The following is a 57671-nucleotide window of genomic DNA, read 5'->3' on the forward strand; positions in this document are numbered from 1 at the left end:
TTACTTAACCAGTTGAAAGCCAAGCGCAAAAAGTCCAAGTGCGACCTAGCGGACGTACAAGCAATCTTGGATATGCTAAGTAGTTTGTCGCCTTGACTTACCGTGTCACTCACGTTGTGTGCATAGTGTGATTGTAGGTTTTTGGGTTCTGACCGGGAGAGTGAACAGTCTAAATGAGAAATCATTTGACACGACAGAGGACGGGATAGCATTCTAAGGCGTAGCCGCCTACAGTAGGCGGCTAGATGTAAAAATGCAAGGTAGTACCAGTAGAAGATTGATAGAAGAGTTCGCTTGTAAGCGAGTGTCAGGTAAGGGACACCTATATACCGTTGCGGTATACATACCATTTTATATACCGCAACGGTATATACCATTAACGAACTTGAGCTTGTTAATGGCTTAAACTCTTGTTGGTCAAAGGATACGGAGAGGACAGGATTTGAACCTGCGGGAACGTTTGAGCGTCCCTCCTGATTTCAAGTCAGGCGCATTCGACCACTCTGCCACCTCTCCCGGCGCATAAATTTTATCATACCAGCAAATGTCTCTAACTACAAATAGCCGCAGATTCAGCGCGCCGATAAAGAATTTTTTCTAAGGCCACCGCGAAATCTTCGCCTACCCATACCAGAGACACTTCCGACACTGCTCCATTTTCCAGCAGGACGATCGAGAAATTCCGCAATTTCGAGCACTCTCTCTCCACAATTCGCGGTACGCTGGCCGCATTCAAATAAACTGTACCCTCCGCACTCACCTCCAGCGACTTCCGCAACTCGTGCTTCGTGTGCCGCAGTTTGTGGTGCATATGACCAAAAGTTACCAGAGGTATGTGCTTCCCAGAACTCCGAGTTCGATCGATCGCCTCCGCAAAATCCGGGTCGCCCCAATCCCCTCCCAGCGGCTTCCAATCTCGCCCGCAGGGGTCTTCAGGAGCCTCTCCTAACCCCGTCGGGCCCGTGTGACCCAAAAAAATCACATTTTCGCAATCGGCATCCGCTGCCGCCCCTGCTATGCGCCGCGCCGACTCCTCAAAACTTTCTACCCCAAACCACTCCGAGTAAAAATCCCCGTACTTCCACTCCGATCCCCCCCAAGTAAACGGGCGGCTTCCCACCACAGTTACGCCCAATTCGGGAAAATCACGCTTCCCGTAACCGACGTGAGCTTCTCCCATTAAATCTAACTGCTGTTTCACCCAATTTTCTTGAGTGCGATCGTAAGGGCACTGACTGCGGCCCCACTCTGTCGCCGTGTACCAAGCGTCGTGGTTCCCAAACACCGCTGCTTTCGGAATGTCCAATTGGGCGATCGCCCGCACCACCTCCACCGACTCATTGCCAAAATCCCCCACAAACAGCACCAAATCAACGCCCAGATGCTTCAATGCCTCGCCGTCTTCAGGTTCCCAGCGATCGTGAACGTCGCCCACCACCGCAATTTTGATAGATTTAGCTTTATTCATGTGATTTGTCATGTGCGATCGATCCCTAGCCCCTTCTTACTCAGCATAAGAAACAGCGACCAATTTTTGCACTCTCCCGCAGCATATTTTGGATTTGAGATTTGAGATTTTAGATGGGAGCCACGGAACAGCCAGCAGTTTTTGGTGAATTCAACTATAATTCAAAATACACTTTAGCTGTCTTCGCCACCTTCCCCGGAATATTCTAACTGTGTTTACCACCGCACCTGCTCCGAACTTTACTCAAACCCGACTGCCCGACGACTTGTTTGCTGCAATTAACGCCCTCAAACAAGAGTTAAACGCCGTCATTCTCGCCCACTATTACCAAGACTCCGAGATTCAAGACATCGCAGACTTCATTGGCGACTCCCTAGAACTTGCCCGCAAAGCCGCCAACACCAGCGCCGATGTCATAGTTTTTGCCGGAGTTCATTTCATGGCCGAAACCGCAAAAATTCTCAATCCCGACAAATTAGTATTGTTGCCAGACTTAAATGCTGGGTGTTCCCTCGCCGACAGTTGCCCTCCCGAAGCCTTTGCAGCTTTCAAAGCCGATCGACCAGGACATTTAGTAATTTCCTACATTAATTGTACCGCCGCCATTAAGGCAATGAGCGATATAATTTGCACCAGTTCTAACGCGGTTAAAATTGTCAACCAAATTCCCGATAATCAGCCGATAATTTTTGGCCCCGATCGCAATCTCGGCCGCTACGTCATGGAACAAACCGGTAGAAACATGGAGATTTGGCAGGGAGCCTGCATCGTCCACGAAAACTTCTCCGAAAAAAAGATAGTTCAACTCAAAATCGAAAATCCCGAAGCCGAAATAATTGCCCACCCAGAATGCGAACCTCCCGTGCTGCGCCACGCCAATTACATCGGCTCCACCACCGCTTTGCTCAAATATTCTCAAACCTCTTCCAGCCAAGCTTTTATTGTCGCGACTGAACCGGGAATCATTCACCAAATGCAAAAGCAAGCTCCGCACAAACGCTTCATCCCCGCTCCTCCCAACAATAATAGTTGTGCTTGCAACGAATGCCCGCACATGAGATTAAATACCTTGGAAAAATTGTATCTAGCTATGAAAAATCAAACCCCTGAAATTACCATGCCCCTAAATATTCAACTAGCAGCTTTGCAGCCCATCCAACGAATGCTAGAAATGAGCTAACCGCTGGCTATTTTTCAGTAAATACATTGTATGCGGGGTTGGGCGCGGCGATTCAATTAAGTCATTGCCTAACCCACCAACATCGATCGACAATTCGTGAAGCAGTGGTTAACTCTTTCTCTTCCTCTGCGGTTCATTCCTTTAAAACTCATCAACAATAAATGATGCCAGAAAAACTGATTGTTTTCACCCGCTATCCTGAACCGGGAACAACCAAAACTCGACTTATTCCGGTGCTGGGAAAAACAGGCGCTGCCAACCTTCACCGCTTGATGGCCCAACGGACGATCGCCTGCGCTCTCTCTCTCGAAAAATCCCGCCGATTATCCGTAGAAATTCACCGAGTCGGCGGCAGCCAACAACTGATGCAAGAGTGGTTGGGAAGTGATATTATTTGTCAAAATCAAATAGACGGCGATTTGGGCGCAAGAATGACAGCCGCGTTTGAAAAATCTTTTAATTCCGGGGTTGAAAAAACTGCAATAATCGGTACAGATTGTCCTGATTTGAAAGCAGAAATCATGGCACAAGCTTTTGAGGAACTGAGCCAGCACGATTTAGTTTTGGGCCCGGCAAAAGACGGAGGTTATTATCTGATAGGGTTGCGGCGATCGATACCGGAATTGTTCGGTGGTATTCACTGGGGAACAAGTGAAGTATTTGCTTGTACGCGGGCGATCGCGCAAAAGCTAGACCTCAAGATTGCTTATCTTCCCACTCTTGCAGATATTGATACACCAGAAGACCTGCTCGGTTTAGATATTAATATGTTTAAATAACTAAAGTCTATTTAAGCTTTTTAAATTATTAGAAATTGTCATATATTTTTTGATAAAAATGCTTGATTGTAAAACCGGAACGTCATAATATAGTAATTGTATTTGTCTAACCAAATGCTGAATTTCAGCAGCAGTTAGACAGCGCTTGGGACAATAGTCCCAGGCGCGAGAAAAGGCAAAAAATTACCAACTAAATTAGCAACTAACAGATCAGCTTTGTACAAAACCCGCCCTGCCACATGAAAGCCCAATGTAGGTGCGCGCCCGCTGTAAAAAATGATCAACTAATAGCTTTGCTTTTTACAAAACTCCCCCTACCACGTTAAGGCAAAATGTAGGGGCGAGTCCGGGTCAGAAATGGGCAAAATCAGCTTTGTACAAAACCCGCCCTCTCTTTCACGGGCTGCTTTATTCTGTATGTCGCCAAAAAATCCCAATCTCACAATTTCCATTATCATTCCAGTCTTAAACGAAGCACCTACAATTGCCTCAGTCATCTCCACCGCCCTTGAGGCCAAAAATGTGGAAATCATTGTCGCCGACGGCGGCAGCAGTGACGGTACTACAGATATAGCAAAATCTTTGGGCGTCCGAGTTATCTCCACCGCCCCAGGCCGCGCCACCCAAATGAATGCAGGTGCCGCCGCAGCTACAGGAGAGATATTGCTGTTTCTCCACGCAGACACTCTTTTGCCTCGCGGGTACGACGATAGCGCGCGTCGGGTACTAGCTAACCCGTCGGCAGTAGCGGGGGCCTTTGAACTCAAGATTGACGCCCGCAGGCTCAGCCTCCGGCTGGTAGAAACAGGGGTAAACTGGCGATCGAACTTTTTGCAAATGCCCTACGGCGATCAAGCTATTTTCCTCAACGCAGTTACCTTTGACAAAATCGGCGGTTTTCCCGACTTGCCCCTCATGGAAGACTTTGAATTCGTGCGCCGATTGAAAAAACAAGGCCGCATTGAAATAGTACCCCAGCCAGTGCTGACATCCGCCCGTCGCTGGCAGCAGCTTGGGGTGATCAAAACCACCGCCATTAATCAAATAGTAATCATCGCTTATTTCCTGGGAGTGTCGCCCGATCGACTCGCTTTCTGGTATAAGAGGCAAAAGAAAAATTCTTCCAAAAACTAAAGAATAGTGAACTTTTCTAAAGCTCGCTGCCAATTATGCAAATAGGAAACACGTCCCTGCGTAAAATATGACTTGAACGCCTCAACTTTTACGCACAGCGAGGAAAAAGAGAATATGGCCGATCCCAGAGATGCAGAGCTGATTAAACCCTTTAACGGCGACCCCTTCACGGGTCATCTCGCAACTCCCATCAGTGCTTCTGATTTCACAAAAGCATTCATTGGGAACTTGCCCGTCTACCGCAAAGGACTCTCGCCCCTAATTCGAGGCCTAGAAATTGGTTTGGCACACGGTTATTTCCTCGTCGGCCCCGAAATCGTCTTCGGACCCCTGCGGGATTATCCAGAAGCAGCTAATCTCGGAGGATTATATACAGCCCTCGTCTTAGTTCTGCTTGGCACACTAGGTATGTCTGCTTACGGTTTAGTCTCTTTCAAACAAGACAACACCAGCTACCCTAGCGCTAATCCCATGACCCCTGATGCCCTCAGAAATGCTGAAGGGTGGAGCCAGTTTACCGGTGGTTTCTTCATTGGTGGAATGGGTGGTGTCTTTGTTGCCTACTTCTTACTCGAAAACTTTAACGGCGTTGATGCCATTTTCCGGGGTTTAGTCAACAATTAGACTCGACTCCCACATATCCCTGTTGGAACACACTAACTTTAGTTTGGAGAATTTGATATGACAGGTTCCTACGCTGCCTCTTTCTTGCCTTGGATTTTGATTCCCCTAATTACCTGGGTGATGCCGGTGGTGGTAATGGGTTTGTTGTTTATCTACATTGAAAGCGACGCCTGATCCTTACCCCTCAAGTAAGACCTAAGTTGGAAAGCCGAAGTAAGATGATTGAGGAACAATCGCTCTGAAATTTCTAGATAAATCTAGGGAAAATCAGCAAAAATTGTTTTGAGATTGCTGGCTATCAGAAAACTTAGTTTCTTTACCCCCATCCCCAGAATTTATCTGTGGAGCAATCTTTCAGTTTTCTTCCTTCAAAACTCGTAATTGCAAAAAAATCCTCTGCCTGTAGGTAGAGGATTTTTTTGCCAAGAAGACAAATCATCCGATCGGGGAACACAAATTGCCAAATTCTGAGCCACAATTGTTATGGAAACCTACTAATGAGGAGACAGCGATGCAATTTTCCCCCGCACGCAGAATTTTAGCTCCATTCCTGATCTCGGTACTGCTGTTAGTGACCGCCTGCGGTCAAACCCAAACCCCATCACGCTGGGACAAAGCTCAGCAGGAAAGCACCCAAAAACCTGGTAAAGCACAGCAGACAACTGCTGATAAATCAAGTGCTAGTAATCAAAACCTGCCCAAGAAGGCAGTGGCAGGTGGTAAGTTAAATAAATACTTCCCGGCTTCTGGCGGTGGATTCGATCGCATTTTTGCTCAAGAAAAATCCGGTTTTGCTGAAGCTAAGTTGAACAAAGACGGTAAAAATGTCGCTGTACTCTCGATTAACGACATCGCCGGCAATCCCAACGCAGGTGCAAAATTTAAGCAAAGTACCAAGCAAATTGCCGGCTATCCCGCCATTAATCAGGGTGCTAATGGTACCGCTGTTTTAGTGGCAAATCGCTATCAGGTGAAAGTTCAATCGCGCAGTCCCTCTTTTACCGCTAGCGATCGCGAAGCTTGGCTCTCAAAATTTAACCTCGGCGGCCTCGCCCGCGTCAAATAGCAATGTCTCTTGTCACACTCCGCGCCCGATTCCAGTCTGGCGCTATCAGAACTAAGTCTGCCACAATGAGACAGTGAAGTTTTGCAATCTGCCAAAAGTAATACCTTTGATTTTCGTTCCAGCATAAGGAGTTTTTTGTGAGCAAAACAGTCTTTGAATTAGTCGATACACTGCCTCAAGACAACATGACTGTCAAAGCCCTGCGAGCGCTTGACTTTGTGGTTCCCGGCGAGTGGAACAATTTAGTGGGCTTTGAAAATACCATTCGCACCGTTACTGGCGAAACAGACGAAGATTTGATCCAGCAAATTGGCGAGCGGGCCATCTACCTCTACAACGATAAATCTGAGGGCTACCAGCGCGCTCTCTGGCTCTACCAAACTATTGACAGTGCCGACAAGGCTTTGGGCACTGCTGCCCTCGCTAACAAAGTCTCCCAAAATGTGCCGTTTTTGTCCATGCTCGGCAATCTCACTCCCAAGCCGGAAAAAGCTCAAACGATCGACCTTTCTCTGAAGTTAGTCACTGAGTTGCTGGCTTTTTGCCAAATCAACGGCCTTCCCGGCGACAGCATCGGCGATTTTGCCGCTTCCTTGGGCGACTACGGCGGCGAATCCCTGATGCGGATGGCTGCTTTGGTTTGCTTTGATGGTTTGATTCCCCTGGGCCCGGACTTTATCATGGCAACTCAGTCTTGGATTCAGAGGCTCTCCCCGAACGATTTGCAAGATAATTCGGTGTTTAAGTCGATCGGCGGCATGATTCCAGGGGGCTCTCCCGCAGGCCAGTTGGGCTTTATCGGCGAAAGCTTTAACTCGGTTTCCGGCTGGATGAGCTCTTTTGTGAGCGATCGAGGTTTGACTCCCCAAAACGTACTCGGCCACTTGCAGAATTTTGTAGATATTTCAGCAGACAAGGTGGACTACGTGGGCGCATTCCTCGACATGACTACCAACTACTACGAACACACCGGTGTTCAAACTCTCGCCCGCCGTTTGATTGAACGAGCTGTCGCTGAGATTTAGAATAACCAAAGGAGTTGTGATATTGGCGGGCGATCGCCCTGTGAGAGTGTTTTCAGTTCAAATTTTTTTGACTAGCCATTCTCTCAGGTTGGTTTTGGATAAAATGTGTGCCATCAAGAAAGTCGATCGCCCGCTTGCTCAACTCCCAACTCCTTACCCAATCACTTTTACCAGGAAGCGTTAATGTCAGAAGAACCGAAAAATCCTACCGCTGGCGAATCGGAAACTCCCAGTGCTTCGATCGAGAACGCCCCGAGTTCCGACACAGCCGAGACAAGCGACTTTCCCAGCACTGACAAGCCTCAGCCGGCTGCTAAAAAGCCCGCAGCCAAGGCCGAAGGCGACAAGCCCCCAGCTAAAGCTAAAAAGGAAAAAGCACCTGCTGTTGAAGACAAGCCCTTTGCGGAATTTATTCAACAAGATTATTTGCCCGCTTTGCAAACTGCTTTGACTAAGCAGGGCGTTAAGGATTTAGAGGTGAGTTTGGCAAAGCAAAAACTCCCGGTTGCGGGCATGAGTTCCGCCGGGGATTGCTGGCAGGTAATTGGGAAATTCCAAGAAGGTCAGCGCCAATTTAACCTGTATTTTCCTCAAGAAAATATTCAAAGTCAAAGAGCATTTTCCTGCGCTGAAAACAATACCAAAACAAGCACTTTAGAGCCTTTTTTGATAGATGAGCGCAAGGTAACACTAGACCTCATGGTGTTTGGCGTCGTCCAGCGGCTTAACGCTCAAAAATGGCTAAATCTTAATTAGTCAGTAGTCAGTAGTCAGTAGTCAGTAGTCAGTAGTCAGTAGTCAGTAGTCAGTAGTCAGTAGTCAGTAGTCATTAGTTATTAGTGGCTTGTCTTCCGGCACTTACTAATGAGTGTCAGGGCGGGTTAATTGTAATATAAACTTTACCCCTCGCCCAATCTCTAATTTTGCCCCCACTGCCTCAGAAGCGAGAAGTCATAGCTAATGACTACTGACTACTGACTACTGACTAATGACTATTGACTAATGACAGATTTTCTTCGGATTTTGTCAAAAAATTGCGAGCTTGCATAATCGCAAAAAGGTTAACATCTGTTTCTAACAAACAAGCATGACCGCTGTTAGCCAGCAGCACCATTTGAGCCTTGGGAATTACTTTGACTAAAAGCTTCGCTTCTGCTAAAGAAGGCAGCAGCCGATCGGCACCGCTAGCAATTACTAGCGTCGGCTGTTTGATGCCGCGCAACTGATTTTCGTCAACATTAAACGATCGCACTAACGCCAATCTCCACACAGACGTGTTTTGCGGTACTGCTTGCATCGCTTCTAGCAAAGCGCGGCGATCGTCGCGCCCAATCTTTCCTAATGATGCTAATATCGGCAATAAACCGATTACCGACAGCGGATAAAGGTTGGCCGGCAGCCACTGAGTCAGGTACGATCCCCACTGCACCCAAGGCTGCTGTCGAAACGAAGAAGCTGGATTGACTAAGATTAATCGATCGCACAATTGGGGAGCTTCTAACATCACTTTCATCGCTAAACACCCCCCAAATGATTCGCCGCACAGATAAACCGGCCGCTTCGGCTTTCCGGCTTGCTTTTCGGCTTCAATTAAGGCAATTGTTTCCCCAACCAGTACATCCCAACTAGGCGTATCGTCCGCAGGTAAAGTTAAGCAACGAATGTCGAAATGATTGGCTAATTTAGGAATTTGGGAGCGCAGCAGCAAACCGCCCCCGTCCATACCGGGCAAAAATACAAATAAAGGGCGATCGGGTTTCGGCGGTTTGGGGGTTAGGAAACGAATCTTGTTGTTAGCATTTGCCATGATTCAAGTCAATCGATTTTAGATTTTAGATTTTAGATTTTAGATTGGAAATCTGACACCAGCCCACAGTCAACAGTCAACAGTCAACAGTCAACAGTCAACAGTCAACAGCCAACAGCCAACAGTCAACAGCCAACAGTCAACAGTCAACAGTCAACAGCCAACAGTCAACAGTCAACAAACTTACAAACAACCTCGTTGGAGTAATTCTGCAATTTCTCCCTGACAGTGGTTTGTGAGTTCAGCAACAACTGCTTTGGCTTTTTTGCCTCGATATTGCTGCTGTCTCTCGACAGTAATCCAGTAAGGCTGGCCGATTAAAACATTAACTCGCTGATAAATTATCACAGGATGCCACCCAGATCGATCGAACAGCGGTTCCGAAGGATCGAACAAACTCAACAACTTCAGCGGTACACCCGATCGTACTGAGTGTTCCTCAAAAGAACTAATCGCCACCGGCAAAACTGCCAAATCCCGCACCGGTGCTCGCAAAGCCAAATGAGCAAATCCCCGCTGAAACTTCCCCACAGTATTCGGCCCAGTCAGCTTGACCATCGGTTCTGCACCCTCTGGAAACACCCCCACCATCTCCCCGCCTTGCAGCAGCGCTGTCGCTTGAGAGAAAAAATGATGCTGTCGGTGTTCCGGTGCTTCCAAGGGGAAAGCGCCGAAAGTCGTGACCACTTCCCTCATCACCGGAACTTGACCCATGTAATGATGACAAGCAAAGCGGATTGATCGACCCAAAGCCGCCGTCAGCAGCACAGGATCTAAGAAACTGCGGTGATTGCTCACCACCAGCACCGGACTCTCTTGGGGAATCCGGTCTTCGCGGTACATAAACATCTGCGTTCCTAAACCAGCCAGGAAACAGCGCGAAATCAGCAATTTGCTCTCTGAAGACATGGGCGAAAGACAGGTGCGACGCTATAAAGGTTGATTCCATTCCCACGCAGCTTAACATTTCTTTACCAAGTCAGGGTTCAGCCAAAAAGTAGACTTTCCCCTTATGCCTTGGTTTCCTAATCCTGGACGCACGGGCGGCCATCACCTTGGTTTTTTCGCACGTTTACTTCCAGTCAGCCTGCCAAAAACAGTAAAAAACCCGGTTTCTAGGCGTTGGAGGGCGTCAGCCAACTGTTTGGGCAGAATTTCCCAGTCTGAAGCAAAAATATACCAAGTGTTGTGGCAAGTTATTAAAGAATGTTTACAACAACCCCAAAAGCAAGTTGCGGCAGCTAAACTTAGAAATTTACAGTGGGCATTGACGCACTGTCAAAGTATTTTTGGACAAGTCGTAATAGCAATCTCGCGAGGCATCAAATGAATAACATCCAAAACTATCGCCTTAGATGTACGCTCACCTTTGGCGACATTTACGGTCAAATCATTGTTTGGCTGATAGTCATCTTCCTAAGTCTAGCGTCGGCACTCGCCTTGTGGAGTAGCGCCCGCCAAATCTTCGCCTTGGCTACTGTCGGCTTGATTTTAGTGCTGTCTCTGCCCTTCTTGCTGTTTGCTTTCGTTACAACTCTGCTAAATAACATTGAAGTGCTTGCTGTAGAACCCGGTACGGAAACTCAACCTTCTGCAACGGGAAATCAGTCCAATCAGCAGCCTGTCGAAAGCGCCGGCTAGTCCAATGTGAAATTTTAACTTTTGATTTCCCATTCAAATCAAAAGTTAAAAAACTTCCTGCTCTTTTGGTGGGAAGTTTTTTTTTGCGTCACGATAAGTTGAGCAGAACACTCAAAATAATTCAAAAAGATGCTAGAACACGACGTAATCATTGTAGGCGGCGGTTTAGCAGGTTGCCGCGCCGCAGTAGAAATTGCTCGGACTGACCCCAGTTTAAAGGTAGCTGTCGTCGCCAAAACTCACCCGATTCGATCGCACTCCGTCGCAGCCCAAGGTGGCATGGCCTCCAGCCTCCAAAATGTCGATCCCGAAGACAGTTGGAAAGCCCACGCCTTCGACACAGTAAAAGGTTCAGACTATTTAGCCGACCAAGACGCGGTAGAAATCCTCACCCGCGAAGCACCCGGTGTAGTCATAGATTTAGAACACATGGGAGTCCTCTTCTCCCGCCTCCCAGACGGCCGAATTGCCCAGCGCGCTTTTGGCGGACATTCCCACCGCCGCACCTGTTACGCCGCCGACAAAACCGGTCACGCCATCCTCCACGAATTAGTCAACAATCTGCGCCGCTGCGGAGTTCACATCTATCAGGAGTGGTATGTCACGCGCCTGATTTTGGAAGAAGGCCAAGCCAAGGGGGTAGTTATGTACCGCCTTCTAGACGGTCAAATTGAGGTTGTCCGTGCTAAGGCGGTGATGTTTGCTACGGGGGGTTACGGTCGAGTTTACAATACCACGTCGAACGATTACGCCTCGACGGGAGACGGTTTGGCGATGACGGCTTTAGCTGGATTGCCGCTGGAAGATATGGAATTCGTGCAGTTTCACCCGACGGGTTTGTATCCCGTGGGAGTGTTGATTTCGGAGGCTGTGCGGGGCGAAGGCGCTTATTTGATTAATTCAGAGGGCGATCGATTTATGGCGAATTATGCGCCGTCGCGCATGGAATTAGCGCCCAGAGATATCACCTCGCGGTCAATTTCCATAGAAATTCGCGCCGGCCGAGGAATTAATGTTGATGGTAGTGCAGGCGGCCCCTTTATCTACCTCGATTTGCGGCACATGGGACGCGAAAAAATCATGAGCAAAATTCCTTTTGCTTGGGAAGAAGCCCACCGTTTGTTAGGAATTGATGCCGTAAATCAGCCGATGCCCGTGCGCCCTACCGTTCACTATTCAATGGGGGGAATTCCTACTAATGTTAGCGGGCAAGTTCGCAGCAGTCCTGACAGTTTGGTAGACGGTTTCTTTGCAGCCGGCGAAGCAGCTTGCGTGTCAGTTCACGGCGCCAACCGTTTAGGCAGCAATTCGCTGTTGGAATGCGTCGTTTACGGCAAAGTTACTGGCGCAACCATAGCACAATTCGTACAAAATCGCAAGTTACCTACAGTAGACGAACAGCGTTATATTACGGAAGCAAAAGAGCAAATTCAGGCACTTTTAGAACGTCCCGGAAAATACCGCATCAATCAAATCCGGCAGCATTATCAAGATACTATGACTGAGTATTGTGGCGTATTTCGTAGCGCCGAATTGATGCAGGAAGGTTTAAAAAAATTGGAGGATTTAGAGCGACAATATGAGGAGGTTTACTTAGACGATAAAGGCAAGTTGTGGAATACGGAAATTGTGGAAGCTTTGGAGTTGCGGAGTTTGATAATTGTCGGGAAAATGATTTTAACTTCTGCTTTGAACCGGCAGGAAAGTCGGGGAGCTCATTCGCGGGAAGATTTTACTGAGCGCGATGACAGCAATTTCTTGAAGCATACAATGGCGTATTATTCGCCTGCGGGGATTGATTTGGCTTATATGCCGGTGGCGATTACGATGTTTGAGCCACAGGAACGAAAGTATTAAGCTAATGTGCTAGGGTAGTTATCTTACTCTTCAATGAGTGAGATAACTTGCTATTTAAAAATCCACGAATCTAGTTTCCTAATTATGGGGCTAAATAAATGAGCCAAGAAATTAGCATAACACTGAATCCCTCCCAAATTCGCCAATGCTCTTGCGATGATTTATGTCATATTCTTGAAAACGCTAAACAAGACATTATCTTGGAAATTCCCGGTGAAGAAGGGTATTTATACTCATCATTAGATCAAGCAGAAGTTTTTTGCGGTGCTTTATTCATAGGGGAAAAGATAGCAGAGTTTTGTGAAAATATTTATGTTAAAGAAATTCTCAGCTATAGAGAGCCAATTTATTTTAGCTTTCAACCAAACAATATACCTGGATTAGCCAAGCAACTTGCGTGGCTGTTTCCTTTCTGTGACTTAGATTCAGACGATGACTATCATGATTTATTAGATGATTTAGAGAATGAGTACCTTGACTTTCGTCATAATTTGGAAAGCCGGATACTAAAATTTCCTGAGATTGCCGATTTTTATCTAGGAAATTGTGTTGAGGGACAACAAGAATCAGCGGATAATTGTAACAATGAAGAAGAATATTTTAGGGAATTACACAGTAAATATCCTGAACAAATTCATTATTTTTGGCGCTCTTTTCTTAGTAATGAGATAGGTTACGACTTTTATGTTTCTCAAAAATCTTGGATTGTTCCGCTAGGTGTAGATATAAAAGAATTGCTGAAGCGATATGGTGGTTTCAAAAATGAAGTTCCCGATTTAGAAGCAGCAGAGTATTTGTCATTATTGAATTGCCCACCCATAGCTTTTCAAAATAAAAATTTGATAATTTTTCCAGAGTCAGACGTATATCAAGCTCAGAAATGTGCAGAATATATGTGGTTTGAAAGTCCGGAGTGCGACAAAATTAGAGAGAATATGCGCGCAAAGATTATCCAGCTAGGTATAGATATAACAACTATACCGTTTTTACTAAATTCCTATATTAATCAAGAAAATCGCACCCAAATTCAAAAAATTTTACTATCTATAGAAGGCGATGTCTTGATAGTACAAGATCGGATAGCCCAGTATGTATTATTTCCCAAAACACTAAAAAAAATTAAGCCAGAAGATGGAGAAAAATATCTTGAATCAATTTCCAAGCTATCTGAGAGTCTAAGGACACTCATTGGACGAACTACCGATATCGCCTGTCCCTGGGATAAACTTGATGACAATCAGTTTGAGGAGCTTTGTTATGATGTTGTTAATTACCGCCATCAGCCCAGTAAAATCTTAAAAATGGGAAAATCTCGCTCCCGCGATGGTGGTAGAGATATAGTATTTCACACAACAGGGCGCGCGGGTCAACCGCCTGTAAAATGGATTGTACAGTGTAAGCTGATTAGAGATGGTAGTTCGCTGGCGGGAAGCAAGGTTCAAGTTGCCGATCCAGTAGATCAATATGGAGCGGGTGGATTCTGTGTGATGACCAGCGGTGTTATTGATAGTACACTTTATGACAAGCTAGAAGGTGTTGCTCGTAACAGAGGTATTGAGATAGATTGGTGGTCTCGGCTAGAATTAGAACGTTTCCTAGCACGGCATACAGAACTGCGAGACAGATACTTTGGTAAAGAAATGGAAAATAAAAAATCGTCTCACAGCGAAAATGTACAGCTTAGTTTATTAGATATTTTGGATAATTCATCTTCAGGAAGTTCATAGATAACTTTTTTGTATTTTGTTTAGTTTAATGCAGTTGGTAAGAGCGATCGCATCTTCACCAGTTCAAGACCGATCGCCCTTTTCCCCAATTCTCTCTCACTATCTCACTCTCCAGCATTCTCCGTCACTTCCTCCACGGATAAACTTAACGCCTCCGCCACTTGTTCGGCACTCAAACCCATTCCCAACAACCGGGGAATTGCATCCCTTCTTGCCTGAAATTCAGCTTGTCGTGCCTGTTCTGCACTCTCGGCTCGCAACCTTTCTTGTTCGGCTCTTTCCCGCTGTTGCTCCCCTCGCAATCTCTCTAATTGAGCCCTTTCATCGCCAATTAACAGCAAATTACCTTCCTCGTCCCACCAGCGCAGCCAAAGCATGGTTTGATTTTGATAACTGCCTTGCCAAAGTCCCAATTCTATGCCTAAAGATGCAATGGGAAAATGACCGCGTTGATTGAGTTCTAACAGTTGATAATACCCCTCCATCAACCGATAAACTTCTAATCGACCGCTGTTAATTTCATAGATGCCGTAATAGGGAATTCGCATCACCTGTTCGTACACCCAAAACTTGCCCGGTTTGGTTATTACCCCTTCATCAGTGCGAGATAAAGGAGTGCGCTCTCGCTCTTCATCGCCGTTCCCGCTGGCAAATTCTAAAGCAATTAACGGTGCTATGTGTTCCCGCCACAACACGTAGGAACGCCGAATTTGACCGTCAATGTTAGGAGGTACATTCGGAACGTAAAACCAATCAGGAGCTTCTGCACCTTGTTCCGCTGGTTCAGTTTCTCGCCAGTAAATGCCACAGTCTTGACCGATCGCATATTGTCCGTCAGGATGCCGCTCCTGCAAAATTTGCCCGATCGAATCAGTTAAAATTAAACTCTGCGGATGCTCCTGAAAATTTTTCACAAAAGTACCGTCTGACTCTGGTAATTGAGTGTGGTCTGGAAAAGCAGGAGGTAGAACAACGCGGTTAAGGCTAGTAGTCATAATTCCCTCCGAGGTCTTACCTAATTGATAATTAGTAATTGGTAATCAGTCATAGGACGCTCCGCGCGAGGACTTAGAAACCCGGTTTATTCATGTATCGGTCGTCGTTAAACCAAGATTAATCGTAGAAACCGGATTTCTTTTCCTAAGTCCTGCGTAATTAAGAAGAAAGCGAGTAGTTTTGAGTTTAAATTATTAAGTTTTTAACTTAAAAATTTTTCACTGACAACTCAAAACTCTTTTACTTAAAACTTTCCTTAAGGTTTTGGTAGCGCGCCTTCTGGACTAGGAGAAGCAGCCGGTTTGGGAGTAGCCGCAGCCGCAGGAGAAGGCGAAGGAGTGCCACTAGCTAACTGATTAATTTGGTCTTTATAGTTAGGAGGAGCTAACTCAGTAGCTCGATCGAACAGCGTTTTTGCTTCATCTGTTTTGCCCTGTTCCTTCAGCACGATCGCCTTTCCTAAAGTTGGGCGAAAATCTTTGGGATTAGCCTTAGCAGATTCGTCGTAAATTGCGATCGCCTCCTCGTAGCGCCTCTGCACAGCATAAACCTGTCCCAAAATCAACTGCACTGAAGTTACATCAACACTTTCCGGTTTCGCCAGATTTGCAGCCGGAGCCGCCTTCAGCGTATCTTGCAACAGTCCGATCGCAGCTTCCGGCCGCTGCTGCACCAGCAGCAAATTCACCAACCCCTGCAAAGCCTTAATTTCCCCAGGCTTAGACGCTAAAATTGACCTGTAAGCTTGAGCAGCCCCTTCGCGATCGCCGGTGCGTTCCTTAGCCTGAGCCAGCAAAATCCCGTATTCAGTAGTCTCAGGATTCAACGAAGCCAACTTTTCCAAAGGAGCGATCGCATCCTTAATGTCGCCCACTCCTTGCCCGATCAACTCCAGTCGCACCTGCAACAATCCCCGCAAAGCCGTTACATTGTCAGGTTCCCGCTGCAAAACCAATTCGTATCCCCTAGCCTGAGCTTGCAGCAACTCTGATTGCTTATCCCCAGACTGCGCCGTCTGAGTAGGTGTTGGAGTTGACGTACTTTGGGCTTGGCTGGCCTTGAGAATACTGTCCAAAATGGGAACCAGAGAAAATCCCAAAAAAGCGATGAGCGACAGCACCACCACCACAGTAATCAACCCACGACGCTTATTTGCTTTTTCCATAATTCAACTATCCCAGCTTAAAATCTACTATTTTCTAAGAATTAACGCATCGCCCGGGGGCGTCTGCCATTTAACTAGATCCATGCAACCATAAAAGTTCTTAACTTCAAAGTCCCAACGGACAAAGCAGCCTTTTACTTGCAGCTAATATGGTAACAGACCCACAACTCCATGCTAGCTAAACAATTTTGGACACTCAGACCCCCAGCCCCAAGGACTGCGGTGTCTGTCCAATTTAGTCTGGTCAAGCTAAAAATTACCGAAAATATGGCGGATCAGGCCGTTAGGTAATTGGATTAAGTAAAATAGGCAAGCTGAATATCCTAAATGCTATTAGCCAGCAACTCCAGATCAGCGCGATGGGCGCTCGATCGATCAGCAACTCCCAAAGTCCTTGCTCGCAAGGATTTTAGCAGCCAGCGAACCGATCGGCACTCATAGCGTTGAAAGTTGGCGTTGACGGGTCACAACCAGACCTCCGGGCGCAAGCCCGCCTGTCAGGTGCTAGTAGTGTTTAAAGCAGTTTCTTCAGTTTATTCCTAATTTCCCTTAAGGGATGTGTCTCCGCTGCAAGGAGTTTTTATGAACCCCTCTCCCAACCGGTCTTCCAAATCGTCCAAATCTACTTCAACTCGCAAGGCTCAGCCCAGCGAACTGGCCGTCAATCCGCCTAAAGATACAGATTCCATTCCTGAGACACCAGACGAAAGTCCGGTGCCTTCGGCGTTGGCTGCACCTGTTGACCCTAATCAACCGGCAACGCCAACAGACGCCCCAGCGTCCAAGGATAAGCTGCAACGACCACGCTACAGTTCTGCCCCCGACAGGGACAAAACAAAGCCACAAGACCAGCCCAGCAATGCTCCGGCACCCCCGGCGCCAGCAGCGTCTTCGACACCTGTCAGCGATACTCCAGCCCTAGCAGTCGCACCGCCCGCAAACGCCGAGCCTGCCACTAACGAAAGTCAGGCCGCTGAGGACATACCCTCCGTCATGCGCCAACATCCCATTCCCCCCCCCAGCGAACCCAGACAGTACCGAGCTGTTGGTTTGGTGCGGGGCCGCTACACGCCATCAGAAGAGCAATTCACCCGGGGTATGCTGATAGCTGCCGACGGAACTGCCATCGACGCAGTTTTGCTGGGTAGAGTTATGAGTTTAGTCAAAAATCACCTGGAGCTGGAACAACAACACTTGTGGGTGGTCTATCCGCGCACCAGGCAAGAAGACGGCAACTTGCACGCCCAGATTATGGGAGTTTGGGAGCCGGAAACGCTCAAAAAACCTCCCGAACTGTCCTCTGATGAGGAAAATCAGGAAGCAGCGGAGATTGAGGCTAGCGGCGAAGCATCGACCGCATCTTTGCCTCCCTCGGAACCTGATGTTGAAGATGGCTATTTTTCGATTAGAGGTGAGGTGATTTATCAATCCCAAGACCAAGAAAAGTATGTCATCGTCAAAATCAAGCAAGCTCCCCGCAAGAATGACGACAAGATGAAGTTTTTTAAACTGAAACTTAAGGGAGATTTAGCAACAAAGGCGATCGGGTTTTTTTGGGATTTCCACGTCAAATTGAAAGCTGAGAGTCTGATGATTGAGCAGGCTAATAATATTGGTGCCCTGCCGATTAAAAAGCGGAAATTCCCCCCTGGCAGCAAGCCACCCGGTGGCTTCAAAGGAGGAGGGAAGCGTCCGTTTACTCCTAGGCCCAGCGGTGACGGTGCTCCTGTAGGGCGTCCTACTATCAAATCCGCAGCAGCGGCACCACCGCCTGTCCCGAAGGAACCTCTTCCTAAGCCGGTTAAGAAGCCTAAGCCGATCGAGGAATGAACCAATTTTAGATTTTAGATTTTAGATTTTAGATTTTGGGTGACTGCATCAGTTTCCAATGTGTGCAGTTTTTTACCAGAATTCTTCAATCAAAAATCTAGAATCCTGGACGCACTCGCGAGGAGCAGAAACCGGGTTTCTTGACCAAAAACCTAAGCTTTCAGGCCCGCGCTGGCGACAAGAAACCCGGTTTCTGGGACCTGGTGCGTCCACAAATAATCTAAAATCCTTTATTCGAGCCGGACTTGTGCGCCCCACAAATCTTGGGGGAGAAATACTCTGTCGGTGGGTAAGGGAGCAACTGGGGCCGTGAGGGTAAATTGACCCGCTTCAATTTGCTGCTTCAATTCCCATGCTACTTGCCGGGAGAGAAACATACTCGCAAGAGGGGCCGCCCGTACTGGTTTGCCCTCGATCAGGATGCGGCCAGTCTTTAATTGAGCGTAACTAACTAAACCGAAGGTGGGACGAACGCGCCGGGGGATAGAGAAATCTACCACCGGCGCTACTATTTTTTTGTCTGATACTGCACAGTGGGCGACAACTGTTTCGTTTAAGACGGGAAAGGGGATGCCGACTCCCAGCATCAGGGATGGGCCGTAGTTTTTGAAGTAGCAGCCGCGCACCCATTTCGAGTTCATCTGTTTCGCGTCGCCGATGAGTGCGAGGGTGGCGGCCGGGCCGATGGGGGTGCGGTTGGGCTGGCGTTTTTGCAGCGGGAAGTGCTGGGTTCCTTCCCAGGTGATGTAACCGGTGGCGCCTCCTAGGAAGATGCGGGTGCCGATGCCGATGATTTCGAGGTCGGGGTCGTTGAGCAGGGGAGACATGGCTCCAAGGTTCGAGTAGACGGCGTTGCCGAGGTTTGGTTGCAGGGGGCCGAGGTAGGTGAACAGCGGGCGATCGCCTCCATTGACGCCAACAATAAAGTTTTGATATGCGTTGCGGGGATTGAATAAATAAAACTGGTTGATTGTATCGCGGGTAATCGTGGTTTCAAATGAGGCGCGGGGGTAGCAGTCTGTTACTTGTCCCAAGGCTCGCAACTGCACGGGTTTGCCGGCTATTAAGTCTTCGATGACGTGTCCGCCGCCCCGTTCGCGGGATTCTTCGCCGTCTTCGGCTACTTGGGTGGCTCCCAGGTACAGGTCTACTGCCCCGAAGCCGGAGTAGGCTAAAACGCCGTCTAGCCAGCACTGGCGGATTTTTATCGGCGGATCGGTATGGCCGAGGTTGATGATTGCACCGGAGGATTCCATCGGCTCGAAGGTGCCGGTGGTAATCACATCGACTTCTTTGGCTGCTTGGGTAATGCTGGTTTCTTGAACTCTTGTTTTGAGTTCTTCGATTGTCCAGACTGTGGCTTTGCCCTGGCTGATTTTATCGTTGATTTCGTCGATCGATCTCATATATTTTAGATTTTAGATTTTGGATTTTAGATTTTGAATTGATTGATTTTGGAGTGATTTGGATTTTGGATTGATTTTAGATTGATGGATTGTGGATCGAGCTGGTTGTTTGAGATAAAAGCAATATATTATAACTGAGATGTTGCACCATTCTCAATAAGCCTTTTATGAACAGGCAAGATGCCTGTTCCACAAGAAAATTCACTCTTTGTGGAACAGGCATCTTGCCTGTTCTTGATAATGAGGCAAGATGTAAATTCTAACGGATACAATAACAATATCATAAATCAAATAAAGGGCGATCGCCATGACTCAAGCGATATTAAAACCTGTCACCTTCGATGAATGTATTGACTGGTATCCTGAAAATTAGGTAAACCGTTACGAACTGCACAATGGAACTATTGTTGAGATGCCTAAAGCAACCGGAGAACCTTCAGAAGTAGCCGGCTTCCTGTGCCTGAAGCTAGGGATTGAAATCGAGAGGCTAGGGTTGCCCTACTTCGTTCCCAAAGAATGCGTTGTCTAAGCTGATAATGAGCTATCTGGTTACGAACCGGATGCGATCGTTTTAGACAGGCAAGGGACGGACAGCGAACCGGGAGCATCTCACTTATGCAGCCCTCCGCTAGAAATTGGAGCCAGGAGTCAGGAGTCAGGAGTCAGGAGGAAAGAAGAAGAAGGAAGAAGGAAGGAGGAAGAAGGAAGGAGGAAGAAGGAAGGAGCCATAATAAGTGTTTTTACAAATATGAGATGCTCCCCAGCGAACCGAGATGGAAAAAGGAATCTATCATTACAATGGGTAGTTCTGTCCGGCTAATTGTCGAAGTTGTCAGTACCAATTGGCGGGATGATTACGGCTACAAATTTGTTGACTACGAAGCTTTGGGCATTTCTGAATACTGGATTGCGGACTATTTGGGACTTGGTGGCAGACGCTATATTGGCAATCCGAAACAACCTACTTTTTTTGTTTACCATTTGGTTGACGGTGAGTATCAAGTCAGTCAGTTTCGGGGGAGTGATAGGGTTGTGTCACCCACATTTGGGCAGGTGAATTTGACGGTTAAACAGATTTTTAGCGCCGACAGAGATACGGTAGAAAATGCGAGGCTTGAAGATAGTTAGTTGAGGGTGTTCCTACCACAAATTTCCTAAGTTTGTAGTGAATACTTCTGTCCTCTAACTGGGAATGAATAAGAACTGAAGTCATTACAAACCTTAACTATTGATTTTCAGTAGTGTCATTTTCTACATTCTCTGGGATGTCGGGTTTGTGTTTTGGCAACTTTTCGGGTCGGCTTTCGGCGACTTCTATAGATTCATATTCTTCATGGATAGCCGAATCGATTGCTGCTAAGGTTTTAGGGCTAGCACTCCACTGGTTTAGAATATCTTTAATTAGGGCTTCCCTAATCCAAACTTGAGCTACAACGGTGAGGGGGAGGGCTAGCAATAAGCCTAAAAATCCAAAGAAGGTGGCGAAGAATACTTGAGCTATTAAGGTAACAGCCGGCAGTAGCGATACTTGCTGCGCCATAACGTAAGGGGTGAGAAGGTTGCTTTCAAATTGTTGAATTAGAAAGTAGAGGATGAGTACAAAACCGGCTTTTAAGGGAGAGTCTAGAAGTGCGATCGTCACTGGGGGAATGACGCTCAAACCTGGTCCGATATTGGGTATTAAGTTCAGCAAACCAGCTAAAACACCGTGGGCTAAAGCTAGGGGAACTTGCAATACTGACAAACCAATTAAACTCAGGAAAGTGATGACGCTCATGCTAATTAAAGCACCGATTACCCATCGACCGAGGGCTATTTCGCATTCATCTAAGATCCCCTCGATTCGCCGCCGATAAAAAGAGGGAAATAGTTGGATAAATGCTTTGCGGTAAGATAAAGGTTCTGCTAATGTCATCAATGTCAAAACTATGACTAGCAAAAAGCTGAGTATAACGCCTAATGTGTTGCCGACAAAGGCTCCTGCACCGCCGACGAGTTGATTGAATAGGGGTTGCAGTTGTTGGATAATGTCGTTAATATCAAGATTCGGCAGTCGCTGACCCATTTGTCCAGAAAAGCGAGCTTCAATCTGATCGATCCACTCATTTAATTTTGCTATTCCTTGAGGGGCTCTTTGGGTAAGTTGTTGAAACTGTTGGGCAAATGGTGGTACAATGATCAGGAATAATCCTACGAATATGAGGACTAGGAAACTAACTGATAAGAGTACGGCGATCGATCTTTTGAGTCCGAATTTTTGCAAGTAGCGTGCTAGTCTGTTTAAGGCTGTGGCTAAGACTACGGCGGCAAACAGCAGCAGTAGGGCCTGCCTGATTTGCCACAGAATGTAACAAGATGCGATGAGGGCTAATAAGCCCATCCACTGTCCTAGCTTCATTAGATTTTAGATTTTAGATTTTAGATTTTAGATTGAGGAATAGGGTATGGGGAATTACTGCTGGCTAATTGCTCAGCAGCCCAGAAGCGATGAATCGCCTTTATACAAGATACAGCAGATGGGCGCGATCGCATCTTTAATCAGATACCCCTACTCGGACATCAGTATAAGCAGCCTCCTCAATTCCCTTTTGCGAACACCTGCTGCGCTGTCAGCTTCAATTCTGGGAAAGTTGGGGACTCAATACCCTCGCCACCTCTGAACAGTTTGACTTGGTATTCCCCGTCAATTAGTTGGTAAATCGAAAAAGTGGGTTGTTTGGGGTTGCCAATAAACCGTCTGCCACCCAATCCTAGATAGTCTATAATCCAATATTCTTGAATACCCATTGACTCATAGGCCTCAAGCTTTAGGGCATAATCATCCCCCCAATTAGTGCTAGTTACCTCGACGATTAGGGGGACTGATGAACCCATTGTGATAATTGATGATTTTTCCCATCGTGGCTCGTTTCCAATGGTTTGTTCGTTAAGTACAATAATATCTGGTTCATATCCCGATTCCTCGCGCATGGGTTTGATGACGCATTCTTTGGGGATGAAGTAGGGTAGGTTTAAGCGTTCTATTTCGAGAAATAACCAGCCACTGGTAAAACCGGCCACTTTAGAATGTTTGCCTGTTGCTTTTGGCATTTCAACAATTTCTCCATTGTGCAGTTCGTAGTCATATTCTGAGTTCTCAGGATACCAGTCAATGAATTCATCGAATGTTACTAATTCAGGTATGGTTTGAATCATGGTGAGTGCCTCAAGTTGGGTTTTGATAAGCTGTACGGGGAATTAAGATTTGGGCAAAAACACAGTCTTTAGACCTAGTGTAGATCGATCGCACTTTTTGATTGTGTCTCTACTGCTGCTGTTGGCGCGATCGCCAGCCGAGGATGGCAGCTAAGATGATACTGGGCGTAAAGACGGCGATTAGGGCGTTGAGGTCGGTAGAGGGGATGGATAAGCTAGGCCCTGCGTACTTGATGGCCAGGGAAAGGGCGGCGGAAAGGGTGAATACTTTGAGGATGGGGCTGATGTTGGTGTTCATGGAGGTGGTAGTGGGTTGGGCGATCAGTTTTCAGACTATTATTGCAAGTATGTGTTGCGGCTGCGATCGCGCCTTAGAGTTTTTAACAGGAAAGAGGCGATGAATGTTGTTTTAAACCCAGAACTTGATTGAGGTTCTCATGATGACACAGACACTTTTACAGCCACTAGACCAACGGTTCATTCAGTCCGGGATTAGCTGGGAACAGTTCAAGCTAATTGAACAGGGGTTTTCCGACTCCCCTGGGACGAGGTTGTTTTATTACAGAGGAGAGGTAGAAATCTTGGCAGTTTCCCCAGAACACGAATTTTTCAGTCGGACAATTTGTACGCTGCTGTCTATCTATTGTGCCGAAAATGAAATTGAGTTTGCAGCTACGGGAAGCTTTACCCAAGAAAAGGAAGGGGTAGTATCTGCACAAGCTGATGAATCTTATTTTATTGGGAGACGCATAACCTCAAATTCTCCCCCAGATTTATGTATCGAAGTAGTCTTCACTAGCGGTACTGTCAAAAAATTGCCGCGCTATCGAGCACTAGGAGTTGCTGAAGTCTGGTTCTGGGAGGATGGTGTATTGGCTATGTATCGCTTGGGTTCTGAGGGTTATGAAAAAATTTCTTCAAGTGTGGTTTTGCCAGATTTAGATATTAACTTATTGTGTCGCTGCTTGCTGATGGCTTCGAGTGTGGAAGCGATGAGGGAGTTTAGGAGAGGGATTTCTGGTTAGGGCTAGGGCATTTTTCAGGCTCAGCTTGATTTTAGTATGTTGAGCGATCGCCAGCCGAGGATCGCAGCTAGGATGATACTGGGGGTAAAGACGGCGATTAGGGCGTTGAGGTCGGTAGAGGGGATGGATAAGCTAGGCCCTGCATATTTGATGGCCAGGGAAAGTGCGGCGGAAAGGGTGAATACTTTGAGGATGGGGCTGATGTTGGTGTTCATGGAGATGTTAGTTGGTTGTATAATCTGGTTTTCCGACTATTATTGCAAGTATGTGTTGCGGCTGGGCTTGCAGTTGGGACGTGAGGTGGGGGCGATCGCTTTTTCCAGCCGTGGCGCGGGTGAGATACCTTTACATCTTAGAATAGGGAGTACCACAGCACAATTTAGCAGCATCAGGAGCGATTCATAATGGATACCCAAGAACCAGAGTTAATAGATAAAATTCGTCAACAATTTGACAATGCCCCTTATCCTAGAATTCCCCTAGAGACATCTCCTAAGAATAACTATCAGACTCTCTATCTCCATAATTTGGTAACAGCTTACTATATAAGAAATCAGAAAGTCATAGAAACCGAAGGAAAAGTTATTTTAGATGCCGGCTGCGGCAGCGGGTACAAATCGTTAATTTTGGCAGAAGCAAATCCGGGAGCCAAAATTGTTGGCATCGATTTATCCGAAGAGTCTGTTAAGCTGGCCCGAGAACGCTTGCAATATCACGGCTTTGAGAATATTGAGTTTCATGCTCTGTCAATTGAAGAACTGCCTAGCTTAAACCAGCAGTTTGATTATATCAATAATGACGAGGTGCTTTATCTCTTGCCAGACGCAGTTGTCGGATTGCAAGCCATGAAATCTGTTTTGAAACCGGATGGAATTATTCGCACCAACCTCCACAGCTCCCTCCAGCGAAGTTCTTACTTTGCAGTTCAAAAAGTATTCAAAATCATGGGATTGATGGATGATAATCCTAGGGAGATGGAGATAGAGCTAGCTAAAGAAATTATAGAAGACCTAAAAGATGACGTGGCTATTAAGTCAAGAACATGGAGTTCTCCAGCCGAAAAAAACGAAGAATGGATGCTGGCTAACTATTTGCTGCTGGGAGATCAAGGCTATACTGTACCTGAAGTGTTTTCAGCATTAAGAGATGCTGATTTAGAATTTATTAGCATGGTGAGTTGGCGGTTGTGGGACTTGACCGATTTGTTCAAGGAGCCAAATAACATACCTGCATTTCTGGCAATGAGCTTGCCAGACATTCCAGTGGAACAACGGCTGCACCTGTTTGAACTTTTACATCCAGTTCATCGTTTGATAGACTTTTGGTGCGGTCTTCCCAACCAAGCTCAGTCGTTTGTACCAGTTTCAGGATGGACTGTGGCTGACTGGCAGGCTGCAAAGGTGCATCTGCATCCTCAGCTCAGAACTCCCCAGTTAAAAGAAGATTTGATTAAATCTATCACTAACCAGAGTTCCTTCGAGATTAGCCGTTATGTCACTTCGCCAACCTTAGTGCCGATTTTAATAGAGAGCAGTGTGGCAGCTTGCTTGCTGCCTCTGTGGGAGGGCGCGCAGCCTGTGATATCGTTAGCGGAGCGCTGGCTCAACATCAGACCCCTAGACCTTGTAACCCTGGAACCTGTGAATCAGGAGAGAGCCTTCAATGAAATCAAGGAACTCTTGATTAGCCTCGAAGTCTTTCTGTACGTGCTTTTGGAGCATTAAAGCCAGGAGTTGAAAAAAAAAATAGTTTGGGGTGATATTAAAGGGCTGGTAACTGGGTAAGTTACATACAAGAGTTAGAAATCAAGCATCCCACCCCTCTAGGAGAAACAACCAATGAAAACTGAATTTAAAGCCAGATTCCTGCAACACCTCAATCAAAAAAGACAGGATAAGGGTTTTACCCTGATTGAACTGCTGGTCGTTATCATCATTATCGGTATTCTGTCTGCTATTGCTTTGCCTTCCTTCCTGAACCAAGCTAACAAAGCCAAGCAATCAGAAGCTAAGCAGTACGCTGGTTCTATGAACCGTGCCCAGCAAGCGTCCTTTGCTGAGCAAGGTAAATTTGGCTCAAACGTGGAGGTTCTGGGGCTTGGCATTAGAACTCAGACTGAGAACTATAAATACACTGTTATACCAGCAGGTATTGACTCAACCACTACCCAGGTGGGAAATGTCGCGTTAGGTCTAAGCACAGCGCTCAAATCGTATATAGGATCAGTAGCCCTAATTCAAGCGACAGGCGCAGCAGACAAAAGCAGCACGGCAGTATTGTGCGAGAGTACTGGGGCGGGTGTAGCTGCTCCGGGACCGGATTTGACAGTTACGCCTGCTACTGGTGGTACTAGCTTAGCTTGCAACAACACTACCTATACCGTAGTGTCAAAGTAGGAAAGCCATCAAAGCAGGGATTGTTCCTGCAAGCCTCACCTGAATCTTTTAAGAAAGTGGGTAGTGTTGTTTACACTACCCATTGCTATTCAGGAGGTTTATAAAAACTGGAAAGCTTCAATAACTATTACTATGACAATCTCTTTAGAAAACATTTCATCGACTGTTCTAGCTGATTGGCAGCAACAAGCCCGTCAATATCTAATCCAAGGAGATTGCACTCAGGCGGCAAACCTCTACGAGCAGGCAATTGCAGCGGAGCCGGAAACTAAGTCCCACTACTGGCACTTGGGGTTGATGTTGCTGTTGCAGGGGCAAGAGATGGAAGCCCAAACGACTTGGCTGCTGGGCATGGCCGAGGGGGAACCGGAACAAGTTGAGGAATGGACTGCTCAACTGTTAGATGTGCTGCAAATGGAAGCAGAGCGTCGGGAGGTTTTGTCAGACTACTCTGTTGCTTGGGCAATTCGGCATCATATCAGGGAAATTAATCCGGCGGATGTTAACAACTTGTTGCGTTTGATTGAGCTTTTCATCCGGCTTGAGACTTTTACAGGAGACGAACTGACTTCTGTTGGCTTAATCGAGTTGCTACAGGTAGAGCCTGCAATTGAGGTTGACGCAGCTCTGTTGATGCAAGTATTGCAAAGTGTTTTGGCTCGCGAACCCTCGCATCCGTCAACGCTGGAGTTTGCAGAAGCTTGTCTCGCTCACGTCCGCGAACCTCAAGTTTATATCGGAATTCTACTAGAAACTGCTTGCGAGCTAGGCTATATATTAAGAATAACTAGAGTTGCAATACGCTTGGCTGAACTGGTTTTGCGTTTAGATTCAGAGCATCCAGAGATGGTTCGCCACTTGGCTTGTTTTTATCAGAATGCCGGTGAATACGATCGGGGGATAAAGACAGCTAAGCTTTTCTATTCATTAATACAAGAGTTACCGGCTAAAGTTTATGCAAATCACCTGATTTTGCGGGGGTTGATGAGTGCAGGCGGATACTGGGAAGAAGCTTGTTCGGTACTCAAGCGGCTCAAGTCAGATCAGGAGTTGCTGATAGCAGAGCAGCCGACATCGCTTAACTTATCGACTGTTGACGACTTATTTGTTACTAGCTTTTTTTACCCATACTTTGAGGACGAGCCAAGAAATGCTAGAAAAATTAGCAACCAATTGGCTCAGCTATGCCAACTCAACGTTCAAAACAACAACAAGGAGCAGATAGAGGGGTACCGACAGCGACAGTTAGCTCGAAAAAGCCGGGGCATTTCTGCTAAGCCACTGAAGATTGGCTATTTGTCCCACTGCCTGAGAAGGCATTCTGTGGGCTGGCTAGCCCGATGGCTGTTTGAGCACCACGATCGCGATCGCTTTCAAATTCATGCCTATTTTCTCAATTATGTTAATACCGATCACTTTTTACAAGAATGGTATGTCAATCACGTTGATAAAGCCTATCGGTGCGGGATTGTCAGTACCAACGTTGCCGAGCAAATTGATAAAGATGAGATTGATATTCTGATCGATCTCGACAGCATTACTCTAGACATTAACTGTGAAGTGATGGCGATGAAACCCGCGCCCGTTCAAGTCACTTGGTTGGGTTGGGATGCGTCAGGAGTGCCTGCAATTGACTATTATATTGCCGATCCATACGTGCTGCCGGAATCAGCACAGGATTATTACAGTGAAAAAATCTGGCGCTTGCCCCAGACTTACATAGCTGTGGATGGTTTTGAAGTTGGAGTGCCAACATTACGTCGCGATCGGTTGAAGATTCCTAACGATGCTATTGTGTATCTCAGCAGTCAGAGCGGTTACAAGCGCCATCAGGACACAGCGCGACTACAGATGAAAATTTTGAAGGAAGTGCCAAATAGTTATTTTTTAATTAAAGGGGGGGCTGACGAAAAATCCATTAAACAGTTGTTTAACCAGCTAGCGGAAGAAGAGGGTTTGGAGGGCGAGCGCCTGCGATTTTTGCCAACAGTTACTTCAGAAGAAGTTCACCGAGCTAACTTAGGTATTGCGGATGTAGTTCTGGATACTTATCCTTACAATGGAGCCACAACCACTCTAGAGACTCTTTGGATGTGCATTCCCCTGGTGACGCGAGTCGGGCAGCAATTTGCGGCGCGCAACAGCTATACTATGATGATGAATGCAGGGGTAACAGAGGGAATTGCTTGGACTGATGAAGAATATGTGGAATGGGGAATTCGCTTAGGAAAAGATGCTGCTTTGCGGCAACAAATTTCGTGGAAACTGCGGCAGTCAAGGCAAACTTCTCCGCTTTGGAATGCCCAGCAGTTTACGCGAGAGATGGAAAAAGCATACGAGCAGATGTGGCAAATTTCTCTCCAAAGTTAGCGTTATTAAGCTATACTCTCAAACGAGTCAATATCACAATCACTAATATAATCCCGAATTCTGGCAACGATAGGCAGGGAACCTAGTCCCTGCTTAACTAGCTCGGGAAATTGAGCTAGGCCCTCAATGATATTGTTTGCCAAGTTATATTGGGGGTTATTGCCATGTTGCAAAGTCAGATACTCCAATAATTCTAAAGCGTAGTCCGGGAAATTCATAATATCGGCAATGCAAGCCAATTTAAGAATATTCTCAGGTGTTGTCATATTTTGATCGATTTCTTTTCCAATTAAATCGCGGAAGTAAAACGCATCTCCCCACAGTAATTGTCCGCCGCGTAGTGTTGAACCAATAGGGGAATGACTGCGGCAACGGCGAGCGCCTGTTAAGTCAAATAGTGTAAAACCTTGGTTCCTGAGATAGATATCTACATCTGCAAACAAAGGTTGATTTAAGTATAAATTTGAAAACGAGACTTCAACTTGAACAGCTAGAATACTTTGTTTTAAAATTTCTACTGCACCTTCTAACACCAAAACTTCAGCACCTTGAACATCAATTTGTATAAAATCTATTTCATCAATTCCTTCCTGCTGGCAGAACTCATCTAAAGTGGTGGTTTCAAGTTCTATACAAAAATCTAAGTTCACCAGTTCGGGTAGTCCTGAAAAACGCTCCAAGTAAGGTTCATTCGGTGGATAAAGCGAACTGCACATGGGATGTTGTGTGACATAAAGTGTAGATTCACCTACAGACTTTGCTAAGGCTAGAGGAATATGTTTTTCAGTCCAATTGACTTGTCGTGCTTCAAGGTCAGCATTGGCGGCTTCGCAAGCATCTGCATCTGCATCAAAACCGTAGATAGTCAGCCGAGGTGCAAAAATATTCCATCCCTGACTGCCATAGTCATCTTGGCTTGTTAATTTACGACAGCCAACATTACAAACTGTCATGTGAATGTGTTCTAAATGACCACTTCTCTTTAAGCTTTCAATAAAAAATGTCATAATCAAAGTATCCTCTTCTTTTTCCAAAACTGATTATTCTTGAGTTACTAGGTAACTTTGATTGGGAGGTAAAGCGATGATATTCATGTTTCCGTGCAACTCCTCGGCGGAGTTTACAGGAATTAGGTTTTGCAAGTAAGGTTGATAGCGGAATAATCTATATCCTTTCCCTCTAAGGTAGTCAGCAACAGGTAAATTGCTGTCTTTACTTCCGGCAGCGATATTTTCATACATAATGACGGGAGCAAATTCAGATAAGATTCTGTCGCTGCCTGTCAATACTGACAGTTCGTGCCCTTCAACATCTATTTTGAGGAAATCTACTCGACTCAAGTTTTCCTGCTCAATCAAGCTGTCTAGAGTAAAACAGGTGACTTCTTCAAAAGAGTCTGGCTGCATTTCTGCGACTGCTTCGCCAGTGGCGATTTTGTTTAATTCACTGGCAGGGGAAAGAGATAAGCGAACTGTTCCAGAGCGATCGCTGGCAGCACCGGCACAGACTTTCACCCAGTTTAGGTGATTTATTCTACAGGTTTCTTGCAAATAGCTAACGCAGCCCGAAAAAGGCTCTACTGCCAGCACGTGCCCTTGCGAACCGACTCGCAGAGCAGCGCTAAAGGTGTAAACTCCTACATTAGCACCCACATCGATAACAGTCATGCCTGGTGCGATCGCACTGCGCCAAAATTCCATTTCTTTTTCAAACCAATCTCTTTCGGCTATCAATACGCTGCTGGTTATACAACCGTAAAACCTCGGTTCAACTGCTAATAAAAGTTGCGTTTCAAAAGGCACGTAAGTGAAGGGACTGTTAACTTCTAAGTCAGTCCATCTCCACTCTAGAGAATTGGGATGCTGTTGAGCCAATTGTCGAGCAAAATTTAGCCATTGCTGGGCATATTCTATCTGCTCTAAATCTTTACAGGCGATGTATAGAGCTTGCAGCACGGGTGCTGAATCCGAATAAATTTGTTTGGCACGGTGCAAATACATGACTCCTTCCGATTGATCGTTTAGCAGGCTGTATACTCCTATTTTTAAATTTATGGAACCAGAATTGGGTAAAACTTGAGCCGTTAGGTGCAGTAGCCTCATGCCAAATTCATTGTAAGAAATTATCTGCGATCGACCTAGTGCTTCAATTAATAATAATATCGATTGACTGCGAGCGTCTTCGGCTTGTAAACTTTGAGTTAGCTGTTCTGCTTGGTACGTCTTCAAACTACTACCAGTCGGCGGCAGATAAACAAGAGCTGGAGGAATTTTTTCTAGTGAGCCGCCAGCAGACTGCTGAATACCAAGGGATACAAAAAAATGAAAAGCTTCTTTAATTGATTCATCGGATTCCCCAGTCAGGGCAAGAACTAGGGCAAAATGAGCTGCACAGAGTGGATGATTGTATAAATCTACTGCACTCTTTAAGGCTTCTAAAGCTGTATTAATATATATTTCTTTGAGGGATGATTCCTGGCACTGCTCTGCTTCTATCAAGGCGACTACAGCAAAATTGTTTAAATCCGTCGCTGATACAGGTTCTTCCCAAGATGTATTCTCAAGAATTGAAGCTACGCCCGACAAGGTATCTAAATCGATAGTCGGACAGTTTCTTTGGAGGTATTCTAAGTAGAAAATGGCGGGGGTTTTTTCGTTAAAATTATTTTGTCTTTGAGAAATTGTGAGAAATACACTTTCTGGTAAAATGAACTGCCAATCTCCTGTTTCTGATTGGACGGCTCGCTTGCGGCTGAAGCTAGCGAGATCGCAGCAGGGAAGGTTTTCTGCTTTGGCTGCTGCGATCGCCTGTTTATTTTCGTTCTCTAAGACAAGTCTAGCGTGGATGCGACTCAACAGCGCTTCCCGCTGTTTTTCCTCCAGTTGTCCTACCAAGGAAATTTCAGCACACTCAGTAACGTCCAAATCTTCTTCTATGAGCAGATTCATGGCAACACTGGATAAAATCAGATTTGCATCCTCCTCAGAAATGTTGCCAGTATCTACAAGTAATGTCATCTTCATTCGATCGGGGTGAGAGGCGATCGCCCTGATAACTTGCGTAAATTCTTCGCAAATCGTCTCTTCTGATGCTAGCCAATTTGGAAAAACGATTAAATTGATTGACCGCAGCTTTAAAGGCAAGAATGCTGCATCTATCAAAGCCAAACTCACCGTTTTCGCCATTTTCGACCACGAGAAATTTTGCGCTTGTTTGAGACCTGCAGCAATTAAGGCCTTGCGAACATCCGGCTTTTGCACTTCGCAAAGCGCATTCACCAGTCCGCTAACATCAGTATCGTTCACATATAATGCAGCTTTTCCTGCGACTTCAGGTATAGACGCATTTGCACAAGTAATGACTGGACATCCACAAGCGATCGCCTCCAGCACAGGTAAGCCAAAACCTTCATACTTCGACGGATAAACCAGTGCAACAGCACCGGAATAAGCAGCTATCAACTCTTCATCACTCAGTTGCAGTACGATATGCACCGCACAACCTGATGTATAGTCTCTAAACTTTGTATCTAATAACAAATCGCTACCCGTACAGACAATTTCAAACCCTTGTCTGCTTTCAAGTTGAGCAAAAGCCTGGAAAAACAAAGTTCCATTCTTATAGCCGATTCCAGGCCCGATCAAAAGAAAGTATGGCTTTGATATACCGTACTTGTTTTTAAAATGATTAACTGCCTCTGGACTCGCTGGTGAAAATTTACTGTTAACTCCGCAATGAGCTACAGTTACTGAATCTGAGGCAATATCTGGAAAAAACTTTACTAAGTCACGGGCTGTATTTTCGGAAATTGCGATGTATGCAGATGCGTGGCGAATCCCGAAATGCTTTTCACGCCACATCGGTGTACTTAAATTTACTCCTTCAACTTCTGGAATCATGTCATACGCTATGAATGCAGAGGGAGTTGATAGGGGAGTTGTGTAGTAAGTCGAGATAAATAAGTCTGCACTCTGTTCGTCACAAACTTGCTGTAGCATTGCGCGATCGGCATCCACTGTGTCATAGCTGTAAGCCGGCAAAGGACGGTACTGGATGCCGGAAATTTCTGGCACTGTTCCCGTTCTGTCAATAACAACTATATGTTCAGAAAAACCGTTGTCTACCCATTCTTCTAACAGAGATTTCCAGACACGAGCAATTCCGGTTTTATACCGCTGAAAAAATACGCCGTCTACAATTATTTGAGGAAAGGGCTTTTGAGGTTTTGCCGACTTTTGTTGCTGAGGTATTTGTATAAACTTCCAGGTATTGCTATCTTTTTCTTTCTGCGCGAACGGCTGGATGCCACAAGCCTTTGCTGTATCGACAGCCGTTAAATCTTTAACCCAGGGAAAATACTGACTCAAGCAAACCGGGAATCTAGTTTGCCGCTGCAACTGGGTCCATTTAGCAACAGCATCAGCATAGCCGTAGTATTGCTCTTTAAAACGTAACTGTTCTATTGTGGCGTAAGCGAAATGTTGAAAAATTAGCCCGGCTTCTTCAGTTTCTTCGTGTAAAAAAGGATTGACCTTAGCCACATCGCGCCCACCGTCAGAATTGGGTTCCGCTAATATTGGGGGTTCGTGTGCGACCCAAAATGCTCCCGGCTTAAATCTCCAAGTACGCAACCAATCTTGTTGAGGGTTCTGAGCGTAACAGTTGCGACTGCTAATCACCAAATTCTCTCCGACAAAATACCAACACCAATAAAAAGCAGCCGTTTTTTCAGGATTATTGATGAACATATATCGGGCAGTACACAGTTGCTCAACAGTCCACAATTCATCCACATCCACTTGCCACAGCAAACACTCCTCGCGAATATTAGGTAGTGGTGCATTCACCATTTCACGTTTGCCTTCCCAGAAAATACCCTCTGGTTTACGATAAACAGTGACATTTTCTGGATATAGCTGTGCCAGTTCGTCTAGGTATTCTGCTGTGCCGTCATTGCTGCGTCCCTTGGAGTGGATTTCGTCGGTAATGCGTCCGCCATTTCGCAAAGACCACGCTGTATCATGCTTCAAGTCCGCTACACCCTCGATTATATGCCAATGCCATTTATAGGGGAGTTGTTTGAATACTTCTATGTGATACTCGATGAATGGTTCACCATTGAGGACAATAGTAAAGAAGTGAATCGGTAATTCGGGTGATGAAGTAGAGGAGAAAGCAGTAGAAATTTTTTGACCGCAGGCGAGAGTGGACGAATACTCATGATTGAGCAAGCGATGTTTGGCAATATTGTGCCATACACGTTCCGAACCAGGCCAAGTAGGTACAACCTCGTGAAACGCTATCCATCCCCCATCTTTGACAAGGGGGAGTGACTGCTCATAGTCTTTCAAAACGTCTAAAAACTGATGAGAACCATCAATAAAAATAAAATCAATAGCTTTGTCTCCTGTTAATCCTTCCCACTGGCTTAATATTTCATGCGAGTAACCCCGCAATGGTACTACATATTGAGATAATCCATTTTTTTCTATATTTTCTTGCCATATATCAAAAAAGTTTCTGTCCGCAAAGTCCGTATCATTTCCGTCCCATGTATCTATGCAATAAATTTTTCGATTAGTGCCTATGCAGGCATAGGACATGGCAACGGTGGAGCGTCCTTTGTACGATCCTATTTCAACGATTACAGCATCATTGGGGAGGGACTTTACTTTATTGAAAAGGTACTCTTCTTGTCCTGGAACCATGAAACCTTCAATGGCTTCAACAGCAGACTGAATGGTTGTATAGCTGACTGGTTGAACAGTAACTTTTTTGAACATACCGTAGGCATTTATATCCGAGTTTGAAATATTATTTTCCATTGTTTACAGCCTGTCTTTACCTTGTTTGGTGGATTAGCGTTTCCTTAGATTAGGCATCTGACCACTTAAAACTTTATATTCTTTTCATTAAACGCCTAATTACTAAAATTATATGTAGCAGGTAAATTTTCCTTCATAGTTAGAAAAAAAGTTAGTGATATAAATCAAGGCTTCTTGAGGAGATAAATTATGAACTTGCTCTATATCAGCATTCCACGGAAATTTATTTTTCCGGTCAGGTTTATCGAGATACCCCCTTCTGTAGGCTTCCTCTGGTGTAAGTGAAGTTACTGGACTGATTTCTTGAGGAATCAAGAAAGCATTATTATAATGTAACTCTACGATAGCATAGTTATACTGTTGGCACAGAATATTTAACTGTGAAATACTTTGACCAAAAAAGTGATCGTTATTCCAAACATAATTGGGGCTATAGTTAACAGTAAACTTTAGAGGTGGTGGGATTTTCTCATTGATTTCTACGCTGATCAACAAAGGTCTAAATGAACTCAGTATTTTGTCTAATACAAAATAATCATAACCATCTATATCAAGATTGAGAAAACTAAAGCTTTCGGGGACTTGATGTGTTTTCATAAGAGAAACTACGTTTTCAGGTGTCACCATGCACTTACTTAAGTTTACTTTTTCAAATTCAGTATATCTAAGTGCTAATTTGGTAAATAGTTGGCTATCATATTCTACTGCTAACCCACTCCATCCTTGCTTGTATAAAAAATAAGTGTTTGACATAGTTATCCCATCACTAGCCGCTATATCGACACAGTATTTGTTTTCTATATTTAATAGGTTTAAATATTTATCAATAATAGTTTCTTCGTCTAAATATGAATATTTTTGAGTGGAAGCGTCTACATTTTGGGGATCTGGGATTTTAGGGTTCGCTAGCATCAATACCTTAACAAATGCTTGAGAATCGGAGGCATAACGCTGACAAGCTGTTGCAAATTCCAGGGTAGATTGTTCGTAGGGTACACAATCTAAAATGCTTTGAAGAACTTGTAATAGTAAATCGGAATTAACGGGGTACAACTCCGAGCGCAACAACTCAACAATTCCCAAGGATATTAGGTCTTGATTTGTAAAACTCTTCATATTAATAGAAAGAGCGACAATCTTTAACAAATTATTTAGGTCGGTGGGATCTATTTCCCGGATGTGTTGCCGGAGTAGGCGAGCAACAGCATAGTCGGTGACTCTTTCTCGGCGCTGTGCTTCTGTTTGTATAACTCCTATTAGTTCAGATGTGCATTCTTCCATTTGTTCGGCATTGTCATCAAGTATACCTGTGAACCAGACTGTTAGAGCTTCGGCTTCTTGGTCTTGCAAAAGCAGCATCAACCCCAAATGCCAATAGTGGGATTTAATGTTTGGTTCAGCTTCTATAGCTTGCTCATAAATACTCGCTGCTTGAGAATAGTCTCCTAAAAACAAGCATGAATTACCTCTTTGTTGCCAATTACTTCGATCGTTTAACACAGATGTGGCACTGTAACCGCTGCTGTAATCTCGAATTTTAGCAATAATAGGCAATGAACTTAGTCCCAGCTTAACTAGCTCGGGAATTTCCGCTAAGCTCTCTATAATATTGTCAGCCAAGTTATATCTTATATCGTCGCCATATTGCAGGGTCAAATACGCTAGAAGTTCCAGAGCATAGTCAGGAAAGTTCATAACATCAGCGATACAAGCTAATTTTAGTATTTGATCGGGTGTCTTTAATTCTGTATTCAAGTCTTCCCGAATCAGATCCCGAAAATAAAAAGCATCAGACCAGACTAAGACTCCATAGTGGTCCGGTGACACTACAGGCATTCGGCGACAGTCACGATGTATATTACATAAATCAAAAAGTGTAAATCCTTGTTCTCTCAGGTACACATCTACATCCCCAAACAAAGGTTGACCCTTGTATATTTCTGTAAACTCTACTTCTGTTACAATCGCTAGAGTGCTACTTTTTAAAATACTAGAAGCTCCTTTTAAAACCAGAAGCTCTGCCCCCTGAACGTCTAGTTGTATAAAATCAATCTCGTTAACTGCTTCTGATTGGCAAAAAGAATCTAAAGTTGTTATCTCAACCTCCACAGTAGAAACTAGCTCAATTAGCTGAGAATTTCCGACAAACCGCTCAATATAGAAATCGCTGGGAGGATATAGTGAACTGCAACCTGGGTGTTTAGTAAGATAAATTGTGGATGTTCCTACAGAATTTCCCAGAGCTAGTGGAATATGTTTTTCAGTCCAATTTATTTTTCGAGCTTCTATAGTGGCGTTAGCCTCATGACAAGCAGCTTCATCAGCATCGAATCCATAGATAGTAAGATTAGGTGCAAAAATATCCCACCCCTGACTCCCATAGTCATCTTTGTCTGCGATCTTACGAGAGCCAACGAGGCATACTGTTACGTGAATATTATCTAAATGTCCGCTTTTCTTTAGGCTGGGAACGAAGATTGCCATGCTAAAACCTTGAGATAAAATAAATAGATAATTAACGATGATATGGGTAGATATTGCGATGGTAGGGGAGATGGCAGAGAAGCCAATGGAGAAGATACATCAGAACTCCCCCCTTTCCGCGACTACTTCCCCTTCGCCTGCCCCAACAATACCTTATAATCCGCCCGATCGGGATTTAGCTTCACCAACTTCTCCAAAGGCTCGATCGCCCCCACCTTATTATTCATTTGCAACCGCACATTTGCCAACCCCTCCAGAGCCGTCTGATTCTGCGGTTCGCGCTGCAAAACCGTCTCATATCCCCGTTCTTGCGCCGCCAGCAAAGATTCCTGAGAAACTGCTACCGGAGCAGATTTTTGCTGGTGCTGGCTGCTCAAACCGCTGCCGAACAGACTCACAATACCAAAAATCGTAGAACCAGCAAAGCCAACCATTGATACTAACGCAAAAATCTGCTTAATTCGATCGCCCTTATTAACTGGACGAGGGCTAGATTTTTTCTGTGTACTTTCCATTGCTAACTCTTGGCCTCGCTGTTTTCACGGTACTCGCAAAGCACCTATCTCTAGATTGCCCAAGTTCGATCGCCAAACGATCGCCCTTCGCCATTTAAAATTTGAGACAATTTCTCATAACCACAAAAACTGAGATTTGTCAAGGACATTTAGGTGAAAATAACACGCGGGCGATCGATATCGGTGAAGCGCGATCGCACCCTTACTTTTTAGCCATTACTCTCTGGCATTTCCCCAAACCGAGCTCGGTAACGCGGTAGCAAAGATGTGAGTTCAGGAGCACGCTGGCGTTCCGCTTCTAGTGCTGAGGCTAATTCATCAGAAAGCCGATCTAATTTTTCTTCTAATGTTGTTGAAGTCATGCCGATCGCTCCTTAATTGTGGTTATTTTTAATCTCAAACGTCCTTGCTGACTCGATTTTGCAATCAAAATGGGATTGGATTAAGGGCCCAAAGGTCGATCGACCTCCCATACCTTCAAATGCCATCAGGATCGATACCCTGACGAATCAAGTATGCCATTAGTCGATCGGCCCTCTGGCGTTCCTCTTCGGCGCGCTGGCGTTCCTCTTCGGCGCGCTGGCGTTCCTGTTCCACCCGTTCCGCACCCCACAGCAGCAAATTGGCATTCTCATCCCACCAGCGCAACCAATAACCCGTCCTCTGAGATTTTTCACCTTCCCAAACCCCCAGAAATAAACCCATTGATTCTATCCAGAATCGCTGATTAGCATCCGGTTCTTGCAATTCGTATTCTCCAGAAGTCGAGAGTCTGTACACTTCCAATACTCCCGATTTTGGTTCAAAAATTACATAAATCGGTACTTGCAAAATTCGCTCATAAAACCGCCATTTTCCGTAAGGATATGTCGGTTTATTTGAATATTCACTGCCGTCAGTATCCGATAAAAATTCCATCACTACAGCAGGTACTTCTCCCTCAGCATTGCGCGTATAACTGCGGCGAACTTCTCCTGGTTCTGCTGGCAATACCGAGGGAACGTACACCCAATCAGGGGCTTTTACTACTATTTTGTCGTTAACTTTGGCACAGAGTCCAAAATTGGAAGCTATTAGCATTGAAGCTAGGATAAATCCTGCGAGATCCAATGCTTCTCGCAGGGCCGCAGCTAAAAGTGGTTGGTCGATGTTTTCCACAGGATCGTCGGCTAATTTAAAGTCGTCGGGCAATTTTTCCCAAGTTATAGTATACTTGATTTTGCTTGCCTCCGGTTTCGATAATGTTTGCGTCATTGGTTTTCCTGGTTGCGACATAAAGAGTTTTTTCTTAATAGAATTTGGACAATAAGTTTAATGCCGGGTGCGAAAGCCGCACCTTATTAACTCGCTGTAATTAAAGTGCGTATTGCCAACATTACTAACTAGAGTAAGTCGCGAAAATTGCACTGGCGGTTATTCAATGATACCGTGTTTTAAGGAGTTTTTTCGGGAGCCAATGGTTCTGCTGATCTTGCAGTTTGAGAAGGTACAACAGGCAATTTTGGCTGTTTTTGCAAGCGAGGAAATCCAGGCTCTACTGATTGATTTGTGGCAGGTGTACTCGCATTTACTTTCTCAGAAAGGGGAGCTAATGTTTGAGTCACTTTAACTTGCTGTCGCAGTTGTTCTGTCGAACCCAACAAGCCTCCTAATCCGTTGAACAACCTGCGAATATTGTTGCGAAAAGCCGGATCTCCCGTCAAATCATCCACGTCGGAAGTAATTTTCTGCACGTTCTGAAATGTAGCTCGTGCAGAATCTAGAGTTTGCTGCAATAATAGCAAATTGGCGGGATTGTTTACCTGGCTGGATAAATCTCGCAAATTACTAGAAGCTTGGGCAGCATTCGCTGATAAAACTTCTAAATTGTTCAGCAATTGTCCTTGGTTGATTCGATTAATTGTCGGACTCAAACTGCTGACAGCTACCCGCAGTTCCTGACTGCTTTGATTGATGTTATTCAGAGTTGAGACTAAACTGCCGCGGTTGGTTGCTACTAAAGAATTGACTTGGTTGGCTGTTAATGTAATTTGATTGGCTGCTTGAGTTACTGAATTAGCAGAATTTATCGCAGCGGCAGATACTGCTTTTGTGGAAGTGTCCGCCGTAGCTGCTACTTTAGAAACATCAGCGGCGACTGCTGATATTTCCGTCTTGAGCGATTGATTTAAGATGCTTGCTTCTCCCTTTAAGGATTGATTTAAACTGCGGGCTTCCCCCTTTAAGGATTGATTTAAACCTGCTATTTCGGTTTTTACAGATTGATTTAAGCTCCCAAGGTCTCCCCTTACAGATTGATTTAAAGTTTTTATTTCCGCTTGGGCAGTTTGAGTTAAAGTCGATAAATCTTGAGTGAGTTTAGCTGCACCTTTAGCTGTGTTGGCTGTATTTTCTGCAAGAGATTTAATATTGTTGAACAGCGCGGGGTCAGTGTAGAAATTAGCTAGGCGGACTGTGGATTTAATTAGTTCGTCGATAGTGACTCCAGCTTGACCTTTTAAGCGCGAATTTTGGCAGATAATTTCCGGGGGACAGTTGGCACTAACGGGATTAGCGGTAAGTAATGATTCTGGCAAAATCGAGTTGGGGGTAATGTCGATCGACGATTCGCCAATTAAACCCGATTTATTCGCTTCGATCGTAACATCCCTGGGAATCACTAAAGTACCGGGGGCAATCTCCAGCGTCACGTCTACGCCGTTGGAACCCGGTTGGAGGGCGGTAATTTTACCGACTGCAACCCCGCGATACCTGATGGGCGTGCCGATTTGCATTCCTTGGGCGCTGCCAAATTCTACGGCGAATTTGTAGCTGCGGTTCCCTACCTGCACGCCCCGCAGCCAGAGCACTAAGCCACCAAATAAACCGATTCCTACTAAAATTAAAAACCCGACAGAACCTTCTCTTACAGTTCGCGATTGCATATTACCTCCTTAGTCATTGGTCATTGGTCATTGGTCATTAGTCATTAGTCATTGGTCATTAGTCATTGGTCATTAGTCATTAGTTGTTAGGCCTCAGTTATTATTTGTGAGTTATTGCTCGTGCTCTTTAGGGGATGACCCGATAGATTGTAGGTAGGAGTTTAATTGAGGAGCTAAGTCATTAATGATTGCTGTGAATATATTGACTTGTTCAACAGTTAAAAGGTTTCGAGTGTAAGCTCGTCTCAACCAGTGTTGAGTTTCATATAAAGAACCTCTAGCTATCTTGACAAAACGTTTATTGTCTTGATAGCTGCCGCGTCCGACTCCTTCTGCTATGTTAGCACCGACGCTATCGGCTGAACGGACAATTTGTTGGCCGATCGTATTTTTGGCAAATGGCTCCCAAGTGTTAACAGCTTTCCAAATTTCATCAGCTAGTCGTTCTGATAATTTATAAACCCGCAATTCCTGAAAACTTTTTGTAGCCATATTGCCCTCGACTTTAATAACTAATGACTGCTGACTAATGACTGGTGACTAATGACTAATGACTAATAACTAATGACTAATGACTATCCAAGCGCTTGAATTGGCCCAGTAACACTGCCGCTAAAAAATTGTCTGATCAGTAAATTATCTGTCGATGCAATATCGCTGACAGTTCCCTCCCACTGCACTTTGCCTCGATAGAGAAACACGATGCGATCGGCAGTGCGGCGGATGGTACTGTCTTGGTGAGTGACGATCGCATAAGTGCTGCAAACACCTTGGGCAGCCTGCAAGTCGCGGATTAAATCTTCAATTACCGTCGAAGCGATCGGATCTAAACCCGCCGTCGGTTCGTCGTACAGCAAAACCTCTGGATTATCCCTGTCATTATCAGGATTCGCCATGATCGCGCGGGCAAAACTTACCCGCTTCCGCATTCCCCCAGACAACTGCGCCGGATAGCGTTCGCCAATTCGCGGCAAACCCACCATCTCCAACTTTTCCTCCACCAATTCCCGAATGCGGCGGCGCGGCAGCTTAGAATGCTGGTAAAGTAAAAAACCGACATTCTCCTCCACCGTCAGCGAATCAAACAAAGCCGCTTGCTGAAACACCATCCCAATTCCGATCGGATCTGCCACGTCGTCCACCCATCCCACCCTGCGCTGTCCCTGAACAAAAACCTCACCGGCATCCGGGGCCAACAAACCCGCAATTATCCGCAGAATCGTAGATTTCCCCGTCCCGGAAGGGCCAATAATTGCCAGGGCCTCTCCCCGATAAATCCTCAGATCGACTCGATCGAGGATCGGGTTCTGGCCGAAGGACTTACTTACCCCCTTGAGTTCGATTAGTGGCTCAGCCATAGGATGTTATCAATAAGTTGTCAGTCATCAGTCATCAGTCTACCTAATGACTCCTGACTCATGACTAATCACTAATTACTTAAATTGACTGCCAGAATCAAAACTCTCTTGTATTGTAAATTTGTCAGATCGAGCTGTTCCAATACCCTTAAGACTAATTAACCATGTCAATTAGTTCACTTCCTAAAGCCCTCCGCGTCTTGGCTAAAGCCAAGCAGGTTTTTGCCCAATCCAGAAATCCTTACCCCCCTTCTTTGCGGAACGGGCGAGTTCACCAGTGGTTTAAGTGGTTAGCCCCCGGACTGTTAGTGAAACGGTGGCTGCTGATTAGTGCCAGCGGCGTGGTACTTGCCACTTTGGGTTTAGCGATTTGGACTGGGATGACTCCCATTTTCTTCTTATTGCAATTATTGAGAAATTTTTTGGCGTGGATTGCGGAAGTTATTCCCAATTACGTGTCGGGCCCGATCATCATTGCTGGTGGGATTTTGTTAATTCTGTGGGGACAAACTCGCAGTTTGAACTCTATTACTCAAGTGCTGATGCCCGAAGGGAATGAGGAACTGGTCGATCGACTCCTCAACCACCGCCGCTTGCACCGCGGCCCGAAAATTGTGGCAATTGGGGGCGGTACGGGTCTTTCTAACTTGCTCAGGGGATTGAAGGATTACAGTGCCAAAATCACTGCTATTGTCACGGTGGCGGATGATGGCGGGTCTTCCGGGCGACTGCGGCGGGAAATTGGGGTATTGCCACCGGGAGACATTCGCAATTGTTTGGCTGCTTTGGCAGATGAGGAAAAGTTATTGACTGAGTTATTTCAATATCGCTTTCGGGCTGGTGACGGTTTGGTGGGTCACAGTTTTGGGAATTTGTTTTTGACGGCGATGAGCGATATTGCTGGAGATTTGGAACAGGCGATCGCGGCGAGTTCTAAAGTTTTAGCAGTGAGGGGAGAAGTGCTGCCGGCTACTCTGAGCGACGTTTCTTTGTGGGCAGAACTCGCTGACGGCCGCAGGATTGAGGGGGAGTCCAGCATTACAAAAGCTAACGGGCAAATCATCAAAATTGGCTGCACTCCTGCTAATCCTCCGGCGTTGCCCAAGGTAGCCCAAGCACTTCGGGAAGCGGATTTTATTATTATTGGGCCGGGGAGTCTTTATACGAGTGTCATTCCGAATTTGTTGGTGCCGGAAATTGCTGATGCGATCGCCAACAGCGAAGTTCCGCGCATTTATGTTTGCAATATTATGACTCAGCCGGGGGAAACTGACGGATACAGTGTTGCAGACCACATTCGGGCGATCGATCGCGCTTGCGGTCGGCCGCTGTTCGATGCTGTAGTCGTTCAAGGAAAAGTCCCTTCTGCAAAGGCTTTGATCCGCTATTCTCAGGAGGATTCTTATCCGGTTGTGCTCGATCGAGAAGCCGTAACGCAATTGGGGCGGCGAGTTGTCATCGCCAATGTCATGGATGAAGATGAAAATACGGGTTTAATTCGCCACAATTCGCAAAGGTTGGCGGGGATGTTGCTGCGTTGGTACGGCCGCGCGCAAAACATTTAAGCTGCTGACTGTTGACTGATGACTGTTGACTGTTGACTGTTGACTGTTGACGGTGCAGACTAATGTTATTGGTTATTAGCAGCCCCAAGCGAGTAACTAATGACTAATGACTAATGACTAATGACTAATGACTAATGACTAATGACTAATGACTAATGACTAATGACTAATTATGGAAATGAAAACTTTGCTTCCCGATTCTGAGGCTACGCACAAGTTTGGTGCTGCGTTAGGTCGATCGCTCCCCGTCGGCACTGTAATCTTATTACAAGGAGATTTAGGTGCGGGCAAAACTACCTTGGTTCAAGGCATCGCTGAAGGTTTAGGAATCTCAGACTCGATTGAGAGTCCTACTTTTACACTGATAAACGAGTATTTTGGAGGGCGAATTCCGCTGTATCATCTAGATTTGTATCGACTAGAACCCGAAGAAGTGGAGGCTTTGCACTTAGAAAGTTATTGGGACGGGTTAGAAATGGATTTGGGAATTGTGGCGATCGAATGGGCGGAAAGATTGCAGTACAAGCCCGAAAATTATTGGCAAATTTCTTTGAGTTATCTAGATAACGGGCGGCAAGCTGAAGTGATTGGTAATGGCGACTTATTGGATTGGCAATGGGAAAAGTGAGAAAGGGCGATCGAATTTAGATGTTGCCCCATTGTCACTCAGCCTTTTCTGAACAGGCTTTCCGGCCTGTTCCACAAGAAGAAAATTCACTCTTTGTGGAACAGGCCGGAAAGCCTGTTAAGAGAGAATGGTGCAACATCTCAGCGCGTACTTACTGCGGACGGTTGACACGAATCAATTTGCCTCTCAAAGTTTCTTCACCAGCAATAGCATCATTGATGCGTGTTGCCAACCTTTCTAAATTTTTATCGTCTGTACACACGATAATACCAGCATGATTTGGTTGTTGAGCGTGCAAGCGAATGAAATGCCGACGATTTTGCGTCATAACCGCCCGATCGTTATTCACAGCAAAGGCTAATACTTCGGGGTCATCATCTCCGGCATTTCCTGCCTCTTGAATAGTCAGGGCATCGTGACCTAAATTTCGCAGCAAAGCCACAACAGGAAACGGGAACTGTTCATCTGCATAAAGACGTGCCATAAATTATACTTCCTGCATCATTGCTGCTGCTTCTTCTCGGAGTGCTGTTTCAATTTCTTCGGAGTTAGCCTCAGCATAAGTCCAGACATTTACTAAGTTGGCAGCATTCAACTGGGGATAAAATTGTAGAATTTCAGCATCACTTGAACCTTGACGGCGCAAACTCACGAACAGCCAAACGGGAAGTCTAGTTTTGGCAATGCAAGCATCGCCGCCACACACGTCGGGAGTTTTGGTAATTCCTGGCCAGCTATTGTTTAAACTTTGGGTTAAAAGCCGGATGGCTTCAGCTTTCTCAGTAGGAGTTAAGGCCAGGAGTTGTGTTTCTAGTTCTTGGAGAAGCATGGGTAAAATCGCCTTTGCGATGCAGGAATACCCAATTATAACACTTGAGTTAAATTCATGCTTACTCAGCGTCAAATGTCAATGCTTCTCCCCTCACATTTGTATCCAATTTACCATTCTCAAAAACAACTTTTCCTCCAACAACAGTCACAACTGGCCATCCAGTTAAATTCCATCCTTCAAAGGAACTCCAGCCGCACTTGCTCGCCATCTCTGCGCCCACCACCGGGCGGTATTTCTCCAAATCAACTAAGACTAAATCTGCATCAAAACCCGGTGCAATTTGCCCTTTGTTCGGAATCTTATAAGCCTTAGCAACTGCCGCCGACATCCAATTAGCAACTTGAGCAACTGTACATCTTCCCTCTACTGCTTGCGTCAGCATCAAAGGCAAAGAAGTTTCGACTCCGGGCATTCCAGACGGCGTATTCGGATAATCTTGAGCTTTTTCTGCTAATGTGTGCGGCGCATGGTCGGTGGCGATAAAATCAATTACGCCGTCTAGTAAAGCTTGCCAAAGTATTTCGTTATCGCGGGGCTCGCGCAAAGGCGGATTCATCTGAGCTAAACTGCCAATTTTTTGATAGGCGCTGGTATTTAACAACAAATGCTGCGGCGTAACTTCTGCTGTCACCCAACTCGGTTTTTCCTGGCGCAACAACTCAGCTTCATCCCCAGTTGAAAGGTGCAGAATGTGCAGACGGCGCTGATATTTATTAGAAAGTTTTAATGCTAGCTGAGTTGCTAATAAAGCTGCTTGATTGTCTTGAATTTGTGAGTGAACTGCAATATCGGTAATACCAGCAAATTCTTGACGACGCTGGTTGATTCTAGCTTGGTCTTCTGCGTGCACGGCAATTAGTCGATCGCCTGCAGCAAAAATCGCCTCTAAAGTTGCTTCTCCATCGACCAACAACTGCCCGTGCATCGAACCCATAAAAATTTTAATTCCCGGAGTCGGATTCGCATTCAACAAATCCGGCAAATTCTCAGGCGTTGCACCAATAAAAAAGCCGTAATTGACCAAACACTTCTCGGCAGCGCGACTTAGTTTATCATCTAAGGCAGCTTGGGTTGTGGTCAGAGGTCGCGTATTCGGCATTTCCAGAAACGATGTCACGCCGCCTTTAGCGCAAGCACAGCTAGCGGTAAATAAGTCTTCCTTGTGTTCTAAACCAGGTTCCCGGAAGTGTACCTGGGGATCAATTACTCCGGGCAACAGAGTTAAGCCTTTCGCATCTATTTCTCGATCGCCAGATTCGACAATTTCAGCAGCAACTTTGACAATTTTGCCATCGCAGATTTGCACATCTCCTACCAAAAACTCACCATTGGGCAAAAGAATGCGAGCGCGACGGATTAACAAACTTGATTTGGGAGTCATAAGATATCATTAATTGAGTAAACAGCGTGCTAGCATGGAAGCATTATTAAGTTTATAATTCGTATCCAGCTCAGTCACTACAATACCCTATGACTCGTCTAGACAAGTCAGCCGACGAAGAAAAACCTCCGCAAGACACCGAAAATCCTTGGATCGAAGGAATTAAGACGATCGGCTTAGCAGCATTTTTGGCCTTTGGTATCCGCACCCTGGTTGCCGAAGCACGCTACATTCCCACCGGCTCAATGCTCCCAACCTTACAAATTAACGATCGATTAATTATAGATAAGGTAAGCTATCGATTCCAAGAACCCCAGCGAGGAGATATTATCGTATTTATGCCTCCTGACCAGGCTAGTTTGTGCACGGGACAGCCGCCACCGATCAAAGATGCCTATATCAAGCGAGTGATCGGACTGCCGGGGGACAGTGTGGAAGTCAGAGAGGGAAAAGTTTTTATTAACAAGCAGCCGCTACAGGAAAAATATATTGAAGAAATTCCGCAGTATCCCTACGGGCCTGTAGTTGTAGCTCAAAATTCTTACTTGGTGCTCGGCGACAACCGCAACGCAAGCTGTGACAGTCATTACTGGGGCTTTGTACCCAAGCAAAATATCATCGGTAGGGCAATTGTGCGTTTTTGGCCACTCAACCGCACAGGTTCGATCGACCCCACGCCCCTTTATCCCGCTAAAAATTAGCTACAACCCGCAACCCGCAGATTAAAATCTGCGGTTGTCAGTTTAAAGTACCAATTACTTATTAGCCATTTTCCACGACCAAATAATTAATGGTTAAATGAGATTTAGTATGAGGTTTCGCGATCGAGAACTTTCACAACTTTGTTATACATATCCTCAGCTTCTTGCTGCGAATTGCCAATACTCGTCACTCCCAATTTGCCAAACTCAGACAAACAACCCATTAAATGAAACACACTGCCCGTCTCAGTACCGCTGTCAAAGTGCAGTTGATTGTCAGCAATAATATCCATCAAATCGTTCGGTAATAATCCCCGATAGCGCTCTTTTTTCAAATTGTCTGAAGCAACATAATATTTTGGACGGCCCTGCAGGCTGTAAAATAATCCTGTCGAACGTTCGTACCGACCGTTTGTTAACAGCTTCAAAGCCATAAACGGATGAGTTGTGCCTCCTTTACGTAAGTTAATTTCTATTGCTTGAAGCTCCCATTTCCCATCGGATTGCTTTACAGCGAGAAAATCTACTCCAAATCTCTCTAAAGCCCCTTTTTTAGCTAAGTTTTGCCCTACTTTCCATCCCAATTCCTGCAACGCTATTCGATAAGATTCGTCGGCAGGAAATCGGCAACCTAAGAAAATTTGACCGTCTGGGCCTCCTAAAATTTGGTCGTGGGTTGAGAGAATTTCTACTTCGCCGCTGGGGACAATTCTGCCTTGAACGCTGGGCGATAACTTTTCTTCTCCTTCGATAAATGCTTCGGCAATTGCCCCTAATTCGGGAATGCGGCTGCTAAAATTTTCCCAGGTTTCGCCCGTTGCTTGAAAGCGCAAATTATGGAAGCTATCGCCAATTGCCTTCGCTCTTTCTGTAGGCGCTTTACCTGCGAGGGACTTCAGATCTAAAATTGCATTCCCTTCCCCCGAAAAACCTTCATTTAACTTAATTACGATCCGCTGCAAATGCGGCTGCCGTTCCCACAACGCGGCCGCAGCTTCCGCTAAATCTTCCGCATTAAAAACCAACTCGGAACCGTCAGGATAAGGCACGCCACATTCTTTAAAAATTTGCCTGCTGCCGCTTTTTGTTCCCCAGTATAACAGATCGGGATCGCTGGCCCACAAAGGAATCCCCAATTTAACAGATAACTCGCGTTCTAAGGGCGTCGAGTTATAACAAACCATATAAGATTTTGTCGGCCGCACTGCTTGACGAATGCGCTCCATCAAGCGGGGACGCTCTAAAATTTTCTGGGTGAGGGATTTGGCGGAAGCATCGTAAGCACTGAACAGCAAAAGCCGATCGCGCGCGTGAGAAAATGGAATTCCCGGCAGCAATTGCAGGTAATAATCCACAATCATCGGGTGCAAGGGCTCCGAGGTAATGTAAATTAAGCGCGTGCGGGGATTTCGCAGGCGAATCAATGAAAATAAATGCCGCTCTTCGTAGTGGTAAACACCCTCAACTTTCTGCATTTCTTGCTGATCTAAGCTGACAGAAGGAATGATAATAATGTCACAATCTCCGCTGTCAAATTCTTCGATAGCTCGCCAACGTTCGCGTAATTCTGTCTGAAGATTGCGAAACTTCTGCGCGGATTCGGAAGATGAATTATTTAACTCTTGCATGACTTTTTATCTCGCTAATTTACATAATTATTTGTGTCTACTTATCGCATTTCTCAGTTGAGTCTAGTACAGAAATCGGGTAGGAACACGGCACTACCCAAAGCGTGTCAACTTAACGCACAATCCATAGTCCGGCAGGGGTTGAAACCCCTGCCTCAAAGCGAAAGTCCTCTGAAAGAGGACTGAAGAACTCATTAGTCCTCTTTCAGAGGACTTTTGCTATTAGACAGGGAATTCATTCCCTGGCGGACTAACGGGTAGACGGGAGGACAGACGGACTAAAAGCTTAAGTTGACACGAGCAAAGGCACTGCCGTGTTCTTACAACTCTCGAAATCCTAGGAAGCTCGCCGCACTCGAAAAAGTCGGGCATACTCCAATATTGGCTCCAGGCGGCGTTGATGTTGCTTGAGTGCCGAGATCAATTTTTCCGAAGGGCGGAACACCAGGGGAGCCGAATATTTGTTCAGCATCTCGATTTCCGGCGACTGGCTCATCAGCATCAGCCGCACGTCTTTGTCGAGCAAATAACTCAGAGACAGCAAATCTCCCATGTTCGTAAAATCGTTGCCGCGATCGCTAATTACAATTGTATCTTTAATCGATCGGTTAGCTATCGCCTCTTTGTTAATAATTTTCGCAACTTCAGCATTAAAATAGCTCAAGTCTTTGCTCCACCAAGTATCAGAAAAAGCACTAACTGTACAGGAGGCTACACTTGCTGTAAATACCAGGGCTAAAATGACTTGCCAAAACCGCTGCTGAGTTTTCACGTTACTGGCGAGCAAGTAAGCAACTGCTAGCTGCACTCCCGCAAAGCAGGAAATCAGATAGCGGCTGACGGCGGAACGTTTGCCACCTAGGATTAGATCCGGTAACGCCAGGATCAAAAAAGGTACAAAAATTGATATTAAAATAAACAGCCAAGTTGAACTGCTAGTGCGGCGGCAGATTTGGTAAATGGCTGTCGCAATTAACAGCAAAAATGGCAATCTCAGCAAATAAGTCCAGATATTATCAAAGCCTAAGTCGAAGTCAAAAAATAATGCTGTAAAGCTGAGCGTCCATAATTTAACAAGATACAGCCAACCCGGAGATACTCGCGTCCAATCTGTCGTAGCTGATGCTCGTCCCAGGTTGGTCGCCAGCACGTAAATCCACGGAAGATACAATATTAAAGCTGCTGTTACTGCTAAGAAAAATTGGGAATTAGTTACGTGACCTGGCAATTTTGTTTTTTTGACAAACAACCAGTAAGAAATTATAAAAAGTCCGTGTCCGATGAGTGTTAAACTGAAGAAAGGGTGAGTGTAGAAACCAAGGGCGATCGCCAGCGAGTAAAATACCCAATCTTGCCAACCCCGCAACCGCACTGCTCTCAGCAGCAGCCAACTGCTGCCAATAACTGTGGCTGTTAGCAAAGTGTACTGCCTTGCTGTCTGAGCAAACAATATATCAAAGGGTGATAAAGCCAAAAGTGCTGTTACTAATAACGCCGTCAAATTCGAGGCGAAAAGTTCCTGAGCTAAAGCGTACATCAAAGGCAGCGACAGCAAACTCAATATTGCTGGCAAACTGCGGGATGCTGTTAGAGAACTGCCAAATTCCTGCATCCACCAACGAGCCATGAGAAAGTATAAAGGCGGATGCTGCGGGTCTTCCAGTGCTAAAGAACGAATTGTGTCTGCTTCTGTACTTCCCGGTTTAATCCGCTGATATTTTTGCAATTCTGGTGCGGGAACAATCCGGTTTTGGAATAGTTCGTCGTCGATTTCTTGGTGGGTGAAACCAGCGGCGCGGATTGATGTGTAAGCTTCGTCGTGCCAGTACAGTTTGCGATCGATCTCAAAAAACCGAAATCCGATACCTAGTAAAATGCCGATCGCCAATAAGTTCCTCAGCCAGCGGGAATTTTTGCTATTAACAGATGTGTCTTGATGTGTTGTAGATCCCATGCTTGTCCTAATTGTGGCGATTCCCTCCGGGATAGCTACGCTTCACGGAATTTGGAACTGTAGACCATAACCTCACTCCGAGAGCGATCGATACCAACTACATCCCCTAACAGACAATAATTCTACCCTCTGCCGGATGCCGAATACCTTATAGATCAGAGCCTTCTGAAAGCTGGGTGAGGCTGAACCACCCCCAAAATCAAGAATCTTCAACCAGATCCTCCCAGAACCTCCAGACCCCAAAAATAACTGCTAACATACGTGTTGTACAGTTAATCAACAAGCTCCGCAAGGGGTCTACCCGCGTACCGCAAATGGCAAAAAAAGAAACGTCTATAAAAACTTCCACTGAAAACTCAGAAAAGCAAAAAGCTCTAACTTCCGTACTTTCCCAAATCGAGCGCAGCTTTGGCAAAGGGGCGATCGTCCGATTGGGAGACTCCACTCGTATGAGGGTAGAAACCATTCCCACCGGAGCCCTGACACTGGACATTGCTTTGGGCGGCGGTTTGCCAAAAGGTCGAGTCATTGAAATTTACGGCCCGGAAAGTTCCGGTAAAACCACTCTAGCCCTCCACGCGATCTCCGAAGTCCAAAAATCCGGCGGTATCGCAGCCTTCGTCGATGCCGAACACGCCCTCGATCCCACCTACGCCTCAGCTTTAGGCGTCGATATTGAAAATCTCTTAGTTTCCCAGCCGGATACCGGCGAAATGGCCCTAGAAATAGTCGATCAACTCGTGCGTTCCGTCGCCGTCGATATCGTAGTAATTGACTCCGTAGCCGCCCTCGTCCCCCGCGCCGAAATCGAAGGCGACATGGGCGACTCCCACATGGGTTTGCAAGCGCGCTTGATGAGCCAAGCTTTGCGGAAAATCACCGGCAACATCGGCAAATCCGGCTGTACCGTCATTTTCCTCAACCAATTGCGGCAGAAAATCGGCATAACTTACGGCAACCCGGAAACAACAACCGGCGGTAACGCACTCAAGTTCTACGCCAGCGTGCGGCTTGACATTCGCCGCATTCAAAGCTTGAAAAAAGGTACAGAAGAATACGGCAACCGCACGAAAGTTAAAGTTGCTAAAAATAAAGTTGCTCCGCCTTTCCGTATTGCCGAATTTGACATTGTATTTGGCAAAGGCATTTCTACTTTAGGCTGTCTGACTGACTTGGCCGACGAAATGGGAGTAATTATCAAAAAAGGTTCTTGGTATAGCTACAACGGAGAGAACATAGCTCAAGGACGAGACAAAGTGATCCAGCACATGGAGAAAAACATCGATTTCAAAAATGAAATTGAGGAGCTAGTTAAAAAGAAACTTGAGACTGGTGCTCTAGTTTCTGCTAATTCTGTCGCTCCTATTGAGGTAGATGATGTAGATGATGTAGATGATGTAGATGATGTAGATGATGTAGATGATGTAGAAGTTTTGGACGAAGAAATCTAATTTTTTTAGTCCTCAATTATTACTCGTTTACTGGTTGTTTACTGGTTGTTTACTCGTTACCAGGCTGGAGCGAAAGTAACGCTCAACAGCGACCAAGAGCCTCGAATTTAATTTTCGCTCGGCTTCGGCTCTTGGTCGCTTACTCGTTTTACTCGTTACCAGGCTGGAGCGAAAGTAACGCTCAATAGCGACCTAGAGCCTCGAATTTAATTTTCGCTCGGCTTCGGCTATTCCTCTAGGTATCGGTTCCCAGCCTCCAGCCATAGAACCAGTAAATTGACCGGACATGATATGAGAGCGGGATTGCCCAATATATTGCCGATTGCTATATTTGTACAGTAAGTAGTACAACTGTCAAGTACATGAATATTGTTTCTTTTAGCGAAGCGAGAAATAACCTCAAGGCTGTTTTAGACAGAGTAGTGGAAGATACGGACTATACCATCATCACTAGACGGGATGCGGAGGATGCCGTGGTGATGTCGCTAGAGTTCTTTAATAGTTTGCTGGAAACAGTTCATTTACTCAAATCTCCCGCCAATGCTGCCCATTTGGAGCGTTCTATTGCTCAGTTTAAGCAGGGGAAAGTGGTAGAGCGAAATTTGTTGGATGACTAGAAAGTTAGCATGGACGGATGAGGCTTGGGGCGATTATTTATATTGGCAAGGGCAAGACAAGAAAACGTTAAAACGAATTAACAAGCTAATTGAGGCAACAATCCGATTGAGGCAACAATCCGATTGGCGTTTGAGGGGATCGGAAAGCCAGAACCACTGAGGGAGAACCTGGCTGGTTTTTGGTTGCGGCGAATTGATGATACGAATCGATTAGTTTATGCTGTGGATGACGAGTATCTAACGATTATCTCTTGTCGATACCACTATTCTGATTGACATCCTCCTTGGCAGGCTGTAGCTATGGTGCGACGTTTTTGTTTAACAGGAAAGTCGGCGATTCTTGGAGCAGTTTAATTTTAATTTTATGACGATAGCGAGTTTCTATTTAACGGGCGAGCGTAACTTTTGTCACGCTATGTAAGTTTTGCAGGATAAACAGGGATGAGAGCGTACTCATTTGCATGGCAATTGTTATGCAGCGATGAATTGTTTAGTAGTGAAGCAAGCCACAAAATAACGCGGACTTTTTTTGAAGTTCCTAGCTTCCATAACTCTTCAATCAACCACTCTACGCAACCCACATAATCTTGATAAGGGTCCACCCATGAAACCTCAGTTGTATTGTCTTTTTTATACTTATAAACAGGTTCATTGTTTAGCAAATCCTGTGAAAAACAACCTGAATTATGAAACGGATAAGCATATCGACGGTCTACATAACCCGTGCATGGTAAAAACCTTCCGTCCCCATCATATTCAATAACTTCCTGAACCATAAACCAAGTAAAGTGATGCTCTAAGCTGTCGCGCATTTAAATTGCATATTCGAGGCTGGCGGGACGCCCACCCCACAAGAGTTGTATTGTTTTTTGACATACAATTTAAATCCACAACAGCTTATCCCAACAGAATTGTTTTCAAAATACTCCTTCTAAACTGCATTCATGTCTTTTGGTAAGCCGCGTGGCTCTGACAGCGGAACTGGGAGCCTCTCATATTTGTAAAAATACTTCTTCTGGCTCCTGACTTCTGCCTATTGCCTCAAAACTCCAATTTTGGGCTTGGCTGCTTTCATTGAGAGGCTCCCTATTTACGAACACTTATTCAGGCATAGAAACTGGCTGAACGTATTGAGAATTAGCGCGCACATAACAGCCTTGTCTTGTCAGCAACCAGGGTTGACCGTTCGCCATCGTAATAGCATTTGCTCCCCTGAGTTCAGCAGCAACTGTATCTCTATCCGCGCGGTAAACTTGTTGAATTGCTCCGTTTGCGGTCTTGCGGCAGTTGAGTTCTCCATCCCGCGAGGTGACTCGCCAAGCAGGCCAAGTTACAAAACCATTTGTTGGACTCGACCAAGTATTAGCATTGCTAGAAGTATAGTCGCCACTTGCATTAGGACGCGGTAAAGCTTCGACTAAATTTACTTTAAATGTCTGGCCAATAGAAGGACAATTTTCTCCTGCTTTCACCTTCCAAGTAACTTCGGCTCCCAATTGGCTGCTTCTTCCAACTTGACGCCTGACAATGGCAATATCTCCAGAACAAACAATTTTTCGGCCAGGGCCGGTCGCACTGTCTTTGAAAGTCCCATTGTAATAGTAAGAGCCTGCTGCTCCTTCGGAACGGGTAATTTGAATATTGCCAAAAAATTCCCGATTGCCTACTTTGGTTAAGTAAAAACCGCTGCGATTGTTTCCTTTTTCTGACAAGTTTAAAGTAGTTTTACCGTTAGGATTAATATAAGTGGTAGCGCTAGCAGCAGCGCACCAAATCAATGACACAACTCCTGTGGATAACAAAATGGAAAGTTTTTTCACAGCAACACCTGGTATGAATCTCTACTTTATTTGTAGCTGTTGGTGAAGATATTTGACCAGTCGCTCAAATGAGTGACACTCATTTGAGCGACATTCTAACGACATAGGGGCAATCCCCCATGATGACCACTACAAATTCGGCAACCACGGGGGATTGGCACTACTGCGTAATTCCTAAACATCAACTCTGCATAACTTCACCTTACTTCACCTCCCTTCAACTCTCTTCACTTGTATGCACCTGCATCACGAGGCCTGCAAGCTTCAACTTCTGACTCATTGCAGGTTCCAATAATTAGCAGCAGAATAAATTTATATACGTAAGTAAGGGAGTTCCAATCACCGCTGAATACTGTGGATTTTACGGGTACTTCCCGGTGGGTCAAGTTGTGATTAGAAAAACTAGGGCGATTTTTACAGGTAGCAGATTTCAAATCTAAGAATGCTTGTAAAGAAATGTAAAAGCTCCTGATCGCCGATTGGTTTGACAGAAAGTACGATTTCTAAGCTGAGTCCGTAAAAAAAGTCGTCTTGATTCATCGCAAAAATGAACTTCACAAACACAAATTAAGTTTGCCAGAGAGTTAAATCATTGTTCGAGGGAGAATAAATCATGGCTGACGGTCAATTAGAAGTTATATTAAAGATTGCTCAAACAATTAATCCTCAAATTGAGAGCGATCGACATTTTGAAATAGACTTGGAAAAATTGCGCCAACTGCCAGCAGGAACATTAGGGTGCGAAGTGGCGCGATTTCTAGACGAACAAGGCTTTGAGCCGATCGCATCGGGAGACTGGATTCAGCGAAACCACGACGTTTGGCACGTTCTGACTGGTCTTTCGGCTTCAACAGAAGATGAATTTGTACTTCAAGCGTTTACTCGCGCTCAAGTATTTCGTCCTTCTTGTGCGATTTTAGTGTTAGTTGGACTGATCAGCGGCAAATGCGCGATCGGACAAATTATCAAAGGCTTAAAACACGGAAAATTAGCCACTCGGCTAATTAATTGGGACGTTGCATCTGATTGGGGAACTCCTTTATCTGAAGTTCGAGAAAAACTCGGAATTCAACCATTCATTGATTAGATTTTAACTCGTTACCTCATTGCAAAAGTATGCAAAGCACAAGTTACAAACCGGAAATTAGCCTGAGCCCACGGGAAAGAGCGATCGCACAATTAGTAGCCCAAGGGCTGCCAAACAAATGTATTGCCAAAAATTTAAACATCAGTCACTGGACGGTTGCTACTTACGTGAGGCGGATTTTTATCAAACTCGGTGTTTGTTCCAGAACTGCGATGATTGCACTGCTGATCCAAGAAAATTTGCTCTGGGACTAATAAATAAGTAGGGTGCGTCAGCTAGCTTGAATTCTCTGGTAATCCAGAAACTCTATGCACGACGCACCCTAAAAAACACCTATCCCTAGACAGATGAAAACCCGGTTTTACAGCTAAACCGGGTTTTCATCTGGAATGTTTAAAACCTTCTATGCCAAAGCCACAGAACGAGAAGAATTTCTTAGAAAACTCAGCAATTCTCGATTCACCGTTTGCGGCGCTTCCTGCTGAATCCAGTGACCACAGTGAGGAACTAATTTCAACTTAAACGGAGCAGTAATTAATCTGTCTAAACCTTCTACAAGTTTGTGGCTCAAAAACGCATCTTCTTCTCCCCAAAGCACCAAAGTAGGCACTGTCACAGGTTCTAATTTCTCCGCCAAATTCCAAAGCCTCTGCGGGTGAAACATCTGGCGGTAATAATTGATAGCGGCGGCTAATACTCCCGGCTTTTCTAAAGCAGTCTGATAAATCTTAGTCTCCTCAGCGCTAAAAGATCCTTTGCGAACAGCTTGTCCTTGGAAAACATTGTGAACAAAATCTTTCAAGTTTTGCCGGATCAACCATTCGGGAATGCCGGGAACCTGAAACGCCAAAACGTACCAACTGCGGCGGATTTGATCTAAATTGCTCGCCATTTCCTGCACGAATCGCTGCGGGTGCGGAGCGTTTAAAATTGCCAAGCGGTTGAGTTGTTCGGGGAATTTTTGAGCTAAGTGCCACGCAATCGCCCCTCCCCAATCATGACCTACAACGTGAGCTTTTGTATAACCGAGGCTCGCAATCAAACCGCGAATATCGGCGCTCAGCGTATCTAAATCATAGCCGCTTTCCGGCTTGTCGGAATCGTTGTAGCCCCGCAAATCCGGCACCACAACCTTGAAATGACGCGCTAAAGCAGGGATTTGATGACGCCAAGAGTACCAAAACTCTGGAAACCCATGCAGGAGGAGAACAAGCTCGCCTTCTCCTTGAGAAACGCAGTGCAGGCGGATGTTATTGGTTTCGACAAAGATGTGTTGCTGTTCGGAATCGAAAGAATTCATAGTTGGAAAGTTAGACTTATTTTCGGGAAGTACAGAACCCGCCGACTGGTAGCAGGCTAAAACGTCCCAATGGTGTTAATTTTTCTACTTTTATTGTAGCTGCTTTTCGATCCCCGCCGCTCCAATCTAATGAAACTTAAAACTTGTAGGGTTTTTGGGTGTCCGGTGTTTTAGGTGTAACTACTGAGGTTAACTTTCTCACCTTAAATCTGTTGTTTTAACAGCGGCGCAGGCGATTCAATAATAGCACAATTTCGTCCGTTGCCGATCGCATTTTTGCAGTTGATAGGTCAGATTGATTGACGATAATGCTAAACACCAGCGGCTCGTAATTCGGAACTTCGATATATCCAGACAGCGCCGAAACTCCGCTCATAGTTCCTGTTTTTGCTTGCAAATTTACCCGATTTGGTGTATTATTAAAGCGATTTTTCAAAGTGCCGCTCTCCCCAGCGATCGGCAGTGACTGGCGGTAAAGAGATGCAGCAGGTGAATTGGCCATCAATCTCAAAGTTTGCACCAAGGCTTCTGGAGTAATTAAATTGTGCCGAGACAAGCCGGAACCGTCGGCTAATCTGTAGCTGTTGGGATTTACTCCTAATTGAGTTAAAACTGTTTTTAACTCTTTCAAACCCATTTCACCTGTATCCTCTTGCGGCAGAGGCATCTTGTCTGTAACTTTTCCCAACAATCTCAATAAAACTTCTGCATAAAGATTGTTGCTTTCGCGATTAGTTTCTCTCACCAATTCCGCCAGCGGCGGCGATTCAACGGTCGCTAATTCTTGATTTAAATTGCGAGAAGCCGATGCAACTAAACTCTGTTTAACAGGAATTCCCTCAGCCACCAGGGCTTGTTGAAAATACTGCAAAAAATTATTAGCGGGGTTGACAACGGCGACATAAGCTGA

The 57671-nt window shown here is 45.5% G+C and carries 54 protein-coding genes and 1 tRNA gene (1 of these 55 running past the window's edge); 27 read left to right on the plus strand and 28 right to left on the minus strand.

The window, feature by feature from the left end; translation table 11 throughout:
* Positions 1–427: 427 nt before the first annotated feature.
* Together QUB06_RS13225 and QUB06_RS13230 are read right to left on the minus strand one after the other, a co-directional pair.
* Positions 428–516: transfer RNA gene (locus QUB06_RS13225), tRNA-Ser, on the minus strand.
* Positions 517–550: 34 nt separating this feature from the next.
* Positions 551–1468, minus strand: a complete 918-nt coding sequence (locus QUB06_RS13230) for a TIGR04168 family protein (protein ID WP_333435633.1) — start codon at positions 1466–1468, stop codon at positions 551–553.
* Between the two features lie 211 nt (positions 1469–1679).
* On the opposite strand from QUB06_RS13230, the gene nadA reads away from it, so the two are divergent.
* The 8 genes from nadA to QUB06_RS13270 all read left to right on the plus strand — a co-directional run bounded on the left by nadA (position 1680) and on the right by QUB06_RS13270 (position 8032).
* A complete protein-coding gene (nadA, locus tag QUB06_RS13235) occupies positions 1680–2648 on the plus strand; it encodes a quinolinate synthase NadA (protein WP_333435634.1) in 969 nt (322 codons plus the stop codon).
* A 161-nt stretch (positions 2649–2809) separates the two neighbouring features.
* Positions 2810–3427, plus strand: a complete 618-nt coding sequence (locus tag QUB06_RS13240; protein ID WP_333435635.1) for a TIGR04282 family arsenosugar biosynthesis glycosyltransferase — start codon at positions 2810–2812, stop codon at positions 3425–3427.
* Between the two features lie 417 nt (positions 3428–3844).
* A complete protein-coding gene (locus QUB06_RS13245) occupies positions 3845–4561 on the plus strand; it encodes a TIGR04283 family arsenosugar biosynthesis glycosyltransferase (protein ID WP_333435692.1) in 717 nt (238 codons plus the stop codon).
* A 114-nt stretch (positions 4562–4675) separates the two neighbouring features.
* Positions 4676–5185 carry a photosystem I reaction center protein subunit XI gene (locus tag QUB06_RS13250; protein WP_333081456.1) on the plus strand — a complete coding sequence of 170 codons (510 nt, stop codon included), beginning with the start codon at positions 4676–4678 and terminating at the stop codon, positions 5183–5185.
* Between the two features lie 57 nt (positions 5186–5242).
* The gene (locus QUB06_RS13255; RefSeq protein WP_333042098.1) at positions 5243–5359 is read left to right on the plus strand and encodes a photosystem I reaction center subunit VIII; all 117 of its coding nucleotides are present in this window, start codon (positions 5243–5245) and stop codon (positions 5357–5359) included.
* A 337-nt stretch (positions 5360–5696) separates the two neighbouring features.
* Positions 5697–6251 (plus strand): hypothetical protein, encoded by a 555-nt coding sequence (locus tag QUB06_RS13260; protein ID WP_333435636.1) that lies wholly within the window; start codon positions 5697–5699, stop codon positions 6249–6251.
* 137 nt (positions 6252–6388) lie between these two features.
* The gene (locus QUB06_RS13265; protein ID WP_333435637.1) at positions 6389–7276 is read left to right on the plus strand and encodes a hypothetical protein; all 888 of its coding nucleotides are present in this window, start codon (positions 6389–6391) and stop codon (positions 7274–7276) included.
* Between the two features lie 183 nt (positions 7277–7459).
* Entirely contained in the window at positions 7460–8032 is a 573-nt protein-coding gene (locus QUB06_RS13270; protein ID WP_333435638.1) for a DUF2996 domain-containing protein, read from the plus strand.
* Positions 8033–8261: 229 nt separating this feature from the next.
* Here the strand turns inward: QUB06_RS13270 and QUB06_RS13275 are convergent, their stop codons facing one another.
* The gene (locus QUB06_RS13275) at positions 8262–9083 is read right to left on the minus strand and encodes an alpha/beta fold hydrolase (protein ID WP_333435639.1); all 822 of its coding nucleotides are present in this window, start codon (positions 9081–9083) and stop codon (positions 8262–8264) included.
* A 183-nt stretch (positions 9084–9266) separates the two neighbouring features.
* The gene (locus tag QUB06_RS13280; RefSeq protein ID WP_333289090.1) at positions 9267–9992 is read right to left on the minus strand and encodes a lysophospholipid acyltransferase family protein; all 726 of its coding nucleotides are present in this window, start codon (positions 9990–9992) and stop codon (positions 9267–9269) included.
* A gap of 417 nt (positions 9993–10409) precedes the next feature.
* Here QUB06_RS13280 and QUB06_RS13285 point away from each other — a divergent pair, with 417 nt between their 5' ends.
* The 3 genes from QUB06_RS13285 (at position 10410) to QUB06_RS13295 (ending at position 14308) form a co-directional block, all read left to right on the plus strand.
* Positions 10410–10724 carry a hypothetical protein gene (locus QUB06_RS13285; RefSeq protein WP_333242021.1) on the plus strand — a complete coding sequence of 105 codons (315 nt, stop codon included), beginning with the start codon at positions 10410–10412 and terminating at the stop codon, positions 10722–10724.
* 129 nt (positions 10725–10853) lie between these two features.
* A complete protein-coding gene (locus QUB06_RS13290) occupies positions 10854–12581 on the plus strand; it encodes a succinate dehydrogenase/fumarate reductase flavoprotein subunit (RefSeq protein WP_333435640.1) in 1728 nt (575 codons plus the stop codon).
* 98 nt (positions 12582–12679) lie between these two features.
* A complete protein-coding gene (locus QUB06_RS13295) occupies positions 12680–14308 on the plus strand; it encodes a hypothetical protein (RefSeq protein WP_333435641.1) in 1629 nt (542 codons plus the stop codon).
* 104 nt (positions 14309–14412) lie between these two features.
* On the opposite strand, the gene QUB06_RS13300 is transcribed toward QUB06_RS13295, so the two are convergent.
* Together QUB06_RS13300 and QUB06_RS13305 are read right to left on the minus strand one after the other, a co-directional pair.
* Entirely contained in the window at positions 14413–15303 is an 891-nt protein-coding gene (locus QUB06_RS13300; protein WP_333435642.1) for a Uma2 family endonuclease, read from the minus strand.
* Between the two features lie 257 nt (positions 15304–15560).
* Complete coding sequence (locus QUB06_RS13305) at positions 15561–16469, minus strand: tetratricopeptide repeat protein (protein ID WP_333435643.1); 909 nt, start codon at positions 16467–16469, stop codon at positions 15561–15563.
* A 582-nt stretch (positions 16470–17051) separates the two neighbouring features.
* Here QUB06_RS13305 and QUB06_RS13310 point away from each other — a divergent pair.
* Entirely contained in the window at positions 17052–18299 is a 1248-nt protein-coding gene (locus QUB06_RS13310; protein ID WP_333435644.1) for a hypothetical protein, read from the plus strand.
* Positions 18300–18529: 230 nt separating this feature from the next.
* Here QUB06_RS13310 and QUB06_RS13315 read toward each other — a convergent pair whose 3' ends face one another.
* The gene (locus QUB06_RS13315) at positions 18530–19705 is read right to left on the minus strand and encodes a homocysteine biosynthesis protein (RefSeq protein WP_333435645.1); all 1176 of its coding nucleotides are present in this window, start codon (positions 19703–19705) and stop codon (positions 18530–18532) included.
* Between the two features lie 615 nt (positions 19706–20320).
* Between QUB06_RS13315 and QUB06_RS13320 the strand changes: the two genes are divergently transcribed.
* The gene (locus tag QUB06_RS13320) at positions 20321–20833 is read left to right on the plus strand and encodes a Uma2 family endonuclease (RefSeq protein WP_333435646.1); all 513 of its coding nucleotides are present in this window, start codon (positions 20321–20323) and stop codon (positions 20831–20833) included.
* A 97-nt stretch (positions 20834–20930) separates the two neighbouring features.
* Here QUB06_RS13320 and QUB06_RS13325 read toward each other — a convergent pair whose 3' ends face one another.
* The 3 genes from QUB06_RS13325 to QUB06_RS13335 form a co-directional block, all read right to left on the minus strand.
* Positions 20931–22103 (minus strand): AI-2E family transporter, encoded by a 1173-nt coding sequence (locus QUB06_RS13325; protein WP_333435647.1) that lies wholly within the window; start codon positions 22101–22103, stop codon positions 20931–20933.
* Positions 22104–22282: 179 nt separating this feature from the next.
* Positions 22283–22900 (minus strand): Uma2 family endonuclease, encoded by a 618-nt coding sequence (locus QUB06_RS13330; RefSeq protein WP_333435648.1) that lies wholly within the window; start codon positions 22898–22900, stop codon positions 22283–22285.
* A gap of 109 nt (positions 22901–23009) precedes the next feature.
* Complete coding sequence (locus tag QUB06_RS13335; RefSeq protein WP_332984302.1) at positions 23010–23198, minus strand: hypothetical protein; 189 nt, start codon at positions 23196–23198, stop codon at positions 23010–23012.
* A gap of 139 nt (positions 23199–23337) precedes the next feature.
* Here QUB06_RS13335 and QUB06_RS13340 point away from each other — a divergent pair, with 139 nt between their 5' ends.
* From QUB06_RS13340 to QUB06_RS13360, 5 genes are all read left to right on the plus strand, one after another.
* A complete protein-coding gene (locus QUB06_RS13340) occupies positions 23338–23925 on the plus strand; it encodes a Uma2 family endonuclease (protein WP_333435649.1) in 588 nt (195 codons plus the stop codon).
* Positions 23926–23997: 72 nt separating this feature from the next.
* Entirely contained in the window at positions 23998–24330 is a 333-nt protein-coding gene (locus tag QUB06_RS13345) for a hypothetical protein (RefSeq protein WP_333435650.1), read from the plus strand.
* Positions 24330–25649 (plus strand): class I SAM-dependent methyltransferase, encoded by a 1320-nt coding sequence (locus tag QUB06_RS13350; RefSeq protein ID WP_333435651.1) that lies wholly within the window; start codon positions 24330–24332, stop codon positions 25647–25649. The genes QUB06_RS13345 and QUB06_RS13350 overlap by 1 nt, the downstream gene beginning before the upstream one ends.
* A gap of 114 nt (positions 25650–25763) precedes the next feature.
* A complete protein-coding gene (locus QUB06_RS13355) occupies positions 25764–26321 on the plus strand; it encodes a type IV pilin-like G/H family protein (RefSeq protein ID WP_333435652.1) in 558 nt (185 codons plus the stop codon).
* Positions 26322–26453: 132 nt separating this feature from the next.
* Positions 26454–28691 carry an O-linked N-acetylglucosamine transferase family protein gene (locus QUB06_RS13360; RefSeq protein ID WP_333435653.1) on the plus strand — a complete coding sequence of 746 codons (2238 nt, stop codon included), beginning with the start codon at positions 26454–26456 and terminating at the stop codon, positions 28689–28691.
* 5 nt (positions 28692–28696) lie between these two features.
* Here QUB06_RS13360 and QUB06_RS13365 read toward each other — a convergent pair whose 3' ends face one another.
* The 9 genes from QUB06_RS13365 to QUB06_RS13405 all read right to left on the minus strand — a co-directional run bounded on the left by QUB06_RS13365 (position 28697) and on the right by QUB06_RS13405 (position 41797).
* Positions 28697–29725: an FkbM family methyltransferase gene (locus tag QUB06_RS13365; RefSeq protein WP_333435654.1), complete on the minus strand. Its 1029-nt coding sequence runs from the start codon at positions 29723–29725 to the stop codon at positions 28697–28699.
* Positions 29726–29731: 6 nt separating this feature from the next.
* A complete protein-coding gene (locus tag QUB06_RS13370; protein ID WP_333435655.1) occupies positions 29732–34516 on the minus strand; it encodes an FkbM family methyltransferase in 4785 nt (1594 codons plus the stop codon).
* 108 nt (positions 34517–34624) lie between these two features.
* Positions 34625–37000, minus strand: a complete 2376-nt coding sequence (locus tag QUB06_RS13375) for an FkbM family methyltransferase (protein WP_333435656.1) — start codon at positions 36998–37000, stop codon at positions 34625–34627.
* Between the two features lie 122 nt (positions 37001–37122).
* Positions 37123–37515 carry a tetratricopeptide repeat protein gene (locus QUB06_RS13380; protein ID WP_333435657.1) on the minus strand — a complete coding sequence of 131 codons (393 nt, stop codon included), beginning with the start codon at positions 37513–37515 and terminating at the stop codon, positions 37123–37125.
* Between the two features lie 209 nt (positions 37516–37724).
* Positions 37725–37877, minus strand: a complete 153-nt coding sequence (locus tag QUB06_RS13385; RefSeq protein WP_333435658.1) for a hypothetical protein — start codon at positions 37875–37877, stop codon at positions 37725–37727.
* A 115-nt stretch (positions 37878–37992) separates the two neighbouring features.
* A complete protein-coding gene (locus QUB06_RS13390) occupies positions 37993–38769 on the minus strand; it encodes a Uma2 family endonuclease (RefSeq protein WP_333435659.1) in 777 nt (258 codons plus the stop codon).
* A 179-nt stretch (positions 38770–38948) separates the two neighbouring features.
* Positions 38949–40439 carry an MlaD family protein gene (locus QUB06_RS13395; RefSeq protein ID WP_333435660.1) on the minus strand — a complete coding sequence of 497 codons (1491 nt, stop codon included), beginning with the start codon at positions 40437–40439 and terminating at the stop codon, positions 38949–38951.
* 111 nt (positions 40440–40550) lie between these two features.
* A complete protein-coding gene (locus QUB06_RS13400; protein ID WP_333289042.1) occupies positions 40551–40931 on the minus strand; it encodes a four helix bundle protein in 381 nt (126 codons plus the stop codon).
* Positions 40932–41014: 83 nt separating this feature from the next.
* Positions 41015–41797: an ATP-binding cassette domain-containing protein gene (locus QUB06_RS13405; protein ID WP_333036901.1), complete on the minus strand. Its 783-nt coding sequence runs from the start codon at positions 41795–41797 to the stop codon at positions 41015–41017.
* Between the two features lie 164 nt (positions 41798–41961).
* On the opposite strand from QUB06_RS13405, the gene QUB06_RS13410 reads away from it, so the two are divergent.
* Positions 41962–43362, plus strand: coding sequence for a gluconeogenesis factor YvcK family protein (locus QUB06_RS13410; protein ID WP_333157026.1), 1401 nt, complete (start codon positions 41962–41964; stop codon positions 43360–43362).
* Between the two features lie 178 nt (positions 43363–43540).
* A complete protein-coding gene (tsaE, locus tag QUB06_RS13415; protein ID WP_333435693.1) occupies positions 43541–43990 on the plus strand; it encodes a tRNA (adenosine(37)-N6)-threonylcarbamoyltransferase complex ATPase subunit type 1 TsaE in 450 nt (149 codons plus the stop codon).
* Between the two features lie 151 nt (positions 43991–44141).
* Here the strand turns inward: tsaE and QUB06_RS13420 are convergent, their stop codons facing one another.
* From QUB06_RS13420 to QUB06_RS13430, 3 genes are all read right to left on the minus strand, one after another.
* A complete protein-coding gene (locus QUB06_RS13420) occupies positions 44142–44474 on the minus strand; it encodes a DUF5615 family PIN-like protein (protein ID WP_333289036.1) in 333 nt (110 codons plus the stop codon).
* 3 nt (positions 44475–44477) lie between these two features.
* Positions 44478–44819, minus strand: a complete 342-nt coding sequence (locus QUB06_RS13425; protein ID WP_333435661.1) for a DUF433 domain-containing protein — start codon at positions 44817–44819, stop codon at positions 44478–44480.
* Positions 44820–44880: 61 nt separating this feature from the next.
* Positions 44881–46203: a dihydroorotase gene (locus QUB06_RS13430; protein WP_333435662.1), complete on the minus strand. Its 1323-nt coding sequence runs from the start codon at positions 46201–46203 to the stop codon at positions 44881–44883.
* An 89-nt stretch (positions 46204–46292) separates the two neighbouring features.
* On the opposite strand from QUB06_RS13430, the gene lepB reads away from it, so the two are divergent.
* Positions 46293–46904 (plus strand): signal peptidase I, encoded by a 612-nt coding sequence (gene lepB / locus QUB06_RS13435; protein WP_333289032.1) that lies wholly within the window; start codon positions 46293–46295, stop codon positions 46902–46904.
* A gap of 104 nt (positions 46905–47008) precedes the next feature.
* Here lepB and QUB06_RS13440 read toward each other — a convergent pair whose 3' ends face one another.
* Positions 47009–48532, minus strand: coding sequence for a peptide ligase PGM1-related protein (locus tag QUB06_RS13440; RefSeq protein WP_333435663.1), 1524 nt, complete (start codon positions 48530–48532; stop codon positions 47009–47011).
* A gap of 337 nt (positions 48533–48869) precedes the next feature.
* Complete coding sequence (locus QUB06_RS13445; RefSeq protein WP_333435664.1) at positions 48870–50486, minus strand: glycosyltransferase family 39 protein; 1617 nt, start codon at positions 50484–50486, stop codon at positions 48870–48872.
* Positions 50487–50800: 314 nt separating this feature from the next.
* On the opposite strand from QUB06_RS13445, the gene recA reads away from it, so the two are divergent.
* From recA to QUB06_RS13465, 4 genes are all read left to right on the plus strand, one after another.
* Complete coding sequence (gene recA / locus QUB06_RS13450) at positions 50801–51937, plus strand: recombinase RecA (RefSeq protein WP_333435665.1); 1137 nt, start codon at positions 50801–50803, stop codon at positions 51935–51937.
* A gap of 362 nt (positions 51938–52299) precedes the next feature.
* Complete coding sequence (locus tag QUB06_RS13455; protein ID WP_242720579.1) at positions 52300–52554, plus strand: type II toxin-antitoxin system Phd/YefM family antitoxin; 255 nt, start codon at positions 52300–52302, stop codon at positions 52552–52554.
* Positions 52547–52714, plus strand: coding sequence for a type II toxin-antitoxin system YoeB family toxin (locus tag QUB06_RS13460; protein ID WP_333435666.1), 168 nt, complete (start codon positions 52547–52549; stop codon positions 52712–52714). The genes QUB06_RS13455 and QUB06_RS13460 overlap by 8 nt, the downstream gene beginning before the upstream one ends.
* Positions 52672–52830, plus strand: coding sequence for a Txe/YoeB family addiction module toxin (locus QUB06_RS13465; RefSeq protein WP_445251380.1), 159 nt, complete (start codon positions 52672–52674; stop codon positions 52828–52830). The genes QUB06_RS13460 and QUB06_RS13465 overlap by 43 nt, the downstream gene beginning before the upstream one ends.
* A gap of 137 nt (positions 52831–52967) precedes the next feature.
* Here QUB06_RS13465 and QUB06_RS13470 read toward each other — a convergent pair whose 3' ends face one another.
* Together QUB06_RS13470 and QUB06_RS13475 are read right to left on the minus strand one after the other, a co-directional pair.
* The gene (locus QUB06_RS13470; RefSeq protein WP_333435668.1) at positions 52968–53366 is read right to left on the minus strand and encodes a hypothetical protein; all 399 of its coding nucleotides are present in this window, start codon (positions 53364–53366) and stop codon (positions 52968–52970) included.
* 288 nt (positions 53367–53654) lie between these two features.
* Positions 53655–54374: a hypothetical protein gene (locus tag QUB06_RS13475; protein ID WP_333435669.1), complete on the minus strand. Its 720-nt coding sequence runs from the start codon at positions 54372–54374 to the stop codon at positions 53655–53657.
* Between the two features lie 613 nt (positions 54375–54987).
* Between QUB06_RS13475 and QUB06_RS13480 the strand changes: the two genes are divergently transcribed.
* Positions 54988–55461 (plus strand): Coq4 family protein, encoded by a 474-nt coding sequence (locus QUB06_RS13480; protein WP_333435670.1) that lies wholly within the window; start codon positions 54988–54990, stop codon positions 55459–55461.
* Positions 55462–55490: 29 nt separating this feature from the next.
* Entirely contained in the window at positions 55491–55715 is a 225-nt protein-coding gene (locus tag QUB06_RS13485) for a response regulator transcription factor (protein WP_083888111.1), read from the plus strand.
* A 149-nt stretch (positions 55716–55864) separates the two neighbouring features.
* On the opposite strand, the gene QUB06_RS13490 is transcribed toward QUB06_RS13485, so the two are convergent.
* On the minus strand, positions 55865–56761 hold the full coding sequence (locus tag QUB06_RS13490) for an alpha/beta hydrolase (RefSeq protein ID WP_333066601.1): 897 nt from the start codon (positions 56759–56761) through the stop codon (positions 55865–55867).
* Positions 56762–56978: 217 nt separating this feature from the next.
* Positions 56979–57671, minus strand: partial view of a D-alanyl-D-alanine carboxypeptidase/D-alanyl-D-alanine endopeptidase gene (dacB, locus tag QUB06_RS13495; RefSeq protein WP_445251381.1) — the 3' end only. Its footprint extends 750 nt past the window's final position; 693 of the gene's 1443 nt are visible here — the last part of the coding sequence; its start codon lies off the right edge, out of view; the stop codon is at positions 56979–56981.

Origin of the sequence: Microcoleus sp. D2_18a_D3 (assembly GCF_036702455.1) — a bacterium.
In the GTDB taxonomy this organism is placed as follows: domain Bacteria; phylum Cyanobacteriota; class Cyanobacteriia; order Cyanobacteriales; family Microcoleaceae; genus Microcoleus.

What these genes read in the sequence shown, in the direction of transcription:
- QUB06_RS13230 (WP_333435633.1), bottom strand. Translation starts at nt 1,468, where the DNA reads ATGAATAAAGCTAAATCTATCAAAATTGCGGTGGTGGGCGACGTTCAC.
- QUB06_RS13240 (WP_333435635.1), top strand. Translation starts at nt 2,810, where the DNA reads ATGATGCCAGAAAAACTGATTGTTTTCACCCGCTATCCTGAACCGGGA.
- QUB06_RS13245 (WP_333435692.1), top strand. Translation starts at nt 3,845, where the DNA reads ATGTCGCCAAAAAATCCCAATCTCACAATTTCCATTATCATTCCAGTC.
- QUB06_RS13250 (WP_333081456.1), top strand. Translation starts at nt 4,676, where the DNA reads ATGGCCGATCCCAGAGATGCAGAGCTGATTAAACCCTTTAACGGCGAC.
- QUB06_RS13255 (WP_333042098.1), top strand. Translation starts at nt 5,243, where the DNA reads ATGACAGGTTCCTACGCTGCCTCTTTCTTGCCTTGGATTTTGATTCCC.
- QUB06_RS13260 (WP_333435636.1), top strand. Translation starts at nt 5,697, where the DNA reads ATGCAATTTTCCCCCGCACGCAGAATTTTAGCTCCATTCCTGATCTCG.
- QUB06_RS13270 (WP_333435638.1), top strand. Translation starts at nt 7,460, where the DNA reads ATGTCAGAAGAACCGAAAAATCCTACCGCTGGCGAATCGGAAACTCCC.
- QUB06_RS13275 (WP_333435639.1), bottom strand. Translation starts at nt 9,083, where the DNA reads ATGGCAAATGCTAACAACAAGATTCGTTTCCTAACCCCCAAACCGCCG.
- QUB06_RS13280 (WP_333289090.1), bottom strand. Translation starts at nt 9,992, where the DNA reads ATGTCTTCAGAGAGCAAATTGCTGATTTCGCGCTGTTTCCTGGCTGGT.
- QUB06_RS13285 (WP_333242021.1), top strand. Translation starts at nt 10,410, where the DNA reads ATGAATAACATCCAAAACTATCGCCTTAGATGTACGCTCACCTTTGGC.
- QUB06_RS13290 (WP_333435640.1), top strand. Translation starts at nt 10,854, where the DNA reads ATGCTAGAACACGACGTAATCATTGTAGGCGGCGGTTTAGCAGGTTGC.
- QUB06_RS13295 (WP_333435641.1), top strand. Translation starts at nt 12,680, where the DNA reads ATGAGCCAAGAAATTAGCATAACACTGAATCCCTCCCAAATTCGCCAA.
- QUB06_RS13300 (WP_333435642.1), bottom strand. Translation starts at nt 15,303, where the DNA reads ATGACTACTAGCCTTAACCGCGTTGTTCTACCTCCTGCTTTTCCAGAC.
- QUB06_RS13305 (WP_333435643.1), bottom strand. Translation starts at nt 16,469, where the DNA reads ATGGAAAAAGCAAATAAGCGTCGTGGGTTGATTACTGTGGTGGTGGTG.
- QUB06_RS13310 (WP_333435644.1), top strand. Translation starts at nt 17,052, where the DNA reads ATGAACCCCTCTCCCAACCGGTCTTCCAAATCGTCCAAATCTACTTCA.
- QUB06_RS13315 (WP_333435645.1), bottom strand. Translation starts at nt 19,705, where the DNA reads ATGAGATCGATCGACGAAATCAACGATAAAATCAGCCAGGGCAAAGCC.
- QUB06_RS13320 (WP_333435646.1), top strand. Translation starts at nt 20,321, where the DNA reads ATGCAGCCCTCCGCTAGAAATTGGAGCCAGGAGTCAGGAGTCAGGAGT.
- QUB06_RS13325 (WP_333435647.1), bottom strand. Translation starts at nt 22,103, where the DNA reads ATGAAGCTAGGACAGTGGATGGGCTTATTAGCCCTCATCGCATCTTGT.
- QUB06_RS13330 (WP_333435648.1), bottom strand. Translation starts at nt 22,900, where the DNA reads ATGATTCAAACCATACCTGAATTAGTAACATTCGATGAATTCATTGAC.
- QUB06_RS13335 (WP_332984302.1), bottom strand. Translation starts at nt 23,198, where the DNA reads ATGAACACCAACATCAGCCCCATCCTCAAAGTATTCACCCTTTCCGCC.
- QUB06_RS13340 (WP_333435649.1), top strand. Translation starts at nt 23,338, where the DNA reads ATGATGACACAGACACTTTTACAGCCACTAGACCAACGGTTCATTCAG.
- QUB06_RS13345 (WP_333435650.1), top strand. Translation starts at nt 23,998, where the DNA reads ATGATACTGGGGGTAAAGACGGCGATTAGGGCGTTGAGGTCGGTAGAG.
- QUB06_RS13350 (WP_333435651.1), top strand. Translation starts at nt 24,330, where the DNA reads ATGGATACCCAAGAACCAGAGTTAATAGATAAAATTCGTCAACAATTT.
- QUB06_RS13355 (WP_333435652.1), top strand. Translation starts at nt 25,764, where the DNA reads ATGAAAACTGAATTTAAAGCCAGATTCCTGCAACACCTCAATCAAAAA.
- QUB06_RS13360 (WP_333435653.1), top strand. Translation starts at nt 26,454, where the DNA reads ATGACAATCTCTTTAGAAAACATTTCATCGACTGTTCTAGCTGATTGG.
- QUB06_RS13370 (WP_333435655.1), bottom strand. Translation starts at nt 34,516, where the DNA reads ATGGAAAATAATATTTCAAACTCGGATATAAATGCCTACGGTATGTTC.
- QUB06_RS13375 (WP_333435656.1), bottom strand. Translation starts at nt 37,000, where the DNA reads ATGGCAATCTTCGTTCCCAGCCTAAAGAAAAGCGGACATTTAGATAAT.
- QUB06_RS13380 (WP_333435657.1), bottom strand. Translation starts at nt 37,515, where the DNA reads ATGGAAAGTACACAGAAAAAATCTAGCCCTCGTCCAGTTAATAAGGGC.
- QUB06_RS13385 (WP_333435658.1), bottom strand. Translation starts at nt 37,877, where the DNA reads ATGACTTCAACAACATTAGAAGAAAAATTAGATCGGCTTTCTGATGAA.
- QUB06_RS13390 (WP_333435659.1), bottom strand. Translation starts at nt 38,769, where the DNA reads ATGACGCAAACATTATCGAAACCGGAGGCAAGCAAAATCAAGTATACT.
- QUB06_RS13395 (WP_333435660.1), bottom strand. Translation starts at nt 40,439, where the DNA reads ATGCAATCGCGAACTGTAAGAGAAGGTTCTGTCGGGTTTTTAATTTTA.
- QUB06_RS13400 (WP_333289042.1), bottom strand. Translation starts at nt 40,931, where the DNA reads ATGGCTACAAAAAGTTTTCAGGAATTGCGGGTTTATAAATTATCAGAA.
- QUB06_RS13405 (WP_333036901.1), bottom strand. Translation starts at nt 41,797, where the DNA reads ATGGCTGAGCCACTAATCGAACTCAAGGGGGTAAGTAAGTCCTTCGGC.
- QUB06_RS13410 (WP_333157026.1), top strand. Translation starts at nt 41,962, where the DNA reads ATGTCAATTAGTTCACTTCCTAAAGCCCTCCGCGTCTTGGCTAAAGCC.
- tsaE (WP_333435693.1), top strand. Translation starts at nt 43,541, where the DNA reads ATGAAAACTTTGCTTCCCGATTCTGAGGCTACGCACAAGTTTGGTGCT.
- QUB06_RS13420 (WP_333289036.1), bottom strand. Translation starts at nt 44,474, where the DNA reads ATGGCACGTCTTTATGCAGATGAACAGTTCCCGTTTCCTGTTGTGGCT.
- QUB06_RS13425 (WP_333435661.1), bottom strand. Translation starts at nt 44,819, where the DNA reads ATGCTTCTCCAAGAACTAGAAACACAACTCCTGGCCTTAACTCCTACT.
- QUB06_RS13430 (WP_333435662.1), bottom strand. Translation starts at nt 46,203, where the DNA reads ATGACTCCCAAATCAAGTTTGTTAATCCGTCGCGCTCGCATTCTTTTG.
- lepB (WP_333289032.1), top strand. Translation starts at nt 46,293, where the DNA reads ATGACTCGTCTAGACAAGTCAGCCGACGAAGAAAAACCTCCGCAAGAC.
- QUB06_RS13440 (WP_333435663.1), bottom strand. Translation starts at nt 48,532, where the DNA reads ATGCAAGAGTTAAATAATTCATCTTCCGAATCCGCGCAGAAGTTTCGC.
- QUB06_RS13445 (WP_333435664.1), bottom strand. Translation starts at nt 50,486, where the DNA reads ATGGGATCTACAACACATCAAGACACATCTGTTAATAGCAAAAATTCC.
- recA (WP_333435665.1), top strand. Translation starts at nt 50,801, where the DNA reads ATGGCAAAAAAAGAAACGTCTATAAAAACTTCCACTGAAAACTCAGAA.
- QUB06_RS13455 (WP_242720579.1), top strand. Translation starts at nt 52,300, where the DNA reads ATGAATATTGTTTCTTTTAGCGAAGCGAGAAATAACCTCAAGGCTGTT.
- QUB06_RS13460 (WP_333435666.1), top strand. Translation starts at nt 52,547, where the DNA reads ATGACTAGAAAGTTAGCATGGACGGATGAGGCTTGGGGCGATTATTTA.
- QUB06_RS13470 (WP_333435668.1), bottom strand. Translation starts at nt 53,366, where the DNA reads ATGCGCGACAGCTTAGAGCATCACTTTACTTGGTTTATGGTTCAGGAA.
- QUB06_RS13480 (WP_333435670.1), top strand. Translation starts at nt 54,988, where the DNA reads ATGGCTGACGGTCAATTAGAAGTTATATTAAAGATTGCTCAAACAATT.
- QUB06_RS13485 (WP_083888111.1), top strand. Translation starts at nt 55,491, where the DNA reads ATGCAAAGCACAAGTTACAAACCGGAAATTAGCCTGAGCCCACGGGAA.
- QUB06_RS13490 (WP_333066601.1), bottom strand. Translation starts at nt 56,761, where the DNA reads ATGAATTCTTTCGATTCCGAACAGCAACACATCTTTGTCGAAACCAAT.